Annotated in this window: 55 protein-coding genes (1 of these 55 cut by a window edge); 41 read left to right on the top strand and 14 right to left on the bottom strand. The window is 64.0% G+C overall.

Annotation, left to right across the window (positions count from 1 at the left end; translation table 11 throughout):
• The 17 genes from gyrA to cysM form a co-directional block, all read left to right on the top strand.
• A protein-coding gene (gyrA, locus tag ACTJLC_RS13155) for a DNA gyrase subunit A (protein ID WP_073427161.1) crosses the window boundary here: on the top strand, positions 1-343 show its final stretch. 2,294 nt of this gene lie to the left of the window's left edge; only the last 343 of its 2,637 coding nucleotides appear in the window; its start codon lies off the left edge, out of view; it ends in the stop codon at positions 341-343.
• Between the two features lie 123 nt (positions 344-466).
• On the top strand, positions 467-1,069 hold the full coding sequence (locus tag ACTJLC_RS13160; RefSeq protein ID WP_073427240.1) for a DUF2059 domain-containing protein: 603 nt from the start codon (positions 467-469) through the stop codon (positions 1,067-1,069).
• A gap of 281 nt (positions 1,070-1,350) precedes the next feature.
• Positions 1,351-2,433, top strand: a complete 1,083-nt coding sequence (gene serC, locus ACTJLC_RS13165; protein WP_073427162.1) for a 3-phosphoserine/phosphohydroxythreonine transaminase — start codon at positions 1,351-1,353, stop codon at positions 2,431-2,433.
• Positions 2,434-2,496: 63 nt separating this feature from the next.
• Positions 2,497-3,579 carry a prephenate dehydratase gene (pheA, locus tag ACTJLC_RS13170; protein ID WP_073427163.1) on the top strand — a complete coding sequence of 361 codons (1,083 nt, stop codon included), beginning with the start codon at positions 2,497-2,499 and terminating at the stop codon, positions 3,577-3,579.
• 71 nt (positions 3,580-3,650) lie between these two features.
• Complete coding sequence (gene hisC / locus ACTJLC_RS13175; protein WP_310130208.1) at positions 3,651-4,763, top strand: histidinol-phosphate transaminase; 1,113 nt, start codon at positions 3,651-3,653, stop codon at positions 4,761-4,763.
• Between the two features lie 51 nt (positions 4,764-4,814).
• Positions 4,815-5,756 carry a prephenate dehydrogenase gene (locus tag ACTJLC_RS13180; protein ID WP_310130210.1) on the top strand — a complete coding sequence of 314 codons (942 nt, stop codon included), beginning with the start codon at positions 4,815-4,817 and terminating at the stop codon, positions 5,754-5,756.
• A gap of 18 nt (positions 5,757-5,774) precedes the next feature.
• Positions 5,775-7,079 (top strand): 3-phosphoshikimate 1-carboxyvinyltransferase, encoded by a 1,305-nt coding sequence (gene aroA, locus ACTJLC_RS13185; RefSeq protein WP_073427166.1) that lies wholly within the window; start codon positions 5,775-5,777, stop codon positions 7,077-7,079.
• 34 nt (positions 7,080-7,113) lie between these two features.
• Positions 7,114-7,800: a (d)CMP kinase gene (cmk, locus tag ACTJLC_RS13190; RefSeq protein WP_073427167.1), complete on the top strand. Its 687-nt coding sequence runs from the start codon at positions 7,114-7,116 to the stop codon at positions 7,798-7,800.
• Positions 7,801-7,964: 164 nt separating this feature from the next.
• Positions 7,965-9,698: a 30S ribosomal protein S1 gene (rpsA, locus tag ACTJLC_RS13195; RefSeq protein WP_073427168.1), complete on the top strand. Its 1,734-nt coding sequence runs from the start codon at positions 7,965-7,967 to the stop codon at positions 9,696-9,698.
• 110 nt (positions 9,699-9,808) lie between these two features.
• Complete coding sequence (locus ACTJLC_RS13200; protein WP_073427169.1) at positions 9,809-10,132, top strand: integration host factor subunit beta; 324 nt, start codon at positions 9,809-9,811, stop codon at positions 10,130-10,132.
• Positions 10,133-10,392: 260 nt separating this feature from the next.
• Positions 10,393-10,686 (top strand): LapA family protein, encoded by a 294-nt coding sequence (locus ACTJLC_RS13205; protein ID WP_073427170.1) that lies wholly within the window; start codon positions 10,393-10,395, stop codon positions 10,684-10,686.
• A 72-nt stretch (positions 10,687-10,758) separates the two neighbouring features.
• The gene (gene lapB, locus ACTJLC_RS13210) at positions 10,759-11,934 is read left to right on the top strand and encodes a lipopolysaccharide assembly protein LapB (RefSeq protein ID WP_073427171.1); all 1,176 of its coding nucleotides are present in this window, start codon (positions 10,759-10,761) and stop codon (positions 11,932-11,934) included.
• Between the two features lie 159 nt (positions 11,935-12,093).
• A complete protein-coding gene (locus tag ACTJLC_RS13215) occupies positions 12,094-13,509 on the top strand; it encodes a UDP-glucose dehydrogenase family protein (protein WP_154873355.1) in 1,416 nt (471 codons plus the stop codon).
• Positions 13,463-14,470 carry a D-glycero-beta-D-manno-heptose-7-phosphate kinase gene (gene rfaE1, locus ACTJLC_RS13220; RefSeq protein WP_114163023.1) on the top strand — a complete coding sequence of 336 codons (1,008 nt, stop codon included), beginning with the start codon at positions 13,463-13,465 and terminating at the stop codon, positions 14,468-14,470. The genes ACTJLC_RS13215 and rfaE1 overlap by 47 nt, the downstream gene beginning before the upstream one ends.
• 145 nt (positions 14,471-14,615) lie before the next feature.
• Positions 14,616-15,608: an ADP-glyceromanno-heptose 6-epimerase gene (gene rfaD, locus ACTJLC_RS13225; RefSeq protein WP_310130218.1), complete on the top strand. Its 993-nt coding sequence runs from the start codon at positions 14,616-14,618 to the stop codon at positions 15,606-15,608.
• 75 nt (positions 15,609-15,683) lie between these two features.
• Positions 15,684-16,076 carry a ComEA family DNA-binding protein gene (locus ACTJLC_RS13230; protein WP_154873354.1) on the top strand — a complete coding sequence of 131 codons (393 nt, stop codon included), beginning with the start codon at positions 15,684-15,686 and terminating at the stop codon, positions 16,074-16,076.
• Positions 16,077-16,414: 338 nt separating this feature from the next.
• Positions 16,415-17,317 carry a cysteine synthase CysM gene (cysM, locus tag ACTJLC_RS13235; RefSeq protein WP_073427176.1) on the top strand — a complete coding sequence of 301 codons (903 nt, stop codon included), beginning with the start codon at positions 16,415-16,417 and terminating at the stop codon, positions 17,315-17,317.
• 147 nt (positions 17,318-17,464) lie between these two features.
• Here the strand turns inward: cysM and mltB are convergent, their stop codons facing one another.
• Entirely contained in the window at positions 17,465-18,703 is a 1,239-nt protein-coding gene (gene mltB, locus ACTJLC_RS13240) for a lytic murein transglycosylase B (RefSeq protein ID WP_440844185.1), read from the bottom strand.
• Between the two features lie 210 nt (positions 18,704-18,913).
• Here mltB and ACTJLC_RS13245 point away from each other — a divergent pair, with 210 nt between their 5' ends.
• Together ACTJLC_RS13245 and ACTJLC_RS13250 are read left to right on the top strand one after the other, a co-directional pair.
• Complete coding sequence (locus tag ACTJLC_RS13245; RefSeq protein ID WP_440844187.1) at positions 18,914-19,837, top strand: histone deacetylase family protein; 924 nt, start codon at positions 18,914-18,916, stop codon at positions 19,835-19,837.
• 54 nt (positions 19,838-19,891) lie between these two features.
• Positions 19,892-20,692 (top strand): enoyl-CoA hydratase, encoded by an 801-nt coding sequence (locus tag ACTJLC_RS13250; RefSeq protein ID WP_440844189.1) that lies wholly within the window; start codon positions 19,892-19,894, stop codon positions 20,690-20,692.
• Between the two features lie 90 nt (positions 20,693-20,782).
• Here the strand turns inward: ACTJLC_RS13250 and ACTJLC_RS13255 are convergent, their stop codons facing one another.
• A complete protein-coding gene (locus ACTJLC_RS13255) occupies positions 20,783-21,685 on the bottom strand; it encodes a lysophospholipase (protein ID WP_440844191.1) in 903 nt (300 codons plus the stop codon).
• 256 nt (positions 21,686-21,941) lie between these two features.
• On the opposite strand from ACTJLC_RS13255, the gene ACTJLC_RS13260 reads away from it, so the two are divergent.
• The 6 genes from ACTJLC_RS13260 to ACTJLC_RS13285 all read left to right on the top strand — a co-directional run bounded on the left by ACTJLC_RS13260 (position 21,942) and on the right by ACTJLC_RS13285 (position 28,310).
• A complete protein-coding gene (locus ACTJLC_RS13260) occupies positions 21,942-22,976 on the top strand; it encodes a methionine ABC transporter ATP-binding protein (protein WP_440844193.1) in 1,035 nt (344 codons plus the stop codon).
• Positions 22,966-23,619: a methionine ABC transporter permease gene (locus tag ACTJLC_RS13265; RefSeq protein ID WP_073427182.1), complete on the top strand. Its 654-nt coding sequence runs from the start codon at positions 22,966-22,968 to the stop codon at positions 23,617-23,619. The genes ACTJLC_RS13260 and ACTJLC_RS13265 overlap by 11 nt, the downstream gene beginning before the upstream one ends.
• A gap of 53 nt (positions 23,620-23,672) precedes the next feature.
• Positions 23,673-24,473, top strand: coding sequence for a MetQ/NlpA family ABC transporter substrate-binding protein (locus ACTJLC_RS13270; protein ID WP_073427183.1), 801 nt, complete (start codon positions 23,673-23,675; stop codon positions 24,471-24,473).
• A 238-nt stretch (positions 24,474-24,711) separates the two neighbouring features.
• Positions 24,712-25,461: an electron transfer flavoprotein subunit beta/FixA family protein gene (locus ACTJLC_RS13275; protein WP_073427184.1), complete on the top strand. Its 750-nt coding sequence runs from the start codon at positions 24,712-24,714 to the stop codon at positions 25,459-25,461.
• A gap of 22 nt (positions 25,462-25,483) precedes the next feature.
• Entirely contained in the window at positions 25,484-26,419 is a 936-nt protein-coding gene (locus ACTJLC_RS13280; RefSeq protein ID WP_310130228.1) for an electron transfer flavoprotein subunit alpha/FixB family protein, read from the top strand.
• A 100-nt stretch (positions 26,420-26,519) separates the two neighbouring features.
• The gene (locus ACTJLC_RS13285; RefSeq protein ID WP_440844197.1) at positions 26,520-28,310 is read left to right on the top strand and encodes an acyl-CoA dehydrogenase; all 1,791 of its coding nucleotides are present in this window, start codon (positions 26,520-26,522) and stop codon (positions 28,308-28,310) included.
• 89 nt (positions 28,311-28,399) lie between these two features.
• Here the strand turns inward: ACTJLC_RS13285 and ACTJLC_RS13290 are convergent, their stop codons facing one another.
• Positions 28,400-29,686 (bottom strand): D-amino acid dehydrogenase, encoded by a 1,287-nt coding sequence (locus ACTJLC_RS13290; protein ID WP_440844199.1) that lies wholly within the window; start codon positions 29,684-29,686, stop codon positions 28,400-28,402.
• A gap of 165 nt (positions 29,687-29,851) precedes the next feature.
• On the opposite strand from ACTJLC_RS13290, the gene ACTJLC_RS13295 reads away from it, so the two are divergent.
• Both ACTJLC_RS13295 and ACTJLC_RS13300 read left to right on the top strand, forming a co-directional pair.
• Positions 29,852-30,340 carry an Lrp/AsnC ligand binding domain-containing protein gene (locus ACTJLC_RS13295; RefSeq protein ID WP_073427188.1) on the top strand — a complete coding sequence of 163 codons (489 nt, stop codon included), beginning with the start codon at positions 29,852-29,854 and terminating at the stop codon, positions 30,338-30,340.
• Positions 30,341-30,432: 92 nt separating this feature from the next.
• Positions 30,433-31,560 (top strand): PA0069 family radical SAM protein, encoded by a 1,128-nt coding sequence (locus tag ACTJLC_RS13300; RefSeq protein WP_073427189.1) that lies wholly within the window; start codon positions 30,433-30,435, stop codon positions 31,558-31,560.
• Between the two features lie 15 nt (positions 31,561-31,575).
• Here ACTJLC_RS13300 and ACTJLC_RS13305 read toward each other — a convergent pair whose 3' ends face one another.
• Both ACTJLC_RS13305 and ACTJLC_RS13310 read right to left on the bottom strand, forming a co-directional pair.
• Positions 31,576-32,043 (bottom strand): NINE protein, encoded by a 468-nt coding sequence (locus tag ACTJLC_RS13305; RefSeq protein WP_073427190.1) that lies wholly within the window; start codon positions 32,041-32,043, stop codon positions 31,576-31,578.
• 124 nt (positions 32,044-32,167) lie between these two features.
• On the bottom strand, positions 32,168-33,358 hold the full coding sequence (locus ACTJLC_RS13310) for a PQQ-dependent sugar dehydrogenase (RefSeq protein WP_073427191.1): 1,191 nt from the start codon (positions 33,356-33,358) through the stop codon (positions 32,168-32,170).
• A gap of 170 nt (positions 33,359-33,528) precedes the next feature.
• Between ACTJLC_RS13310 and rpsP the strand changes: the two genes are divergently transcribed.
• The 6 genes from rpsP to ACTJLC_RS13340 all read left to right on the top strand — a co-directional run bounded on the left by rpsP (position 33,529) and on the right by ACTJLC_RS13340 (position 37,831).
• Positions 33,529-33,783, top strand: coding sequence for a 30S ribosomal protein S16 (gene rpsP / locus ACTJLC_RS13315; protein WP_006050280.1), 255 nt, complete (start codon positions 33,529-33,531; stop codon positions 33,781-33,783).
• Positions 33,784-33,903: 120 nt separating this feature from the next.
• Positions 33,904-34,629, top strand: coding sequence for a ribosome maturation factor RimM (rimM, locus tag ACTJLC_RS13320; protein WP_073427192.1), 726 nt, complete (start codon positions 33,904-33,906; stop codon positions 34,627-34,629).
• Positions 34,630-34,653: 24 nt separating this feature from the next.
• Positions 34,654-35,421, top strand: a complete 768-nt coding sequence (trmD, locus tag ACTJLC_RS13325) for a tRNA (guanosine(37)-N1)-methyltransferase TrmD (protein ID WP_073427193.1) — start codon at positions 34,654-34,656, stop codon at positions 35,419-35,421.
• Positions 35,422-35,573: 152 nt separating this feature from the next.
• On the top strand, positions 35,574-35,963 hold the full coding sequence (gene rplS, locus ACTJLC_RS13330) for a 50S ribosomal protein L19 (protein WP_073427194.1): 390 nt from the start codon (positions 35,574-35,576) through the stop codon (positions 35,961-35,963).
• A 92-nt stretch (positions 35,964-36,055) separates the two neighbouring features.
• A complete protein-coding gene (locus tag ACTJLC_RS13335) occupies positions 36,056-36,778 on the top strand; it encodes a CoA pyrophosphatase (RefSeq protein ID WP_440844203.1) in 723 nt (240 codons plus the stop codon).
• Between the two features lie 114 nt (positions 36,779-36,892).
• Positions 36,893-37,831 carry a CobD/CbiB family protein gene (locus ACTJLC_RS13340; protein WP_073427196.1) on the top strand — a complete coding sequence of 313 codons (939 nt, stop codon included), beginning with the start codon at positions 36,893-36,895 and terminating at the stop codon, positions 37,829-37,831.
• A gap of 53 nt (positions 37,832-37,884) precedes the next feature.
• On the opposite strand, the gene ACTJLC_RS13345 is transcribed toward ACTJLC_RS13340, so the two are convergent.
• The 3 genes from ACTJLC_RS13345 to ACTJLC_RS13355 are packed head-to-tail and all read right to left on the bottom strand — an operon-like array spanning position 37,885 to position 40,443.
• Positions 37,885-38,205 carry a putative signal transducing protein gene (locus ACTJLC_RS13345; RefSeq protein ID WP_114163009.1) on the bottom strand — a complete coding sequence of 107 codons (321 nt, stop codon included), beginning with the start codon at positions 38,203-38,205 and terminating at the stop codon, positions 37,885-37,887.
• A gap of 31 nt (positions 38,206-38,236) precedes the next feature.
• Positions 38,237-39,187 (bottom strand): ribosome small subunit-dependent GTPase A, encoded by a 951-nt coding sequence (gene rsgA / locus ACTJLC_RS13350; protein WP_073427198.1) that lies wholly within the window; start codon positions 39,185-39,187, stop codon positions 38,237-38,239.
• A complete protein-coding gene (locus ACTJLC_RS13355) occupies positions 39,184-40,443 on the bottom strand; it encodes a M48 family metallopeptidase (protein ID WP_073427199.1) in 1,260 nt (419 codons plus the stop codon). The genes rsgA and ACTJLC_RS13355 overlap by 4 nt, the downstream gene beginning before the upstream one ends.
• 144 nt (positions 40,444-40,587) lie before the next feature.
• Here ACTJLC_RS13355 and orn point away from each other — a divergent pair, with 144 nt between their 5' ends.
• Positions 40,588-41,196, top strand: a complete 609-nt coding sequence (orn, locus tag ACTJLC_RS13360) for an oligoribonuclease (RefSeq protein ID WP_073427200.1) — start codon at positions 40,588-40,590, stop codon at positions 41,194-41,196.
• A 22-nt stretch (positions 41,197-41,218) separates the two neighbouring features.
• On the opposite strand, the gene mog is transcribed toward orn, so the two are convergent.
• Positions 41,219-41,863, bottom strand: a complete 645-nt coding sequence (gene mog, locus ACTJLC_RS13365) for a molybdopterin adenylyltransferase (protein ID WP_073427201.1) — start codon at positions 41,861-41,863, stop codon at positions 41,219-41,221.
• Positions 41,844-42,455, bottom strand: a complete 612-nt coding sequence (gene yjgA / locus ACTJLC_RS13370) for a ribosome biogenesis factor YjgA (protein ID WP_073427241.1) — start codon at positions 42,453-42,455, stop codon at positions 41,844-41,846. The genes mog and yjgA overlap by 20 nt, the downstream gene beginning before the upstream one ends.
• A 420-nt stretch (positions 42,456-42,875) precedes the next feature.
• Between yjgA and pmbA the strand changes: the two genes are divergently transcribed.
• Positions 42,876-44,246, top strand: a complete 1,371-nt coding sequence (gene pmbA, locus ACTJLC_RS13375) for a metalloprotease PmbA (RefSeq protein ID WP_073427202.1) — start codon at positions 42,876-42,878, stop codon at positions 44,244-44,246.
• Positions 44,247-44,350: 104 nt separating this feature from the next.
• Here pmbA and ACTJLC_RS13380 read toward each other — a convergent pair whose 3' ends face one another.
• Positions 44,351-44,851: a dihydrofolate reductase gene (locus ACTJLC_RS13380; protein ID WP_073427203.1), complete on the bottom strand. Its 501-nt coding sequence runs from the start codon at positions 44,849-44,851 to the stop codon at positions 44,351-44,353.
• Positions 44,852-45,640: 789 nt separating this feature from the next.
• On the opposite strand from ACTJLC_RS13380, the gene ACTJLC_RS13385 reads away from it, so the two are divergent.
• Entirely contained in the window at positions 45,641-47,038 is a 1,398-nt protein-coding gene (locus tag ACTJLC_RS13385; RefSeq protein ID WP_073427204.1) for a sigma-54 dependent transcriptional regulator, read from the top strand.
• Between the two features lie 281 nt (positions 47,039-47,319).
• Positions 47,320-48,291: a thymidylate synthase gene (locus ACTJLC_RS13390; protein ID WP_073427205.1), complete on the top strand. Its 972-nt coding sequence runs from the start codon at positions 47,320-47,322 to the stop codon at positions 48,289-48,291.
• Positions 48,292-48,408: 117 nt separating this feature from the next.
• Here ACTJLC_RS13390 and ACTJLC_RS13395 read toward each other — a convergent pair whose 3' ends face one another.
• On the bottom strand, positions 48,409-51,270 hold the full coding sequence (locus ACTJLC_RS13395) for a DUF6600 domain-containing protein (protein WP_073427206.1): 2,862 nt from the start codon (positions 51,268-51,270) through the stop codon (positions 48,409-48,411).
• 216 nt (positions 51,271-51,486) lie between these two features.
• Complete coding sequence (locus ACTJLC_RS13400) at positions 51,487-52,200, bottom strand: ArsR/SmtB family transcription factor (protein ID WP_073427207.1); 714 nt, start codon at positions 52,198-52,200, stop codon at positions 51,487-51,489.
• 193 nt (positions 52,201-52,393) lie between these two features.
• Here ACTJLC_RS13400 and ACTJLC_RS13405 point away from each other — a divergent pair, with 193 nt between their 5' ends.
• Positions 52,394-52,531 (top strand): hypothetical protein, encoded by a 138-nt coding sequence (locus tag ACTJLC_RS13405; RefSeq protein WP_167363264.1) that lies wholly within the window; start codon positions 52,394-52,396, stop codon positions 52,529-52,531.
• Here ACTJLC_RS13405 and ACTJLC_RS13410 read toward each other — a convergent pair.
• Entirely contained in the window at positions 52,515-52,754 is a 240-nt protein-coding gene (locus ACTJLC_RS13410; protein WP_143031900.1) for a hypothetical protein, read from the bottom strand. The two genes, ACTJLC_RS13405 and ACTJLC_RS13410, sit on opposite strands and share 17 nt — an antisense overlap.
• Between ACTJLC_RS13410 and ACTJLC_RS13415 the strand changes: the two genes are divergently transcribed.
• From ACTJLC_RS13415 to ACTJLC_RS13425, 3 genes are all read left to right on the top strand, one after another.
• Positions 52,660-53,991: an MFS transporter gene (locus ACTJLC_RS13415; RefSeq protein ID WP_235004794.1), complete on the top strand. Its 1,332-nt coding sequence runs from the start codon at positions 52,660-52,662 to the stop codon at positions 53,989-53,991. The two genes, ACTJLC_RS13410 and ACTJLC_RS13415, sit on opposite strands and share 95 nt — an antisense overlap.
• On the top strand, positions 53,991-55,061 hold the full coding sequence (locus ACTJLC_RS13420) for a GlxA family transcriptional regulator (protein ID WP_073427210.1): 1,071 nt from the start codon (positions 53,991-53,993) through the stop codon (positions 55,059-55,061). The genes ACTJLC_RS13415 and ACTJLC_RS13420 overlap by 1 nt, the downstream gene beginning before the upstream one ends.
• A gap of 169 nt (positions 55,062-55,230) precedes the next feature.
• Positions 55,231-55,737, top strand: coding sequence for an acyl-CoA thioesterase (locus ACTJLC_RS13425; protein ID WP_073427211.1), 507 nt, complete (start codon positions 55,231-55,233; stop codon positions 55,735-55,737).
• Positions 55,738-55,769 lie beyond the last annotated feature (32 nt).

The following is a 55,769-nucleotide window of genomic DNA, read 5'->3' on the forward strand; positions in this document are numbered from 1 at the left end:
CACCCCGATCACCGAGTACACGCGTCATGGGCGCGGTACGAAGGGCATGATCGCAATCCAGACGTCGGAGCGCAACGGCAAGGTCGTCGCCGCCACGCTGGTGGACCAGGAGGCGCAGATCATGCTGATCACGACTACTGGTGTGCTGATCCGCACGCGTGTGTCGGAAATTCGAGAAATGGGACGCGCAACCCAAGGTGTTACACTCATCAGCCTTGACGAAGGGACCAAGCTTTCAGGTCTGCAACAGGTTGCTGAGGCAGAAGCGGATGTCGATGTGGAAGCCGACGTCGAAGGTCCAGCCGAAGGCGACAACGGCGGTGAAAATGGCGATGCGGTTTGATCCGCGTCGGCTGCTTTCAGTCTCAGTAACGAGTTGAAAGCTGCGCGGAGAATAATGGCGTGTCGGGCCGATACGCGTCTCGCGCAGCTCGCAGTTCAAGTTCATTTCTATTAGGGAGTAATGATGCAAAAACGATTCAAACAACTGATGTTGCTGGCTGCTTTCGTGCCGACCCTTGCCATGGCTCAAGCGCTTCAGAGCCAGGCTCCGGCGGCGCCGGCTGCTGCCGCGGCACCGGTTGATCCGGCCAAGCAGGCTGCCATCAAGGAACTGCTGGACGCAATCGACGCGCAGAAGCTCGTCGGCGCAATTGGCAACAGCGCGCAGATGCAAGCCAAGCAACTGGTTCCGGCCATCCTGTCGGACGCCCTGAGCGAAAACAAGACGATGACGGACAAGCAGAAGCAGGCTTCCGTCCCGGCGCTGCAAAAAAACGCGGTGCCGAAGCTGGTTGACGGCGCGGGCCAGGTGTTCGCAACCGACAGCTTCCGTCAGGACGCGATGCAAGCTCAATACGACGCATACGCGAAGTACTACAGCACGTCGGAAATCAAGGACCTGACCGCGTTCTACAAGAGCCCGACCGGCCGCAAGTTCATCCAGGTGCAAGACCAGGTTGGCCGCGACGTCGTGAACGGTCTCATGCAAAAGTACATGCCGCAATCGATCAAGGCAACGCGTGACCAGGCCGACAAGGAAGTCGCTTCGGTCAAGCCGGCGAAGTAAGCCTGCCAGGCAAGCTAAAGGTCGAAAGGCTGCGCTGATGTCGCGCTAGCCGCCGCCCGGCAAGCTATACGGCATGCGGGGTTTGGCGGGTTGGCGGCGACAATGCGATAATGGCTGTTTGCGCACAAGCGCGAACGGCCATTTTCTTTTCGGCGCGGAATTATTGGCGATGCGGTCGTCAGGATCGCGTTGTCAGCTTCATGATGGTTGCCTTCGCGGCTCCCAGCTTCGCCGTTTTTTGCGCGATTTCCCGTTTTCGCGCCTGCTTCCAGGATCTCACGATGCGCGTCTTTAATTTCTCCGCGGGCCCCGCGGCCATGCCAGAAGAAGTGCTGCGTCAGGCTGCCGACGAGATGCTCGATTGGCAAGGCAGCGGCATGAGCGTGATGGAGATGAGCCATCGCGGCAAAGAGTTCATGTCGATCCACGAGGAAGCGCTCGTCGATCTGCGTGAGTTGCTCGAGGTGCCGGCGAGCCATCGCATCCTGTTCCTGCAAGGTGGCGGTCTGGGTGAAAACGCGATCGTGCCGATGAATCTGATGGGCGCGAAGCCGCGCGCGGATTTCGTCGTCACCGGCTCGTGGTCGCAAAAGTCTTTCAAGGAAGCGCAAAAGTACGGCACCGTGCATCTGGCTGCGAGCGGCCAAACGGCCGACGGTTTCACGCGCGCGCCGAAGCGTTCGGAATGGCAGTTGTCGGACGATCCGGCTTATGTGCATCTGTGCACGAACGAGACCATCCACGGCGTCGAAACTTTCGAAATTCCCGATCTCGGCGATATTCCGCTCGTGGCCGACGCATCGTCGCACATCCTGTCGCGTCCCATGGACATCGCCAAGTACGGCGTGCTCTTCGGCGGTGCGCAGAAGAACATCGGCATGGCGGGCGTGACGGTCGTGATCGTGCGCGAAGACATGCTCAATCGCGCGCAAGCGATTTGTCCGTCGGCATTCGAATGGAAGATCGTTGCCGAGAATAATTCGATGTATAACACGCCGCCCACCTATGCGATTTACGTCGCGGGGCTGGTGTTCAAGTGGTTGAAAAAGCAGGGTGGCCTAGCCGCGATAGAAGCACGCAACCTCGAAAAATCGAAGCTGTTGTATGACGCGATCGATTCGAGCAGCTTCTATCTGAACAAGGTCGAGCGCGGCTCGCGCTCGCGGATGAACGTACCGTTTTTCCTCGCTGACGAGTCGCGCAACGAAGATTTCCTGGCCGGCGCGAAAGCGCGGGGAATGGTGCAGCTAAAGGGCCACAAGTCCGTCGGCGGCATGCGGGCGTCGATTTATAACGCTGTCCCGCTCGAAGGCGTCAAAGCGCTTGTCGAATACATGAAGGAATTCGAACAGCGCAGCGCCTGAAACTGTCAGGACATTCAGGCGCGCGCATCTTTCCAGCAGCTACCGGCAAGGCCGTTTTCAAGCATGGACGACGAACTCAATACCCGACTCAAACCTCTTCGCGAACGTATCGACGAGATCGACGCGCAACTCATTGCGCTCCTCAATCAGCGCGCGGCGGTGGCGCTCGAAGTGGGCGAGGTGAAGAAGCACTTCAACGCGCCGGTGTTCCGCCCGGAGCGCGAACAGCAGGTGATCGCGCGCTTGCAGGACATGAGCGAGGGCCCGCTCGCGAGCGAGCATATCAGCGCAATCTGGCGCGAGATCATGGCCGCGAGCCGCGCGCTCGAAAAGACGATCAAGGCTGCGTATCTGGGACCGGTCGGCACCTATAGCGAACAGGCGATGCACGAGTACTTCGGTCAGTCGATCGAAGGCCTGCCTTGCCCGTCGATCGACGAAGTGTTTCGCTCGGTCGAGGCGGGCGCCGCGGAATTCGGCGTCGTGCCGGTCGAGAATTCCACCGAAGGCGCGGTGTCGCGCACGCTCGATCTGCTGCTGCAAACCCAGCTGACGATCGGCGGCGAACTGGCTTTGCCGATTCACCACAACCTGTTGACGCAAAACGGCGATCTCGCGGGCGTGACGCGCGTGTGCGCTCACGCGCAGGCGCTCGCTCAGTGCCAGCGCTGGCTCGCGACGAACGCGCCGCATCTGGAGCGCCAGGCGGTGTCGAGCAACGCAGAAGCGGCGCGCATGGCGGCAGAAGATCCCACCGTCGCGGCCATCGCCGGCGATCGGGCGGCAACGCACTACGGTCTGCAAGTCGCGTATGCGCAGATCCAGGACGACCCGCACAACCGCACCCGCTTCGTGATGATCGGCAAGGAGCGCACGGGCGTGAGCGGGCATGACCAGACGTCGCTGATCGTTTCGGTGGCGAACGAGCCGGGCGCGGTGTTCAAGCTGCTCGAGCCGCTCGCTCGCCACAGCGTTTCGATGACGCGTTTCGAATCGCGTCCGGCGCGCGTCGGCACGTGGGAGTACTACTTTTACATCGACGTCGAAGGCCATCGGGACGATCCGTCAGTCGCCGCCGCGCTCGTCGAGCTTGGCGAGAAGGCCGCGTTCCTGAAGATCCTGGGCTCGTACCCGCGCGCCCGATAGCTTCAAACGGCGTTCAGCGGCATTGCAAGGTCAACCGCATACTCATTAGCTAATAATCGTTCGGAGATTTCATGACAGCGTCTTTCGGTCCTTCCTATGTGCGCGCGATTGCGCCCTACGTCGCCGGCAAACCGATTTCGGAAGTGGCGCGTGAGTTCGGCCTCGACGAAGCGACCATCGTGAAACTCGCCTCGAACGAGAACCCGCTGGGCATGCCGGAATCGGCGCAGCGCGCAATGGCGCAGGCAGCCGGCGAACTCGGCCGCTATCCGGACGCGAATGCGTTCGAGCTGAAGGCGGCACTGAGCGAACGCTACGGCGTGCCGGCCGACTGGATCACGCTGGGCAACGGCAGCAACGACATCCTCGAAATCGCGGCGCACGCGTTCGTGGAAAAGGATCAGTCGATCGTCTACGCGCAGTATTCGTTCGCGGTCTACGCGTTGGCCACGCAAGGCGTGGGCGCGCGCGCGATCATCGTGCCCGCCGTCAACTACGGTCACGACCTCGACGCGATGCTCGCGGCTATTACGAACGACACGCGCCTGATCTTCGTCGCCAATCCGAACAACCCGACTGGCACGTTTATCGAAGGTCCGAAGCTCGAGGCGTTTCTCGACAAGGTGCCGCGCAACGTGGCGGTCGTGCTCGACGAGGCGTACACGGAATATCTGCCGCAAGCCAAGCGCTACGACTCGATCGCGTGGGTGCGCCGTTATCCGAACCTGCTGGTGTCGCGCACGTTCTCGAAGGCGTTCGGTCTGGCGGGCTTGCGTGTCGGCTTTGCGATCGCGCAGCCTGAGTTGACCGATCTGCTGAATCGTCTGCGTCAGCCGTTCAATGTCAACACGCTGGCGCAAGCCGCGGCGATCGCGGCGCTGAACGATACGGCGTTTCTGGAAAAAAGCGCGGCGTTGAACACGCAAGGCTATCGCCGTCTGACCGAAGCGTTCGACAAGCTCGGTCTCGAGTATGTGCCGTCGGACGGCAACTTCGTGCTGGTGCGCGTCGGCAACGACGACGCGGCCGGCAACCGTGTCAACCTCGAATTGCTGAAGCAGGGGGTGATCGTGCGGCCGGTGGGCAACTATGGTCTGCCGCAATGGTTGCGCGTCACGATCGGCCTGCCGGAAGAAAACGAAGCGTTCCTTGCGGCGCTCGAAAGAACGCTCGCCACCGCCTAAGCGGTAATCCTTGACCCGCGCGCCTCATTGGCATCAAGGCGCGCTTTTTCTGTGACCGACGTGGCCGCGTTTTCTTTTAACAAGCTGGTGATTTTTGGGGTCGGCCTGATCGGCGGATCGCTTGCGCGCTCGCTGCGCGAGCGGGGCGCGGCGGTGGGCGCGCGCGCGGTGATCGGTGTCGGGCGTTCGGCCGCGTCGAGCGCGCGGGCTTTGGAACTCGGTGTGATCGACGGCGCCGCGGCGTTGAATGACGACGCCGCGTTGCGTGAAGCGCTGTCCGGCGCCGATTTCGTGCTGCTCGCGGCGCCCGTCGCGCAGACGCAGCCGTTGCTCGAGCGCATCGCGCCGTTTCTCGACGCGGCCACGATCGTCACCGACGCCGGCAGCACCAAGTCGGATGTCGTCGCGGCGGCCCGCGCGGCGCTCGGCGCGCGCATCGGCCAGTTCGTGCCGGGGCATCCAATTGCCGGCCGTGAAGCGAGCGGCGTCGATGCGGCATTGCCCGACCTGTATGTCGACCGCAATGTCGTGTTGTGCCCGTTGCCGGAGAACACGCCCCAAGCGGTGGAGCGCGTTGCGGCGATGTGGCGTGCCACCGGCGCCGTCGTGCGTGACATGACCCCGGCGCAGCACGACCGCGTGTTGGCGTCGGTCAGCCATTTGCCGCATGTGTTGTCGTTTGCGCTCGTCGAGCAGATTCTCAATTCGCCCGACGCCGCGTTGAAATTTTCATTCGCCGCCGGTGGTTTCCGTGACTTCACGCGCATCGCCGCGTCAAGCCCGGAAATGTGGCGCGACGTGTGCGTCGCGAATCGCGCCGCGTTGCTGGATGAACTCGACGCCTACACGGCGGTGCTCGCGCGCTTGCGCGCGGCGATCGAAACCGCCGACGGCGCCGCCCTCGAAGCCGTGTTCGCGCGCTCGCGCGTGGCGCGCACCGAATGGCAGGAACAGCGCGCTGCGGGCGTGAGCAACAGCGACGCGTCGAAATAACCGGAACTGGACACAATCATGGAATTCCTCGATCTCGGACCATTTTCCCGTGCGTCCGGCACGATCCGGCTGCCCGGCTCGAAGAGCATTTCGAATCGGGTGCTGCTGCTCGCCGCGCTTGCCGAAGGCGAAACCACGATTACGAATCTGCTCGACTCCGACGACACGCGCGTCATGCTCGAGGCGCTCGAAAAGCTCGGCGTGCGTCTGAAGCGCGAGGGCGACACGTGCGTCGTGACGGGCACGCGCGGCGCATTCACGGCGCGCACGGCTGATCTGTTCCTCGGCAACGCCGGCACGGCTGTGCGTCCGCTGACCGCGGCGTTGGCCGTGAACGGCGGCGACTACCGCATTCATGGCGTGCCGCGCATGCACGAGCGGCCGATCGGCGATCTGGTGGACGGTTTGCGGCAGATCGGCGCGAGGATCGACTACGAAGAGAACGAAGGTTATCCGCCGCTGCGGATTCGCCCGGCGCAGATTTCGGCCGAGGCGCCGATTCGCGTACGCGGCGACGTGTCGAGCCAGTTCCTGACTTCGCTTCTAATGACGTTGCCGCTTCTGCGCACCGAAAGCGGCGTGAGCACCGTGCAGGTGGACGGCGAGCTGATCTCGAAGCCGTACATCGAGATCACGATCAAGCTGATGGCGCGCTTCGGCATCGAGGTCGAGCGCCACGGCTGGCATCAGTTCGTCGTTCCGGCGGGGCAGCGATATCAGTCGCCGGGCACGATCATGGTGGAAGGCGATGCGTCGTCGGCGTCGTATTTTCTCGCGGCCGGCGCACTCGGCGGCGGGCCGCTGCGGGTGGAGGGCGTGGGGCGGGCCAGTATTCAGGGCGACGTCGGCTTCGCCGATGCGCTCATCCGGATGGGTGCGAACCTGCAGATGGGCGACGACTGGATCGAGGTGCGCGGCGTCGGCCACGACAACGGCAAACTCGAGCCGATCGACATGGACTTCAACCTGATTCCCGACGCGGCGATGACGATCGCCGTCGCGGCGTTGTTCGCGGACGGCACGACCACGCTGCGCAATATCGCCAGCTGGCGCGTGAAGGAAACCGACCGGATCGCCGCGATGGCGACCGAACTGCGCAAGGTCGGCGCGAAGGTGCAGGAGGGCGAGGATTTCCTCGTCGTCACGCCGCCTGAAAAGTTGATTCCGAATGCCGCGATCGACACCTACGACGATCACCGCATGGCCATGTGCTTCTCGCTGGTGAGCCTCGGCGGCGTGCCGGTCCGGATCAACGACCCCAAGTGCGTCGGCAAGACGTTTCCTGATTATTTCGAGCGCTTTACCGCGCTTGCCCAACCCTGATTCGACCCGAATCGACTGACGTGCGACTTTTTCGATGAAACCGACCCGTCCCTTTCACCAGACGCCCGTCATTACGATCGACGGCCCGAGTGCCTCCGGCAAAGGCACCGTGGCTGCGCTGGTTGCCGCGAGCCTCGGTTTCCACCTGCTCGACAGCGGCGCGCTGTACCGGCTCGCGGCGCTCGCGAGCCTGCGCTACGACATCGGGGCGGATGATCCCGACGCTCTTGTAAAACTCATCGACGATCTGCACATCACGTTTCGCGAGGGGCTGGCGCAACTCGACGGTGTCGACGTTTCCGCCGACATCCGCGCCGAGGAAGTCGGCAGCCGCGCTTCCGCGATCGCCGTGCACGCACCCGTGCGAGCCGCGCTGGTGGCGCGTCAGCGGGCGTTCCGCAAGGAACCGGGCCTGGTTGCCGACGGCCGCGACATGGGCACAGTGATCTTCCAGGACGCCGTGCTGAAGGTATTCATGACCGCCAGCGTCGAGGCCCGCGCGGCGCGACGGCATAAGCAATTGATCCAAAAAGGGTTTTCTGCTAATATAGATGACTTGCTCCGGGATTTGCGTGAGCGCGACGAGCGTGACAGTCAGCGCATTGCCGCGCCGCTCAAGCCCGCAGCGGATGCAAAGCTGCTTGATACCTCCGCATTGTCGATCGACGAGGCGGTTGAGCAAGTGGTGCAGTGGTACGAAGCGTTAGTCCCGCATGCCTGATGAATGTACGCATTGTGCATAAGCAGCGGGCGCAGTAGAAGTAGCGTAATCAGTAGGTGCTCCGCGATCGTCGTGGAGCGTGTTTTAACCCTTTAACCCCGCGTGGCATTCGCCTTCTTCGCCGAAGTTGCTGACCGTCCGGCCAGCCGGGCACCGCGAGAACCATGCAAATTTTGATTTTTATGTCCGACCTGCAAACCTCTACCCCGAATACCGAATCTTTTGCGGCTCTGTTCGAAGAGTCGCTGACCAAGCAAGACATGCGCGCCGGCGAAGTGATTTCCGCCGAAGTCGTGCGTGTCGACCACAACTTCGTGGTCGTCAACGCTGGTCTCAAGTCCGAAGCCTACATCCCGCTCGAAGAGTTCCTGAACGACGCGGGCGAGGTAGAAGTGCAGGCGGGCGACTTCGTTTCCGTCGCGATCGACGCGCTGGAAAACGGCTATGGCGACACGATCCTGTCGCGCGACAAGGCGAAGCGTCTGGCTTCGTGGCTGTCGCTGGAAAAAGCGCTCGACAACAACGAACTCGTGACCGGCACGATCACGGGCAAGGTCAAGGGCGGCATGACCGTCATGGTCAACGGCATCCGCGCATTCCTGCCGGGCTCGCTGGTCGATACGCGTCCGGTCAAGGACACGACCCCGTACGAAGGCAAGACGCTGGAATTCCGCGTCATCAAGCTCGACCGCAAGCGTAACAACGTCGTGCTGTCGCGCCGTGCCGTGATCGAAGCAACCCAAGGCGAAGAGCGCGCAAAGCTGCTCGAAACGCTGAAGGAAGGCGCGATCGTCGAAGGCGTGGTGAAGAACATCACCGACTACGGCGCGTTCGTGGACCTCGGCGGTATCGACGGCCTGCTGCACATCACCGACATCGCATGGCGTCGTGTGCGTCACCCGAGCGAAGTGCTGTCGGTTGGCCAGGAAGTCACCGCGAAGATCCTCAAGTTCGATCAAGAGAAGAACCGCGTTTCGCTGGGCATCAAGCAACTGGGCGACGACCCGTGGGAAGGCATCTCGCGCCGTTACCCGTCGGGCACGCGTCTGTTCGGTAAGGTCACGAACATCACCGACTACGGCGCATTCGTCGAAGTGGAATCGGGCATCGAAGGCCTCGTCCACGTGTCGGAAATGGACTGGACGAACAAGAACGTTGCACCGTCGAAGGTTGTACAGCTGGGCGACGAAGTCGAAGTCATGGTTCTCGAAATCGACGAAGACCGCCGCCGTATCAGCCTCGGCATGAAGCAGTGCAAGCCGAATCCGTGGGACGACTTCAGCCGCAACTTCAAGAAGGGCGACAAGCTGCAAGGCGCAATCAAGTCGATCACCGACTTCGGCGTCTTCATCGGTCTGCCGGGCGGCATCGACGGTCTGGTTCATCTGTCGGACCTGTCGTGGAGCGAAACGGGCGAAGAAGCGGTTCGCAAGTACAAGAAGGGCGACGAAGTGGAAGCGATCGTTCTTGGCATCGACGTCGAGAAGGAACGCATTTCGCTGGGTATCAAGCAGCTCGAAGGCGACCCGTTCAGCAACTTCGTTGCAATGAACGACAAGGGTTCGATCGTCGACGGCGTGGTCAAGACGGTGGACGCGAAGGGTGCAGTGGTTCAGCTGTCGGCTGAAGTCGAAGGTTACCTGCGCGCTTCCGAAATCGCACAAGACCGCGTGGAAGACGCTCGCAACGTGCTGAAGGAAGGCGACAAGGTCAACGCGATGATCATCAACATCGATCGCAAGTCGCGTGGTATCAACCTGTCGATCAAGGCCAAGGATTCGGCTGAACAACAGGAAGCGATCCGCGGCCTGGCTTCGTCGGATTCGGGCTCGGCTGCCACCGGCACGACGAACCTTGGCGCGTTGCTGAAGGCCAAGCTCGACGGTCAGAACCAGTAATTGAGGAGCGCCCCCAACCCTGTCGCTTCGTACCAGTCCCGCAAGGGGACCACCTGCGGAACGGAAAAATTGGGGGCGGCCCGGCGTTTTCTTAAGAGGTCTGCTGCAGTATGACCAAATCGGAATTGGTCGCCCAGCTGGCTACGCGATTCCCGCAGCTTGTACTCAAAGATGCGGACTTCGCGGTGAAGACGATGCTTGATGCGATGTCGGAGGCGCTTGCCAAAGGTCATCGCATCGAAATTCGCGGCTTCGGCAGCTTCGGTCTCAACCGTCGTCCCTCCCGTGTCGGGCGTAACCCAAAGTCGGGAGAGAAGGTGCTGGTACCTGAGAAACACGTACCGCATTTCAAACCGGGCAAGGAATTGCGCGAGCGGGTAGATCGCCGTGCGGGAGAGCCGCTGAAGGCTGAAGAGCCGGACGACGATCTCTAAATGCCAGGCTGGGTGATAAGCAGCGTGGCCTTGGTAGCGTCAGCGGCTCGAGCCAGTCGGCAAAAAAACAGAAAAGCGCCTTCGGGCGCTTTTTTTTCGCCCACCGCAAAATAAACCTCGCGTAAGCCCACAATCGGCCAGTTCCTGCCCAGCCGCGAGGGCTTCAATTACAATACGGGTCACTTCGGCGCGGGCAACACCGTGGCGCGACGCGTCATCAAGCCGGCGTCACCCCGCAACTGCCGTCAAGAGACCTATTCATGAAATTTATCGTTTGGCTGATCCGGGTGCTGGTGTTCGTGCTGCTGCTGGTGCTCGCGCTCTCCAATACACAACCTGCTACGCTGAATTTCCTCGCTGGCTACGCGTGGTCGGCGCCCTTGATCCTGATCGGCCTGGCGTTCTTCGTGGTGGGGCTGGTGGCCGGGCTCGTGTCGTCGCTGCCGGCCATGCTGCGCCTGCGCATGGAAAACGGCCGGCTCAAGCGTGAGTTGCGCGTGGCGCGCGAGGCCCCGGTGGTGGTCGAACAGCCGCCCATGCCGCCGCTGATCTAAGTTGTCTTCCGCCGCGCGCCTTGGTGGGCGCGGCTTTCCGTTTTCGCTTTCCCGCACGTTTGCATCAATCGCATGGATCTAGACTTCTGGTGGCTGCTGGTCATACCCGTCGCATTCGCGTTCGGCTGGATGGCTGCGCGCTACGACCTCAAGACGCTGCTGTCGGAAAGCGCCAACTTGCCGCGCTCGTATTTTCGCGGCCTGAACTTCCTGCTCAACGAGCAGCCGGACCAGGCGATCGACGCCTTCATCGAAGTCGTCAAGCTCGATCCGGAAACGATCGAGTTGCACTTCGCGCTCGGCAATCTGTTTCGCCGCCGCGGCGAAACCGACCGCGCGATTCGCGTGCATCAAAACCTGCTGAGCCGTGCCGATCTGCCGGTCAGCGAGCGCGATCACGCGCTCTACGAACTGGGGCAAGACTTTCTGAAAGCGGGCCTGCTCGATCGCGCCGAGGAAACCTTCCGTTCGCTCGAGACCGGCGACTATGCGCTGGGCGCGCAACGCGCGCTTCTCACCATCTACGAAATCGAGAAGGACTGGATCAAGTCGATCGACACCGCGCGTCATCTGGAAACCATGGGTTCGGAATCGCTCGACAAGGAGATCGCGCAATTCCATTGCGAACTCGCCCAGGAAGCGCTGCAACAGCAAAACCCGGATGAGGCGCGCCGACAACTCGGCCTCGCCTTGAAAGCGAATCCGACCAACGTGCGCGCCACGATCCTGTTCGGCGATGTCGACGCGGCCGGCGGTGCGCAAGAAGCGGCCATCGCGCAGTGGCGGCGCGTCGAGGAGCAGAATCCGGCGTATCTGCCGCTCGTCGCCGAAAAGCTGATGAAGGCTTACGATGCGCTCGGCCGTCCTCAGGACGGCGCCGACCTGCTCACCACGTGGGTGGACCGCTATCCCTCGAACGACCTGCTCGACGTCGCGTATCAGCACGTCGCGTCGCTGCGCGGCCCCGATGCGGCGCACGCGCTGGCACGCTCGCAGATGCAGAAGTCGCCGAATCTCGCGGGCATGACGCGTCTTCTGGAGGCACAGCAAGCCGTCGCCGAAGAGCCGCGGCGCAGCGAACTCGAACTGATGCGCACGCTGATTCGTCAGCGCACCAAGAATCTGCCGCGCTACACGTGCCAGAATTGCGGTTTCAGGGCGCGGCTATTCTATTGGCAGTGCCCCGGTTGCAGCGGTTGGGAAACCTACGCGCCGCGTCGAGTCGAACCGATCACGACATCGAACTGACGCCCCGACGGGGGCCGTGCCAACGTCGGTCTCTACGTGGGTGCGGCAGCCATCTCGCCGCGCGAATGGCAGCAGCGGCCGCGCGGGCGGATCTCGCGGCGTGTTCTTGACCGGCTTCATCGCCGGGAATCATCACCGGAATCTTCCACCGGAAAGCGTATGAAAATCACCATTATCGGCACCGGCTATGTCGGCCTCGTCACAGGCGCGTGCCTCGCTGAACTCGGCAACGACGTTTTTTGCCTCGACGTCGATCAGCGCAAGATCGACATCCTGAACAACGGCGGTGTGCCGATCCACGAGCCGGGCTTGCAGGAGATCATCGCCCGCACACGCGCGGCGGGGCGCATCACGTTTTCGACCGATATCGCGGCGAGCGTGGCGCACGGCGACGTGCAGTTCATCGCGGTCGGCACGCCGCCCGACGAAGACGGCTCGGCCGATCTGCAATACGTGCTCGAAGCGGCGCGCAACATCGGCCGCACGATGAACGGCTTCAAGGTGATCGTCGACAAATCGACGGTGCCGGTCGGCACCGCGCAGCGCGTGCGAGCCGTGGTGGAAGAAGAACTGGCGAAGCGGGGGCTCGCGAACAGCGCGCAGCATCGCTTCTCGGTGGTCTCCAATCCTGAGTTTCTGAAGGAAGGCGCGGCCGTCGACGATTTCATGCGGCCCGACCGCATCGTGCTCGGCAGCGACGACGACGAAGCCGGTCTGCGCGCGCGGGAACTGATGAAGCGTCTGTACACGCCGTTCAACCGCAATCACGAACGCACGCTGACGATGGACGTGCGCTCGGCCGAATTCACCAAGTACGCGGCCAATGCGATGCTCGCCACGCGCATCTCGTTCATGAACGAGATGTCGAATCTCGCGGATCGGGTCGGCGCGGACATCGAAGCGGTGCGCCGCGGCATCGGCTCGGACCCACGCATCGGCTATCACTTTCTGTATGCCGGCGCGGGCTACGGCGGTTCGTGTTTCCCGAAGGACGTGCAGGCGCTGATTCGCACCGCCAGCGAAAGCGGCCACAACCTGCGCATTCTCGAAGCGGTCGAGGAAGTGAACCACAGGCAGAAAGACGTGCTGGTGCAAAAGGTCACCGCCACGCTCGGCGAGGACCTGAGCGGCCGCACGTTCGCCGTGTGGGGGCTCGCGTTCAAACCGAATACCGACGACATGCGCGAGGCGCCGAGCCGCCGCGTGATCGCCGAATTGCTCAAGCGCGGCGCGCAGGTACGCGCATACGACCCCGTCGCGGTAGCCGAAGCGCGCCGCGTGTTCGCGATGGATCTGCATGATGCGCCGGACCAGCTTGCGCGTCTCACGTTCACGAATACGCAGGACGAAACGCTCACCGGCGCCGACGCGCTCGTGATCGTGACCGAATGGAAGGAATTCAAGAGTCCGGATTTCGTGCACCTGAAATCGGTGCTGAAGTCGCCGCTGATTTTCGACGGCCGCAACCTCTACGAACCGGATGCGATGACCGAACTCGGCATCGACTATCACTCGATTGGACGCCCTTATGCCCAACCCTCTGGAATCTCGGCCGATGTCTCAGACGATGCCTGAGGCCGCTGTGTCCTCACTCGCGCCGACGCTGACCGTGGTGCCGCGCAAACAGCTCGGTGCCGCCCGCGTGCTGGTGGTCGGCGACGTGATGCTCGATCGCTACTGGTTCGGCGACGTGAACCGCATTTCGCCGGAAGCGCCGGTGCCCGTGGTGCACGTGCAGCGGCAGGAAGACCGCCTCGGCGGCGCGGCGAACGTCGCGCGCAACGCGGTCGCCCTCGGCGCGCAGGCGGGCTTGCTGTGCGTGGTCGGCCACGACGAACCCGGCGAGCGCATCGTGCAGTTGCTCAGCGAAAGCGGCGTGACGCCGCATCTCGAACGCGATCCGGATCTACTCACCACTATCAAACTGCGCGTGCTGTCGCGTCAGCAGCAGTTGCTGCGTGTCGACTTCGAAAACACGCCGGCGCACGAAGTGCTGCTCGCGGGCCTCCAGCGTTTCGACGACCTGCTGCCCTCGCACGACGTGATCCTCATGTCCGACTACGCGAAGGGCGGCCTCACGCATGTCACGCAGATGATCGCGAAGGCGCATGCGGCGGGCAAGCCGGTGCTGGTCGATCCGAAGGGCGACGACTGGGACCGCTATCGCGGCGCGACGTTGATCACGCCGAACCGCGCCGAGTTGCGCGAGGTCGTCGGGCAATGGAAGTCGGAAGAAGATCTGATCGCGCGTGTGACGAAGCTGCGCGCCGATTTGCAGTTCAAGGCGTTGCTGCTCACGCGTTCGGAAGAGGGCATGACGCTCTTCTCCGACGACGGCATCCTGCACGCTTCGGCCGTCGCGCGCGAAGTGTATGATGTTTCGGGTGCGGGCGACACCGTGATTGCCACGCTCGCCGCCATGCTCGGCGCGGGTCTCACGTTGATCGAGGCGGTCGGGCTCGCGAATCGCGCGGCCGGCATCGTGGTCGGCAAGCTCGGCACCGCCACCGTCGACTACGACGAACTCTTTCCTTGATTGATGCGGCCCGCCGGTCCCTCGCTTCGCGCTGGTTGACGGCGCGCAAAAGGGATCCGCGGGGCGTCAACCGAAGCTGTCGATCGGGGTTAGCGCTTGAGCGCTGGCTCCGATCCCATGCAAAGCTCATTACCGCAGGCTCATCATGACTCTCATCGTCACCGGCGCGGCCGGCTTTATCGGCAGCAATCTCGTGAAGGCGCTCAACGAGCGCGGCGAGCAACGCATCATCGCGGTCGACAATCTAACACGCGCCGACAAGTTCAAGAACCTCGTCGATTGCGAGATCGAGGATTACGTCGACAAGACCGAATTCGTCGAACGCTTCAAGCGGGGCGACTTCGGCAAGGTGCGCGCGATTTTCCACGAAGGCGCCTGCTCGGACACGATGGAAACCGACGGCCGCTACATGATGGACAACAATTTCCGCTACAGCCGCGACGTGCTCGATGTCTGCCTCGCGCAGAACATCCAGTTTCTGTACGCGTCGTCGGCGGCCACGTATGGCGGGTCGAGCCGCTTCGTCGAGGAGCGCGAGGTCGAGCAGCCGCTGAACGTATACGGCTATTCGAAATTCCTGTTCGACCAGGTGATTCGCCGCGTGCTGCCCGGCGCGAAAAGCCAGATTGCCGGCTTCCGCTATTTCAACGTATACGGCCCGCGCGAAACGCATAAGGCGCGCATGGCGTCGGTGGCGTTTCACAACTTCAACCAGTTCCGCGCCGAGGGCAAGGTGAAGCTGTTCGGCGAATACAACGGCTATGCCGCGGGCGAACAGACGCGCGACTTCGTCTCTGTTGAAGACGTGGTGAAGGTCAACCTGTTCTTCTTCGACAACCCTGACAAGTCGGGCATCTTCAATCTGGGCAGCGGTCGCGCGCAGCCCTTCAACGACATCGCCACGACGGTCGTCAACACGCTGCGCTCGCTGAACAACGAGCCGCCGTTGTCGCTCGCCGATCAGGTGCAGCGCGGGTTGATCGAATACATTCCGTTCCCCGATGCATTGCGCGGCAAATACCAGTGCTTCACGCAAGCCGATCAGTCGAAGCTGCGCGCGGCCGGTTACGACGCGCCGTTCCTGAGCGTTCAGGAAGGTGTCGATCACTACGTACGTTGGCTATTCGGCCAGGTGTAAATTTTTCGAGTACCTCTTTACTGGAATCTCCCGGTTGGTGATGGTCGCCAACCGGTTGTACGAGGGAGGTTCCATATGTTTCGAAAAATTCTGGTTACCGCGGCCATGCTGGCCGCTTTCGGCCACGCGTATGCGGCGGTCGACGTCAATACGGCTAACGAGGACGCGCTGCGCGGCATCAAGGGCATCGGTCCCGCCAAAGCGAAAGCCATTCTCGACGAGCGTACAGCGCATGGTCCGTTCAAAGACCCGGCCGATCTCGGCAAGCGCGTCAAGGGCATGGGCGGGCATACCGTCGAGCGCCTGCAGGCGGAGGGTCTCGCTGTCGGTCCGGCTGGCGCGGCTGCTGGCACGCAGGCTGCGGCGTCTGCACAGGCCAGGGAGCCGGCCGTTTCGACGAATGCGGCTAATGCGGCGAATGCGGGCAACGCCCAAAAGAGCAACGCCACGGTGGCGGTGAAGAAGTAGCCTGAGGCGGGCCGTGCGCGGGCAGGGTCACCCGCGCACGCGGCCCGTCACTGTCGTTCCCTTCATGGTTGGAGTTGGTAAGAGCACTCCTTCAGCTGTCATGCAGATGACTGGCTCCCGCGGTTCTCGGCCGCGGGCTTTTTGCGTGGATCGAGCGGCGGCTTTCCATGGTTTTTTCGGTTCGACGCGGGGCGTCATGCTCGCTTGCCCCGAGCTTCGCGCGCCCTCGCCGGTGAACGCCTGCATCCATGCGGTCAGAAGGGCCGCGCGGCAGCGGCGGGCACGGTAGTTTAGAATCGATGAATCAAGACTCCGCGCATCGACAGTTCAAAATCCATATGGCTTACAAAACGATTGAAGACACGATCGGCAATACGCCGCTCGTGCAACTCGTCCGGCTTCCCGACGACGAGATCCGCAGCCGCAACAACGTGGTCCTTGCGAAGCTCGAGGGCAATAACCCCGCGGGTTCGGTGAAGGACCGTCCGGCGCTGTCGATGATCAAGAAAGCGGAAGCGCGTGGCCGCATCAAGCCGGGCGATACGCTGATCGAAGCGACCAGCGGCAACACCGGCATCGCGCTCGCGATGGCGGCCGCGGTCCGCGGCTACAAGATGGTGTTGATCATGCCGGAGGACTTGTCGGTGGAGCGCCGTCAAAGCATGGCCGCGTACGGCGCGCAGATCGTCTTGACGCCGGTCACCGGCGGCATGGAATACGCGCGCGACCTGGCCGAGCAGATGCAGCGCGAAGGCAAGGGCATCATCCTCGACCAGTTCGCGAATCCGGACAATCCGGCCTCGCACATCGAAGGCACCGGCCCGGAAATCTGGCGCGATACGGAAGGGCGCATCACACACTTCGTATCGTCGATGGGCACGACCGGCACGATCATGGGCGTGTCGACTTACCTGAAAGAACAGAACCAGGCGATCGAGATCATCGGCGCGCAGCCGGAAGAAGGTTCGCGCATCCCGGGCATCCGCAAATGGCCGGAAGCGTATCTGCCGAAGATTTTCGACCGCAGCCGCGTGGATCGTGTCGAGAACGTGAGCCAGGCCGCCGCCGAAGCGATGGCGCGGCGCATGGCGTCGGTCGAAGGCATCTTCGCCGGCATCTCGTCGGGCGGCGCGTGTGAAGTGGCATTGCGCATCGCGCGTCAGGTCGAGAACGCGACAATCGTATTCATCGTTTGCGATCGCGGCGACCGGTATCTGTCGACCGGGGTGTTTCCGGCGTAAGCGGAGGAGGGCGCGGATTCGTTTGCGCGCGCAAGCACGCCCACATTCCCGAATGCACGTCTGCATGGGTCACACGAGCCCAACAAAAAAGCGCCGGCAAAACCGGCGCTTTTTTTTCACAAGCCCGCGGGAATCAACGCCCGCGGCTCATTGCGAAGCCGCACCGGGCACGGCAGCATTGCCATTGCCATTGCCATTGCCATTCACCGCATCGCTCGAGGCCATCTGCGCCTTGACCCGTTCGCCCAACTGATACACCGCGAGGGCGTAAAAGAAGCTGCGGTTGTAGCGCGTCAGCACATAGAAATTCTTCAGGCCCAGCATGTACTCGGTGCCGCGCCCAGGCGACGGCAGATCCACGATCGTTACCGGCGTGCCGGCTTCCGAGGCGACATTCACTTGCGGTTCGTTCAGCAGCAGCCCGGCGCGCAGCAATTGGTCGAGCGGCCAGTGCGGCTCGGGCTGGCCGTCGGCGGCGGCTTGCGCAACGCCCAGGCTGCCGGCGTCGGTGCCGATCTTCCATACCACCGGCCGGCCGTTTTCCCAGCCGTGTTGCCGCAGGTAATTCGCCACGCTGCCGATCGCATCCGCCTCGCTCGTGCGCAGATCGATGCGCTTGTTACCGTCATAGTTCACCGCGTATTGCACGATGCTGCTCGGCAGGAATTGCGGAATACCGATCGCACCCGTGTAGGAACCGAGTACCGTGTTGGGATCGATCTGCGCATCGTGCGTCCACACCAGGTAATCTTCGAGATTCTTGCGGAAGGTCGCCTGACGGTCAGCGCGGTTGGCGGTGTCGGGATAGTCGAAGGTCAGCGTGGTGAGCGCATCGAGCACGCGGAAGTTGCCCATGAAACGCCCGTAAATCGTCTCCACGCCGATGATGCCGACGATCACTTCCGGCGGCACGCCGAACTCTTCGTAGGCGCGTTGCAGCGTCGCCTGATTGGCGCGCCAGAAGCGCACGCCCGCGTTGATCCGAACCTGGTCGAGAAAGCGCGACTGATACGCGCGCCAGTTCTTGACCGAGGGCGTGGGCGACGGCGTCACGAGCTTGACCGCGGTCGCCGAATAACTCACGCCGGCAAAGAGCGCGTGCAGCGCGGCTTCGTCGAAGTCGTAGCGCGCGACCATGTCGTTGATGAACGCGTCGACATTGGGATTGTTCGCGTAGCGCTGCGGGATGATTTCTTCTTCGAAAGTTTGCCCTTGCTGCACCGCGGGTTGCGGTTGGCTTTGCACGAGCAGCGGTGGTTTTTTGCCGGCGTTCTGCGCTATCGCCGGACTGGTTGCCATGAACATGCACGATGCGACGGAGAGGGCGGCGGCGAGAGTCTTGATGCGTAGCCGGTTTCGTGCAGACAGGGCAAGCTTGACGGTCATAGTGAGCTGGGGGCGCAGTGCGAAAGAGACAGGAAAACAGACAGGGAAAACGGTTCGGGGCAGTATACCCGACGCCTTCCGCAAAACTGTGCCGGACACGTCACACCCGCCTCGTGTGGTAAGTTGATAAATGTTGGCGCGCCGAGGGCGCGCGCCCTCTACGGAGACACGCCGCGCGCGCCTCGAGGCGCCGCGCCGCGCAAGAGGATCATGGCAACAGGCTTTTATTCCCACGCCGACTGTCTGCTGCACGATATGGGGCAATGGCATCCCGAATGCCCGGCGCGCCTGCAGGCAATCGAAGACCAGCTTATCGCGAGCCGCATCGACTCGCTGATCGAGCGCGAGTCGCCGCCGCTCGCCGAGGAAGCCGCGCTCCTGCGCGTGCATACGCAGGCGCACATCGACTACATCCGCAACTGTTCGCCCGCCGAAGGCCTCGCCGAGATCGACCCCGATACGTCGATGAATCCGCATACCCTGCGAGCCGCGTTGCGCGCGGCGGGCGCCGCGGTGGCCGCGACCGATGCCGTGATCGAAGGCCGTTTCGACAACGCCTTCTGCAGCGTGCGCCCGCCCGGCCACCATGCGGAACCGGCGCGCGCGATGGGCTTCTGCTTCTTCAACAACGTGGCGATCGCCGCGCGTCATGCGCTCGAAGTGCACGGCTTGCAGCGGGTCGCGATCATCGACTTCGACGTTCATCACGGCAACGGCACGGAAGCGGCCTTCTCCGGCGATTCGCGCGTGCTGATGTGCAGCATCTTCCAGCATCCGTTCTATCCGTACACCGGCGCCGAGAATCAGGCGCCCAACATGTGCAACGTGCCGATGCCGGCGCGCTCGAAAGGCATGGCCGTGCGCGAGGCGGTCGACCTGCTGTGGCTGCCGCGTCTCCATGACTTCAAGCCCGAGATGATCTTCATCTCCGCCGGTTTCGACGCGCATCGCGAGGACGATCTCGGCAACATGGGCCTCGTCGAGGACGACTACGCGTGGATCACCGACCAGGTGCGCGAAATCGCCAAACGCTATGCGCGTGGCCGGATCGTCAGTTGTCTCGAAGGCGGCTATAACCTGTCGGCGCTCGGGCGCAGCGTGGTCGCGCACGTGCGGGCGTTGGCCGGAATCTGACGCGCGGCGGCGCGCGAACCGCGCAAGCCGCATCAACGTAATGAGGAGCGAGCCATGAACGCCGAGATCCGCAGCGCGTCACTGGTGGAGATCGAACGCGACGCATATGGCGTGGCGGGCGTCGTGCGCCTGACGATGAACCGGCCCGATGCCTTCAACGCGCTCTCCGAAGCCTTGCTCGACGACCTGCAACAAGCATTGACCGACATCGCGCGGACGGACGCGCGCGTAGTCGTGATCGCCGGCGCGGGCCGCGCGTTCTGCGCGGGACACGATCTGAAGGAAATGCGCGCGGCGCCGTCGCTGGCTTATTACCAGGCGCTGTTCGCGCGCTGCACGAAGCTGATGCTGACGATCCAGCGCTTGCCGCAACCGGTGATCGCGCGTGTGCACGGCATCGCCACGGCGGCCGGTTGTCAACTGGTCGCGATGTGCGATCTGGCGGTCGCCGCCGAGACAGCGCGTTTTGCCGTGTCGGGCGTCAATCTGGGGCTGTTCTGCGCGACGCCTTCAGTGCCGCTGTCGCGCAATCTGTCACGCAAGGCGGCGCTCGAAATGCTGCTCACCGGCGATTTCATCGACGCGGCGCAAGCGCAGCAGCAAGGGCTCGTCAACCGCGTGGTTCCGGCGGACGCGCTCGACGCCGAAGTCGCGCGGCTCGCCACCCGCATCTGCGCGAAACCCGTGGAAGCCGTGAGCGCCGGCAAGGACCTGTTCTACCGGCAACTGGAAATGGGCGTTGAAGCGGCTTACCAGCTCGCCGGCCAGACGATGGCCTGCAACATGATGGATGAATCGGCGCTCGAAGGCGTGCAGGCATTCATCGACAAACGCCCGCCCGACTGGAAGCGTTGAGCGGCGTGAGCAACGTATCCGCCGACCTCCGGCGCGGCGGCGTTCAACGCGTTTCGCATCGCAGCCTGTGCTGCGAAAACCATCACACGCTCAGGGCTTCGGAACCCGCGCTTCGATCCATTCGATCAATTGCCCGATCACCCGATCGCGGTCCATATCGTTCATCGTCTCGTGATAACTGCCTTCGTGCAGCGTGAGCGTCTTGTCCGGCGAGCCCGCGTGCTGGCCGAATGCGCGGCTGCCTTCGGGTTCGGTGAGCTTGTCCGCCGTGCCGTGATAGACCAATAACGGCACGCGCAGGCTCGCGCGGCCGAGTTCGATTCGCGCCATCGCCAGCAGCAGTTCCGCGCCGGTGCGCGCCGGAATCGAGCCGTGATGAACGAGCGGATCGTTGCGATTGGCGTTCACCACCGGCTGAAGGCGCGAGAGCAAGGCGGCGTCGATTTTCATCGCCGGGAAACCCGGCCATACGCGGCTGATCAACTGGCTCAAGCCGAGCATCCAACGCGGAACGTCGTGCCGTGGCGCGAGCGCGGGGCTCGACAAAATCAGTCCGCTCAAGCGACGCCCGCTCGCGTCCAGCCGCTCGATCGCGTAGAGCGCCGCGATTGCGCCGCCCATGCTATGGCCCATTAGAAAGAGCGGTGCGCAACTCGTGGCAGCCGCATCGAGCAAAGCCTGGGCGTCGAGCAGATAGTCGTCGAAGCGGCGGATTCGCGCGCGCTTGCCCGGCGCCAGCCCATGTCCGCGCAAATCGACGGCGACCAGTTCGATGCCGGCCGGGTTCAGCCGATCCGCGAGCGCCGCGTAACGCCCGGCGTGTTCCGTGAGCCCGTGCAGCAGCGCGACCGTGGCGCGCAGGGGCGCGGTGGCCGGCCAGCGATACAACGGCAGGTCGACGCCGTCGCTTGTCGTAACCGTCGAGCGCTGCGCGGCGCCGCCTTTGCGGGCGCCTGCGGCGGGCCTTGCATTGCCGGTGGGGATTGTCTCCATGGCTGCCATGTCGTGTCCGAGGTGTGTCCTGCGTTGACTCCGTCCGATCATAGCCGCAGCGAACCCGCGCGCGCGATCGTTGCTTATCCGGGGTAGCGCTTTAATGCCGTCTGGTTATGAAAAGATCGTAATTGATTATTAAAGGGGATGTCGGGGCTGCGGTAGAATTGCCGGCTCAAATCCTAATAAAAGCAACGGCGGCCGCTTGCCGGGAGCATTCAACGCTCGCCGACAAACTCCGCCGTTTCGTTTTTCCATGATCGAAATACGCAATATCTCCCAGCGGTTCGCCGGACCCCGGGGCTGGGTCGAAGCGCTGCACAACGTCAATCTGTCGATTCCGCCGGGCGAAGTGTTCGGCATCATCGGGCGCAGCGGTGCGGGCAAAAGTACGCTCGTGCGCACCATCAATCTGCTGACACGGCCCACCGAAGGCAACATCGTCGTCAACGGCCGCGATCTCACCACGCTGCCCGCCGCGCAATTGCGCGAGGCGCGCCGCGAAATCGGCATGATCTTCCAGCACTTCAACCTGCTGTCGTCGCGCACGGTGTACGAGAACGTGGCGCTGCCGCTCGAACTCGCCGGCCTGAAGCGCGACGAGATCGAGGCGAACGTGGTGCCGCTGCTCGACCTGGTGGGCCTGTCGGCGCAGAAGGATCGGTATCCGGCGCAGATCAGCGGCGGGCAGAAGCAACGCGTCGGCATTGCGCGCGCGCTGGCGAGCAAGCCGAAAGTGCTGCTCTCCGACGAAGCGACCTCCGCGCTCGATCCGGAAACCACACGCTCGATTCTCGATCTGCTCAAGCGCATCAATCGCGAACTGAACCTGACGATCGTACTGATCACCCACCAGATGGACGTGATCAAGCAGGTCTGCGACCGCGTCGCGGTGCTGGACGCGGGCCGCGTGGTCGAGCAGGGCAAGGTGATCGACGTGTTCCTGCAGCCGCATCACGAAGTCACGCGCGCGCTGATCGGCGACGTGATCGCGCAGGAATTGCTGCCCGCCATGAAGGCGCGCGTGGCCGAGCGCTTGAAGACGGGCAGCGGTCATCTGCTGCGTCTCGCGTTCACCGGCTCGGGCGTCGATCAGCCGATACTGTCCGAGACGATTCGCCGTTACGAGCTCGACTTCAACATCCTGCACGGCCAGATCGACGAGATCCAGGGGCAGGCGTTCGGCTCGCTCGCGGTGCTCGCGGGCGGCCAACCGGAGAAGGTGGCGCAGGCGCTGACGTATCTGCGTGAACAGGGTGTGGTGGTGGAGGAGCTCTCGTATGTTGAGTGAAATGCTGGATATGTTCGTCCAGTCGTTCTGGGAAACGCTCGTGATGGTGGGCATTTCCGGACTGGTCGGCGCATTGGTGGGCTTGCCGCTCGGCGTGCTGCTGTATCTGACGGACCGTCAGGGCGTGTTGCAGAACGTCGCGGTGAATCGCGCGATGGGCGTGGTGGTCAATGCGGTGCGGTCGACGCCGTTCATCATTTTGCTGGTCGCGGTGATTCCGTTTACCCGGTTGGTGGTGGGTTCGTCGATCGGCACGGCCGCCGCCGTGGTGCCGTTGACGATCGCGGCCGCACCGTTCATCGCGCGTCTGGTCGAGACCGCGCTGCGTGAAGTCGACCGCGGCCTGATCGAAGCCGCGCAGGCGATGGGCGCGACCACCAGCCAGATTGTTTTCAAGGTGCTGCTGCCGGAATCGTTGCCGGGCGTGGTCGCCGGTTTGACGATCACGTTCGTGTCGCTGGTCGGCTATTCGGCGATGGCCGGCGCGATCGGCGGCGGCGGACTCGGCGATCTGGGCATTCGTTACGGATATCAGCGGTTTTTGCCGGAGGTCATGCTGACGGTCGTGGTGATTCTGATCGTCTTCGTGCAACTGGTGCAGTCGTTCGGGGATTGGCTCGTGCGTCGTTTGAGCCATAAATAAACAGGGGCCATCGTTGCCCGCTAAACAGAGTCGATAGATTCGGAAGGTCCATCATGCAACGTCGTTTCATCCTCAAGCTGGCCGCCGCGCTCGGCGCCGCCTCGCTGTTCGCCGCCACCACGGCGGCTCATGCTGAAGACACGATCAAGGTCGGCGTCACCGGCGGTCCGCACGCGCAGATCATGGAGGTCGTGAAGACGGTCGCGGCGAAGAACGGTCTGAACATCAAGGTCGTCGAATTCTCCGACTACGTGCAGCCCAACGCCGCACTCGCCGGCGGCGACCTGGACGCGAACAGCTACCAGCACGAGCCGTACTTGCAGGCCCAGGTGAAGGACCGCGGCTACAAGCTGATTCGCGTCGCCGACACGGTCACCTATCCGATGGGCATCTATTCGAAGAAGGTGAAGACGCTGGCCGAACTGCAGCCGGGCGCGAAGATCGCGGTGCCGAACGATCCGACCAATGGCGGCCGGGCACTCTTGCTGCTGCAAAAGCAGGGTCTGCTGAAATTGCGCGCCGACGCGGGGCTGAAGGCGACGCCGCTCGACATCGTCGAGAATCCGAAGAAGCTGAAGATCGTCGAACTCGACGCCGCGCAGATTCCGCGTTCGCTGAACGACGTGGAAGCGGCCGCGATCAACACGAACTTCGCGATGGAAGCGGGTCTCAAGCCCAAACAGGACGCCATTGCGATCGAAGATCCGAAGGGGCCGTACGTGAACATCATCGCGATTCGCGAAGCCGACAGGAACAAGCCGTGGGTCGCCAAGCTGGTTGCGGCGTATCACTCGCCGGAAGTGAAGCAGTTCGTTGAAGGCAAGTTCGGCGGCGCGGTGATTACCGCCTGGTGAATCCGGCAGCCATGTGAACATGGCAAGCACGACGGCAATGCGAATTTAGAGTCGTGAATCGGAGCCCGGGGTTGTCACCCGGTTTTTTTCGTGATTAAAATAGAACGATCGTTCGCTATTGCCGTCACGCCGCTGGGGAGCGATATCCTCCTGCTAAAGCACCCGCGACAAGGCTCCCGCAAGGGCAGTCGTTATAATGTTCGCTGGGTTGACGTATTCGTAACTTTGGAGCGTGTGCATGAAAATCCTGGTGCCAGTCAAGAGAGTGGTCGATTACAACGTGAAAGTCCGGGTGAAGTCGGACGGCACGGGCGTCGACATCGCGAACGTGAAAATGTCGATGAATCCGTTCGACGAAATCGCGGTGGAAGAGGCGGTGCGTCTGAAGGAAGCGGGCGTGGCGACCGAGGTGATCGCGGTGTCGTGCGGCGTCACGCAGTCGCAGGAAACGCTGCGCACGGCGCTCGCGATCGGCGCGGACCGCGCCGTGCTGATCGAATCGAATGAGGAACTGCAGCCGCTGGCGGTCGCCAAGCTGCTGAAGGCGCTGGTCGACCGGGAGCAGCCGCAACTGGTCATCCTCGGCAAACAGGCCATCGACGACGATTCCAACCAGACCGGCCAGATGCTCGCCGCGCTCGCCAGCCTGCCGCAAGCGACGTTTGCGTCGAAGGTTGTCGTGGCCGACGGCAGGGCCACCGTGTCGCGCGAAGTGGACGGCGGTGCCGAGACGCTGTCGCTCAAGCTGCCCGCCGTGGTCACGACCGATCTGCGCCTGAACGAGCCGCGCTACGTGACGCTGCCGAACATCATGAAGGCGAAGAAGAAGCCGCTGGAAACGCTCAAGCCCGAGGACCTCGGTGTTGACGTCACGCCGCGCCTGAAGACGCTGAAAGTGGCCGAGCCGCCGAAGCGCTCCGCTGGCGTGAAGGTGGCGGATGTGAAGACGCTGGTCGAGAAGCTGAAGAACGAAGCCAAGGTGCTTTAAGTAAAACGCGGAGACAGGGCAAATGACGAATCTTGTATTGGCAGAACACGACAACGCATCGATCAAGCCGGCGACGCTGAACACGATCGCAGCGGCGCAGAAGATCGGCGGCGACATTCACGTGCTGGTGGCGGGCTACGACGCGCAGGCCGCGGCGGACGAGGCCGCGAAGATCGCGGGTGTATCGAAGGTATTGCTGGCCGACGCGCCGCAACTCGAAGCGGGCCTCGCGGAAAACGTCGAGGCGACGGTGCTCGACATCGCGAAAGAGTACACGCACATCCTCGCGCCGGCGACGCCTTACGGCAAGAACATCACGCCGCGTATCGCCGCGAAGCTGGACGTCGCGCAGATCAGCGACATCACCGCGGTGGATTCGGCCGACACGTTCGAGCGCCCGATCTATGCGGGCAACGCGATCGCCACGGTGCAGTCGCAGGACGCGATCAAGGTCATCACCGTGCGCACGACCGGTTTCGATGCGGTCGCGGCCGAAGGCGGCAATGCAGTGGTGGAAAAGATCGACGCCGCGGCGGACCAGGGTATCTCGCAGTTCGTGAGCCGTGAACTGACGAAGCTGGACCGTCCCGAACTGACCTCGGCGAAGATCATCGTCTCGGGCGGCCGCGGTCTGGGCAATGGCGAAAACTATACGAAGGTGCTCGAGCCGCTGGCCGACAGGCTGAACGCGGCGCTGGGCGCCTCGCGCGCGGCGGTCGATGCGGGCTTCGTGCCGAACGACTACCAGGTCGGGCAGACCGGCAAGATCGTCGCGCCGCAGTTGTACATCGCGGTCGGCATCTCGGGTGCGATCCAGCATCTGGCGGGCATGAAGGACAGCAAGGTGATCGTCGCGATCAACAAGGACCCGGAAGCGCCGATTTTCAGCGTCGCCGATTATGGTCTGGTGGGCGACCTGTTCACGCTTGTGCCTGAACTCGTCGGTGAGCTCGGCTAAACGCCGCAGCGCCGTAAAAGGCGTCTGACAAAACAGGAAAGGGCGCGGGGCCATCAAGTCCGGCGCCCTTTTTTTATATCAAGGCAGGAGGAGAACTGAAATGAGCTATACGGCGCCCATCAAGGACATGCTGTTCGTGATGAAGGAACTGGCCGGTCTCGAGGAAATCGCGACGCTGCCGGGCTTCGAGGACGCGAACCTCGACACGGCTCAGGCCGTGCTCGAAGAATCGGCGAAACTATGCGGCGAAGTACTGGCGCCGCTGAACGTCGAAGGCGATCGCAATCCGAGCAGTTGGAAAGACGGCGCGGTCACCGCCACGCCGGGTTTCAAGGACGCGTTCCGCCAGTTCGCCGAAGGCGGCTGGCAAGGCGTGCAGCATCCGGTCGACTACGAAGGCCAGGGCCTGCCGAAGCTGATCGCGACACCCTGCGTCGAAATGCTCAACGCGTCGAACCTGTCGTTCGCGCTGTGTCCGTTGCTGACCGACGGCGCGATCGAAGCGCTGCTCACCGCCGGCGCCGAAGCGCAAAAACAGACTTATGTGCCCAAGCTGATTTCCGGCGAATGGACCGGAACGATGAACCTGACCGAGCCGCAAGCCGGCTCCGATCTCGCGCTGGTGCGCACGCGCGCCGAGCCGCAGGGCGACGGTTCGTTCAAGCTGTTCGGCACGAAGATCTTCATCACATGGGGCGAGCACGACATGGCGAAGAACATTGCCCATCTCGTGCTGGCGCGCACGCCGAATGCGCCCGAGGGCGTCAAGGGCATTTCGCTCTTCATCGTGCCGAAGTTTCTCGTCAACGAAGACGGCTCGCTGGGCGAGCGCAACGACGTGCATTGCGTGTCGATCGAGCACAAGCTCGGCATCAAGGCGAGCCCGACCGCCGTGCTGCAATTCGGCGATCATGGCGGCGCGATCGGTCATCTTATCGGCGAGGAAAATCGCGGTCTCGAATATATGTTCATCATGATGAACGCGGCGCGTTTTGCGGTGGGGATGCAGGGGGTCGCCGTGTCGGACCGCGCGTATCAGAAAGCGGTGGCGTACGCGAAGGATCGCGTGCAAAGCCGTCCGGTGGATGGCTCCGCGAAGCAGCCGGTGGCGATCATTCAGCATCCCGACGTGCGCCGCATGCTGGCGACGATGCGCGGCCTGACCGAAGCGTCGCGCGCGCTCGCCTATGTCGCCGCCGCTCACTGCGATATCGCGCATCGTCATCCCGACGAAGGCACGCGCGCCGAACATCAGGCGATCTACGAATTTCTCGTGCCGATCGTGAAGGGCTGGAGCACGGAGTTGTCGATCGACGTCGCGAGCCTCGGCGTGCAGGTGCATGGCGGCATGGGCTTCATCGAGGAAACGGGCGCCGCGCAGTATTACCGCGACGCGCGCATTCTGCCGATTTACGAAGGCACGACCGCGATTCAGGCCAACGACCTGATCGGCCGCAAGACCGTGCGTGACGGCGGCAAGGTGGCAAAGTCGCTGCTCGCCGGCATTGCGGGAACGGTGGAGGCGCTGGGTTCGCAGCAAGGGGCGGCGTTCGATTCGATGAAGACGTATCTGGCGCAGGGACATCGCTCGTTGAGCGCGGTGGTCGATTTCGTTGTGGCGAATACGAAGGGCGATCCGAACGCGGTGTTTGCCGGCAGCGTGCCGTATCTGAAGCTCGCGGGCATCGTGCTCGGTGGCTGGCAAATGGCGCGCGCGCTGCTCGTGGCGGCTCAGAAGCGCGATGAGGACCCGTCGTTTTACGGCGCCAAGATCGCGACCGCGCAGTTTTATGCGGAGCATGTGTTGCCGCTGGCGTCGGCGCTGGAAGCGTCGATCGTCAATGCGAAGGGCGGCGAGGGCGTGCTTGCGTTGTCGGAAGACCAGTTCTGACGTTGCACGCTTGAGCTAAACGACAACGGCGCCTTGATTGAAGGCGCCGTTTGTTTTTGGACCGCCGGCGAACCGCCAGGCGCTAAACCTCAAGCATAAGCCGGCCGATGCGCACCGCCGGTCTCGCCGAGATAGCGATGCACCGACAGATCGTCCGCCTTGATGGCCGGCTGCTTGCCCGACATCACGTCGGCGAGCAACTGGCCCGAGCCGCACGACATGGTCCAGCCCAGCGTGCCGTGGCCCGTGTTCAGAAACAGGTTCGGCACGGGCGTGCGGCCGACGATCGGCGTGCCGTCGGGCGTCATTGGACGCAGACCGGTCCAGAAGCTCGCCTTCCACGTATCGCCACCGCCGGGGAACAGATCGTTTACGCACATCTCGAGCGTTTCGCGGCGCGCCTCGCGCAACGATTTATCGAAGCCGACGATCTCCGCCATGCCGCCGACGCGAATGCGGTTGTCGAAACGCGTGATCGCGATCTTGTAGGTTTCGTCGAGCACGGTTGAAACGGGAGCCGCCGCTTCGTTGACGATTGGCGCGGTGATCGAATAACCCTTGAGCGGATAGACCGGAATCTTGACCAGACCGGACAGGAATTGGGTCGAGTACGAACCCAGCGCGACGACGAACGAATCGGCGCGCACCAGTTCACCGCCGCACTGCACGCCCGCGATGCGGTCGCCCGCCAACGCGAGTGCGTCGATCGGCGTGTTGTAGCGGAATTTCACGCCCAGTTGCTCGGCGAGCGCGGCGAGGCGCGTGGTGAACATCTGGCAGTCGCCGGTTTCGTCGCCCGGCAGACGCAGCCCGCCTGTCAACTTGTGCGACACCGCGGCGAGCGCCGGTTCGGCTTGCGCCAGTTCGGCCGGCGACAGCAGTTCGAACGGCACGTTGGCTTCCCGCAGCACGGCGATGTCTTTCGCGGCGCCGTCGAATTGCTGCGGGGTGCGGAACACCTGCAGCGTGCCGCCGGTGCGCCCTTCGTATTGAAGGCCGGTTTCGGCGCGCAGCGCCTGCAGGCAGTCGCGGCTGTATTCGGCGAGCCGGACCATGCGGCCCTTGTTCACCGCATAACGCGACGACGTGCAGTTCTGCAGCATCTGCCACATCCATTGCAACTGGAATTGCGTGCCGTCGAGCCGAATGGCCAGCGGCGCATGCTTTTGAAACATCCATTTGACGGCTTTCAGCGGCACGCCCGGCGCGGCCCACGGCGACGCGTAACCCGGCGAGATTTGCCCCGCATTGGCGAAACTGGTTTCGAGCGCCGGGCCCGCCTCGCGATCGATGACGGTCACTTCATGGCCGGCGCGCGCCAGATAGTACGCGCTCGTCACCCCGACGACGCCACTGCCCAAAACGACGACTCGCATAGATGCTCCAGGAAACGGAAGAGATAGGACGGGGCGCGCTCGCCGATTCGTTTGGATTCATTCGATTAACGAGGTGCAACGCGGATCAACCAGTGTTAACCGCTATACTATTAACAGTCAGGCAGTTTTTGTTATTGTATTTTCAGGATTTTCAGCAAAAACATCATGCGTACACAACGCCAACCGGTCCGGTCCCTCGACAAACTCGATCACAAGATTCTGCGGCTCCTGCAACAGGACGGCAGGATGGCGATGAAAGACCTCGCGGAACAGGTCGGGCTGTCGGTTACGCCGTGCATCGAGCGCGTCAAGCGAATGGAACGCGATGGCGTGATCACCGGCTACCACGCGCGCGTGAACCCCGCCGAGCTTGGCGCGGCGCTGCTCGTGTTCGTCGAGATCACGCTGGACCACAAAAGCGGCAACATGTTCGACCAGTTCCGCCGCGAGGTGCAGAAGATCCCCGAGGTGCTGGAATGCCACCTCGTGTCGGGCGACTTCGACTATCTGATCAAGGCGCGCATCGGCGAAATGGCCGATTACCGCAAGCTGCTGGGCGACATCCTGCTGCAACTGCCCGGCGCGGTGCAGTCGAAAAGCTATGTGGTGATGGAAGAGATCAAGGAGACGCTAACGATCGCGGTCGGCGAATAAACCGCCGCGCGGCGCGCAAAGCGGGGCTCGACAAACGGCGTAAACACTGTATATTTATACAGGTGTTTTGCGCCGTTTTTGCGTGCTTATCCATGACCAACTCCCACATCCGCTTCGCAACCGAATTTCCGATTGCTCCGCCCACCCCTCGCAAGGGGCGCGGGGCCGTGACGAATCTGCAAGGCCGCTACGAAGTCGACCAGCGTGAGGCGGTGGACGACGGTTGGCTGTCCGCGGCCGAGGAAGAGGGCGAGCCCAAGGCCTTGCGCACTCAGGTGTTCGAAGAGCGCGCCAAAAGCATTCTCACGCGCAACGCGTCGCCGGACATTCCGTTCGGCGTGTCGCTCAATCCGTATCGCGGCTGCGAACACGGTTGTATTTATTGTTTTGCGCGGCCCACGCATAGTTATCTGGGGCTGTCGCCGGGGCTCGACTTCGAAAGCCGCATTTACGCGAAGGTGAACGCGCCGGAATTGCTCCAGCGCGAACTGTCGAAAAAATCCTACGTGCCGGAGCCGATCGCGCTGGGTGTCAATACCGACGCCTGGCAGCCCGTCGAGCGCGATTTACGCCTCACGCGGCGGGTGGTGGAGGTGCTTGGCGAGCGCAACCATCCGTTTGCGGCGATCACGAAATCGTCGCTGATCGAGCGCGATCTCGATCTGCTCGCGCCAATGGCGGCGCGTGGTCAATTCATGGCGGCGATCACCGTTACCACCTTGGACGCGGAAATCGCCCGCACCCTCGAACCGCGCGCGGCCACGCCGTCGCGCCGTTTGCGCACCATCCGCACGTTGAGTGAGGCGGGCATTCCGGTCGGCGTCAGCATCGCGCCGGTGATCCCGTTCGTCACCGAACCGGATATGGAGCGCGTGCTGGAGGCATGTGCCGAAGCCGGCGCGTGCAATGCGAGCTATATCGTGCTGCGTCTTCCGTGGGAAGTGGCGCCGCTATTCAAAGACTGGCTCGCGGCGCATTTTCCCGATCGCGCGGAACGGGTCATGGGCCGTGTGCGCGATATGCGGGGAGGAAAGGACTACGACTCCGACTTCTCCAAACGAATGAAGGGAGAAGGCTTGTGGGCGGATCTGCTCAAGCAGCGCTTCCAGAATGCCGTGCGCCGTCTGGGATTGAACCGGCGTGACCGCGGCATTCTCGATATGTCGCACTTCCGTCGGGTCGAACCGGCGCGTGACGATTCCCAACTGGATCTTTTCTAGCCGGGCGCGCGGCTGTTATTGCGAGAGTGCTTTGGCTGCTTGCACCTGGCCTTCGAAGTAGGTCTGGAATGAAATGGCGAGGCCTGTCATCAGCAGGAACGCGCCGATCAGCAACGAAAAGATCACGATGAAAATGACGGTCCAGCCGGAGCGGCTTTTGCGCTGGGTCCGCGCGTTGAACTGCGCATCCCATTTCTCGTCGGGACGCAGCCCGTAGACGATCGCGGCAAGAAACGCGGCGAGCAGCGAAACCGCGCCCGGAAACGCCAAGGTCCAGCCGAGCATCGAAGCGCGTTCGCTCGCCACCACCAGCATGGCGCCCGGAATGCCTATCAGCGTGCCGAGCAAATGCGCCCAGCCGTAAATGTCGCGCATGCCGTGGAGATAGAAGCGGTGAGCTCCGAGGCTGCCGAAGAAGAACGCCAGCGCGGCGGTCATTGTCTTGGATTTGAACCGCGATGAAGTCGAAGCAAGGGTGGACATGTAGGCGAGGGCAGAAGTGACGGGGCGGTCGAAAGGAGCGGCGCACCGGTGGGCGCAGACCGGTGCGCATTCTACGCCCGCCACGCGCTGCCGGGCACGTGGCGGGCGGTCGCGCTGTGGCGGCCTAAGGCGCTGAATACGTCACGCGGTAGACGGCGCCGGCGTAATCGTCGCTGATCAGGAGCGAGCCGTCGGGCATCGGCAGCACGTCGGCGGGGCGGCCCCACACGGCTTCGCCGGGCTGCAGCCAGCCTTCGGCGAATACTTCCTGGCGGGCGTCGCCGCCGTCCGGGTTGAGCGTTGCCCGCACTACCCGGTAGCCCACTTTCTTGCTGCGATTCCACGAACCATGTTCGGCGATGAAAATATTGTTCCGATAGGCGGGCGGAAACATCGAGCCGCTATAAAACCGCATGCCGAGCGCCGCGACGTGCGCGCCAAGCTTGACCGCTGGCGGCGTGAACGAACTACACGGATGATCCTTGCCGAATTCGGGGTCGGGCGTCCCGACGCCGTGGCAATACGGAAAACCGAAGTCCATGCCGGCGCGCGGCGCACGGTTGAGTTCGTCGTCCGGCACGTCGTCGCCCATCAGGTCGCGGCCGTTGTCGGTGAACCACAACTCGTGCGTCACCGGATGCCAGTCGAAGCCGACCGTGTCGCGGATGCCGCGCGCCACGACTTCGTAATGACTACCGTCCGGGTCCATCCGGCCGATCAGCGCGTATCGGCTGCGGTCCTTCAGACAGACGTTGCACGGCGCGCCTTGCGGCACATACAGCTTGCCGTCCGGCCCGAAAGCGATGAATTTGGCGCCGTGGTGTGTCTCGGCGGGCAATTTATCGGTAACGACGGTGGGCTTGGGCGGATTGTTCAGACGGGTGTCGATCGCATCGAAACGCAAGATTTTCGACACGGCGGACACATACAGCGCGCCGTCCCGCCAAGCTACGCCCACGGGCATGTCGAGGCCGGAGGCGAGCACATGGCGCGCGGTCGCGCGTCCGTTTTGCAGTTCGAGCGCGTAGACGCGGCCGTCGAAGCTTCCTATATAGAGAATGCCCTTCGGCGACAGCGCCATGGCGCGCGCGCTTGGTACGGCGTCCGACAAGATCTCGACGTGGAAGCCGGGCGGAACTTTGATACGTTCGATCGGCGGCGCGGCGAGCGCCGGCGGGACTATGGCGGCGAGCCACAGGGCTGTCGCGGAGCGCCGGGCCCGAGCGCGAAGGCGTGAGGAGCGCGCCAGGCCGGCAAGCCGCGCGAAGAGGGTGAATAACGCAAGCAAAAGCACAGTTGGCGGCGGGAATTTCACAGGCGCTCCGTCAGGTGGTGCGGGCGTTTGGATATGATCTGGAGCCCCGCGGTATGGCCGGGGCCACGTCGTCGCCCAGTTTATCCGGGTAAGTGTTTGTTAAGGCGTTGGTTTCCCGCTATAATCGCGTGTTTCAGTCGTTCCGAACCCCGGTTTTCAAGGATTCTAGTATGGTCATCATCCGCTTGGCTCGTGGCGGCTCCAAGAAGCGCCCGTTCTACAACATCGTCGCAACCGATTCGCGTAACCGTCGTGACGGCCGCTTCATCGAGCGCGTTGGCTTTTACAACCCGGTCGCTACGAAGGGTGAATCGCTGCGTATCGCTCAAGACCGCCTGACGTACTGGCAAGGCGTTGGCGCGCAACTGTCGCCGACCGTCGAGCGTCTCGTGAAAGAAGCGCAAAAGGCGCAGCCGGCTGCTTAATGGCCGCTCGCATGCGTATCGTCGTCGGTTCGGCCGGCGGCTCGCGCCGCTTGCGTGAGCAGTCCGATGCGCGAAGTGTTGTGCTGAAGCAGACGTCGAAGTTGGCAGCGAGGTTCTCTTATGTCTGAGCGTGATTCCGGTAGTTCAGGTCCCGCCAGGACCGCCCCGCGCGCGAAGACGTCTGATCAGGCGCCGTTCGGTGCATTCGTCCGCAAGCCGGTCGAACGAGCCGAGGGCAAGGCGAAAGCCAAGGTTGCAAGCGCCGCTTCCGGGGCAGCAGAAATGCGCGCGGAAACGGCCGAAAGCTGGCCGGCCGACGCGGTCGAGGTCGGCGCGATCGTCGACGCTTACGGCCTCAAAGGCTGGGTCAAGGTAGCCGCTCATGCGGATGCCGGGCATGGCGGCGACGCGTTGCTGAGCGCTAAGCGCTGGTGGCTGCTGAAAGGTCACGAGCGCAAGTCGGCGCCGTCGTTGCAGGCGAAAATACATAGCGACAGTGTGGTGGCCCATCTGGGCGGCGTCACTGACCGCGATGTCGCATTGGCACTGCGCGGCTCCCGCGTTTATATCAGCCGCAGTGAATTCCCGGCTCTCGAAGCCGACGAATTCTACTGGGTCGACCTGCTCGGCCTGGATGTGGTGAACGTTGCCGGGGTCCACCTCGGCAAGGTTGCGGACATGATCGACAACGGTGCGCACTCGGTAATGCGTATCGAATATCCGGCCGCCGACAAAAGCGGCAAGCCGGTCACCGGTGAGCGCTTGATCCCGTTCGTCGGCGTCTTTGTCAAAACGGTGGACCAGGCGGCGAAGCAGATCGTCGTCGAATGGGAAGCCGATTACTAAATAATTCGCTGAATGGAGGGAGCGATGCAGTTCGATGTCGTCACGCTCTTTCCTGAAATGTTTCGCGCGCTGACCGATTGGGGTATCACCAGTCGGGCGGCGAAGCAGGAGCGCTACGCGTTGCGCACGTGGAATCCACGCGATTTCACCACCGACAACTACCGCACGATCGACGATCGCCCGTACGGCGGCGGACCTGGCATGGTGATGCTGGCCAAGCCTCTGGAAGACGCGATCGGCGCGGCGAAAGCGGCGCAGGCGGAGCAGGGCATCGGTGCATCGCGCGTCGTGATGATGTCGCCGCAAGGCGCTGCGCTGAACCACGAGCGTGTCATGCGGTTCGCGGCCGAACCCGGTCTGATTCTGTTGTGCGGGCGCTATGAAGCGATCGATCAGCGTTTGCTCGACCGTGTCGTGGACGAAGAAGTCAGTCTTGGCGACTTCGTGCTGTCAGGCGGTGAATTGCCGGCCATGGCTTTGATGGACGCGGTCGTGCGCCAGTTGCCCGGCGTGCTGAACGACTCGCAATCGGCGGTGCAGGACAGTTTCGTCGACGTGCTGCTGGATTGTCCGCACTACACGCGCCCCGAGGAATACAACGGCGTGCGCGTGCCCGATGTGCTGCTAGGCGGCCATCATGCGGAAATCGAAGCGTGGCGCCGGCGTGAAGCGTTGCGCAACACGTTGAACAAACGGCCCGATCTGATCGTGAAGGCCAGAAAGAACAAGATGTTGAGCCGTGCCGACGAGGCATGGCTCGCGAGTCTCGCGAAGGAAGCGTCGAAGGCGTAAAGCCCCGATCTTTCGAGCGGACATAGGCGGTGCCGCACATGCGTGTACGGCGCCTGATGTGAACCCATCCTCTATCGGGGCCGTAGCCGAGCGCAAACAAACTCCGCGCAAGGCAGGTACGAACGCCGACAAGATGGACCTAGGAGTCAGTGATGAATCTGATTGCAAAACTCGAGCAGGAAGAAATCGCGCGCGCCCTCGGCGATAAGACCATTCCCGATTTCGCCCCCGGCGATACGGTGATCGTCAGCGTGAACGTGGTTGAAGGTACGCGTAAGCGCGTTCAGGCTTACGAAGGCGTCGTGATCGCCAAGCGTAACCGTGGTCTGAATTCGTCGTTCATCGTCCGCAAGATTTCGTCGGGCGAAGGCGTCGAGCGTACGTTCCAGACGTACTCGCCGCTGCTGGCAAGCATCGTCGTGAAGCGCCGCGGCGATGTGCGTCGTGCGAAGCTGTACTACCTGCGCGACCGTTCGGGCAAGTCGGCCCGGATCAAGGAAAAGCTGGTCATGAAGAAAGACCGCGCTGCTCCCCAAGCGTAAATGCTGTAAGAAAAAGCACCCCTCGCGGGTGCTTTTTTGTTTGCCAGGTCAAAATAGCGGCATGTCCCCTATCCGCTCGTTCGAGAGACCCGTTGATCCGCCCCGTCTTTGAACCTGAAACCCTGCCTGTCGAAGCGACGGGCGCCGATCTGCCGCCGGTGTCCGGCGGACGTCTCACGCCCGACGGTCTGCGCGCACGCTTCGAACAGCGTCTTTCATGGGCGCCTGAACCGATTGTCGAAGCGCCCTGGCGCGATACGCACGTCGATCCCCGAGTCGCGGCGGTACTGGTGCCGTTGGTGGTCCGCGATCACGGCCTGACCGTTCTGCTGACCCAGCGCGCGGACCATCTGAACGATCATGCCGGCCAGGTGAGCTTCCCAGGCGGCCGTCAGGAGCCATTCGACGCGAACGCCACCGCCACCGCCCTGCGCGAAGCACAGGAAGAGGTCGGCCTCGATCCGTCGCGTGTCGAGATTCTCGGTGCGTTGCCCGACTATCTGACGGGTACCGGTTTCCGCGTCACGCCGGTGATCGGCCTCGTGCACCCGCCGTTCACATTGGAAGCCGACGCGCTTGAAGTGGCCGAAGTCTTCGAGGTGCCGCTCGCCTTTCTGATGAACCCCGCGCATCACGAAGAGCGCGTGTTCCGCTGGGAAAACGGCGAGCGGCGCTTTTTCGCCATGCCGTATCCGCGTACGGCGTCGCTGGAATTCGACGGCGGCGCAAGTGCAAATTCAGTAGGCGGCCACTATTTCATCTGGGGCGCGACGGCGGCGATGCTGCGCAACTTCTATCGCTTTCTCGCGGCGTAAGCCAACGCAGACTGTGCGGTTGTCGGATGTTTGTCGAGGTCCACGCTCAGTCGCATCCGACCCTGTGCTATCGTTATATAACAATCGTAAAACTCGAAAAGCACGGCGCACCGCATGACTTTTTTCTCTGTATTGCTGGCTCTGATCATTGAACAGGTACGCGCGCTATCGCCGAACAATCCCGTATCGGCGTTGCTTCAATACCATGCGGAGTCGGCGGCGCACGGATTCGATGCCGGCAAGCCGAAGCATGGCTTGCTTGCCTGGCTCGTGGTGGTGGTGCCCTGGACGCTGGCCGTCGCGCTCGTCTACTACGTGCTGTATCACATCCATTTTGCGCTGGCGTTCCTGTGGAACGTCGCGGTGCTGTACTTCACGCTCGGTTTCCGGCAGTTCAGCCATTACTTCACGGACATCCACCTCGCGCTGAACAACGACGACGTGCCGCGCGCGCGTGAAATCCTCAATGAATGGACCGGGCTCGACACCGTCGACATGCCCGTCAGCGAGATCGTGCGTCATACGCTGATTCACGCGGTGGTCGCTTCGCATCGTCATGTGTTCGGCGTGTTCTTCTGGTTCCTGATTCCGGTCGGGCCGGCGGGCGCGGTGCTGTATCGGATCGCCGAATATCTGGCACGCACATGGGCACGGCCGGTCGACGATCGCACCATCGCGTTTTCGAGCTTCGCGCAGCGCGCTTTCTTCGTGATCGACTGGGTGCCGGCGCGGCTCACGTCGCTGGGCTTCGCGATCGTCGGTAATTTCGAGGACGCGATTTACGCGTGGCGCAACCATGCGCGCCAGTGGCCGGATGCCAACGACGGCGTGTTGCTGGCCGCGGGCAGCGGCGCATTGGGCGCGCGGCTGAGCGGGCCGCTTGCCGAGCCGTCGAGTCTGGACGCGCTCGCCACCGGCGACGGCGGTCCGATGCAGGTCGGTGACGATTGCACGCCTCGCACGCTCCAATCGGCCGTGGGCCTCGTCTGGCGCGCGGTGGTGCTGTGGATGATTCTGCTGTTGATGCTGACGATCGCCGTATGGCTCGCTTGAGCCTCCGCTTGAGGCTCCGTTCGAGGCTTGCCTAAGGGCAGCCCCGAACCGCCTCACCCGTCGCGCGAATCCCGCGCCGTCCCACACTGCCAGCATACGGTGAACTGCGCTTCGAGCGTCTCACCGCACTTGCGACATTGCCACGCAGGCGACCCCGAGGCAGGCCCACGCGAAGCGGCATCGATCAGCTGCCGCGCCATCGCCTCATCCCGTTCATCGACCAGCCATAATTCCGGCGCGCACTGATCCGCTGGAATATCGCCGAGCGCGCCGTTCAGGTAGCGGTTGTGCAACTCGCAGGCAATGCCCGCCGCTTCGAGCACATTGACCCAATGCTGTCCGATGATCAGGTTCGGCGCTCGCATCAATTTCATCGTGAGTCCAGGAGGGTGACGGCGACGTGCTTCACCGGACGATCTGGCTGGCTTCATGCACGAGTTGCGCGTACAACGCGTGCCGCTCGCGCCGGATGCGGCCGTCGGCAACCGCTTCGAGAATCGCACAACCCGGCTCGTGCAAGTGATGGCAGTTGTAAAAGCGGCAATTCGGCAGCAGCGGGCGGAATTCGGGGAACGCGCGCTCGAGCCGGCCTTCGGTCAGATGGTGCAGGCCGAATTCCTGGAAGCCGGGCGAGTCGATCAACGCACCGCCGTCGCCGTCCGCGCTGTCAGGCAGCGGGTAGAGCCGCGTGAAGGTGGTGGTATGACGCCCGCTGTTCAGCGCGGTAGAAATCTCGCGCGTGGCGACTTCGGCGTTCGGAATCAGCAGATTGACCAGCGTCGACTTGCCCATGCCCGACTGCCCGAGCAGCAGCGTCGAATGACCGTGCAGATGCTCGATCAACGCCGCGCGCGCGGCATCGGGCTGCATCTTGATCGACACTTCCACGACCGTATAGCCGAGCGCGCGATAGCGTTCCAGCCGGGTACGCGCGCCTTCCAGTTCTGCCACAACGTCGATCTTGTTCAGCACGATCAACGGCTTCAGCTCGTGCGCCTCGGCGGCGACCAGCGCGCGCCCGAGCAGGTCCTCGCTGAAATGCGGCTCGGTCGCGAGCACGATCAGCAACTGATCGAGATTCGCCGCGAAGAGCTTCGACTTGTACTGATCGGAGCGGTACAGCAGATTGCGCCGCTCGCCGATCTCGACGATCACGCCCTGATCCGCCGAGGTCGGCTCGTAGATCACGCGATCGCCGACCGCCACTTCGCTGCGCTTGCCGCGCGGGAAGCACTGGAGCATGGCGCCGCCGTCTTCCGGCGCGACGAGGTAATGGCGGCCATGAGCCGCCACCACGAGGCCGCCTACGCGCGTGCTGGACGGAGCGCGCGGCGCTTTCGGGGAGCGGCCGCTCATGCGTGCCGCAGCAGGCGGTCGATCCGCTGCGACGCCGGCGGATGCGAGTAGTAGAACGCGGTATAGAGCGGATCGGGCGTCAGGGTCGACGCGTTGTCTTCATAGAGCTTGACGAGCGCGTTGACGAGGTCATGTGCATCGGTTTGCGTGGCGGCGAACGCGTCGGCTTCGAACTCATGCTTGCGCGAACTGAGGCTGCCGAGCGGCGTGACGAAGAAGATGAATACCGGCAGTGCAAGGAAGAACAGCACCAGCGCAAGTCCGTCATTGCCGCCGAGCAGCGACGGCCGCACGCCCAGCCCTTCATAGAACCACACGCTTTCCTTCAGCCAGCCGAGCAGGGCGAGCATCACAAGGCTGATCGCGAAGGTAACGAGCATGCGCTTGATCACGTGACGGCGCTTGAAGTGGCCGAGTTCATGCGCAAGCACCGCCTCGATCTCGCTGCCCGACAGGCGCGCGAGCAAGGTGTCGAAGAACACGATCCGCTTGGCCGCGCCGAAGCCGGTGAAGTACGCGTTGCCGTGCGCCGAACGGCGGCTGCCGTCCATCACGAAGAGGCCCTTGGCGGCGAAACCGCAGCGTTTCATCAGCGCTTCGATGCGGCTTTTCAGCGCTTCGTCCTTGAGCGGCTCGAACTTGTTGAAGAGCGGCGCGATGAACGACGGATACAGCACCAGCACGAGCATCTGGAACACCACCCAGACGATCCACGTCCACAACCACCACAGGCTGCCGGCACGGTTCATCAGCCACAGCACGACGAACAGCAGCGGCAGGCCGAACGCCGCGGCGAGCAGCACGCCCTTCAGACGGTCCAGAAAGAAAATGCCCTTGCTCATCCGGTTGAAGCCGAAGCGCTGCTCGACCACGAATTGCCGGTAGTAATCGAACGGCAGGTCGATCACGCTGGTGATCGCGATGACCGCCGCGACCAGCGCGATCTGGCCGGCATAGCCGCGGCCCAGCCAATCGGAGATCGCCAGATCGAGCGCCTGCACGCCGCCGAGCAGCGTGAGGCCGATCAACACGGCCGCGCTGACCACGACCTCGATCATCGTCAGACGGGTGCGTTCCACGGTGTAATCCGCGGCGCGCTGATGCGCGCTGAGCGCGATAGTGCCCGCGAACTGGCTCGGCACCTGCTCGCGATGGCCGGCGACGAAGCGGATCTGCCGCGACGCGAGCCACAGTTTGGTGCCGACCATCGCGACGACGGCGACGACGAACAGGACGGTGAAGTACAGGGTAGGCATCCAGGGATTCCGTGGTATCTATGCGAGAATTATATGTTTCTTCCCGCCGCCAGGCGGGACACGCTCAAACCAATTTCAAACGAACATTCGCCGCGGCAAGCGGGCTTCCTGGGAGGCCGTCTGCGCGGATACAGGGTTGCCTTCATGACTGACATCCTCGCCTCCATCGAACATCCGTCGCTCGTGCGCAGCGACATGAATCTCGTCTGGCTCGACATGGAAATGACCGGTCTCGAACCGGATTCCGACCGCATCATCGAAATCGCGGTGGTGGTGACGAATTCGACGCTCGACAGGATGGTCGAGGGGCCGGTGCTGGCGATTCATCAGAGCGACGAGACGCTCGCCAGGATGGATCAGTGGAACCAGAACACGCATGGCCGCTCCGGTCTGATCGACCGCGTGAAGGCCTCGACGGTGAGCGAAGCCGACGCCACCGAACAGATCCGCGACTTTCTCAGCGCCTACGTGCCGCCGGGCAAATCGCCGATGTGCGGCAACTCGATCTGCCAGGACCGCCGCTTCATGGCGCGCTGGATGCCGGATCTGGAGCGCTTCTTCCATTACCGCAATCTCGACGTGAGCACGCTGAAGGAACTGTGCCGCCGCTGGCAGCCGGCCATCTACAAGGGCTTCCAGAAGCGCGCGCTGCACACGGCGCTGGCCGACATTCATGAGTCGATCGAGGAACTCAAGTACTACCGCGAGCATTTCCTGATTCCGACGGCCCCGCAAGCGCCGGTGGTGATGTAACGCGGCAAGCGCTGTTCGCGAGTCAAGCCTGCCGGGGGGCGCGCACCGCGTTCTTCGGCCGGAACGCCTTCGCCACGTCGGCGTTGGTTTCCACATACGGGCCGCCGATCAGGTCGAGACAATAGGGCACTGCGGCGAAGATGCCCGGCACTTTCACGGCGCCGCCCGCTTCGGCGTCGCGCAGGCCTTCCAGCGTTTCCCTGATCGACTTCGGCTGACCCGGCAGATTGATGATCAGCGCCGCGTGGTCCGCGGTTTCGCGGATCACCGCCACCTGGCGCGACAGGATCGCGGTGGGCACGAAATTCAGGCTGATCTGCCGCATCTGCTCGCCGAAGCCGGGCATTTCCTTCGTCGCCACCGCAAGGGTTGCTTCGGGCGTCACGTCGCGGCGCGACGGGCCGGTGCCGCCGGTCGTCAGCACCAGATCGCAGCCTGCTTCGTCGACCAGTTCGGTCAGCGTGGCCGAAATGGTGGGCGCGTCGTCCTGAATCAGGCGGGTGACCACCTGCCACGGCGAGGTCAAGGCGGCGGCGAGCCATTCCTGCAAGGCCGGAATCCCCTTGTCCTCGTACACGCCGGTGGAGGCGCGGTCGCTGATCGACACGAGGCCGATCACGATTTCGTCGGGGTGCTGACGCGTCAGCTTATTCGTGGCGGTCGTCATCGTCGTCTTCCAGGGCGTCGTCGGCTGCGGAATCGGTGCCGGCGGCGGGGCCGTCCGCATTCTTGATCCACTGGAACAGTTCGCGGAAGTAGCGCGGCGGCTTGCTCTGCAGCGCTTCCTTGCGCGCGTTGCGGATCAGCGTGCGGCCCTGCTGCGGGTCCGCGTTCGGATGCTGGCGGATGAACTCGGTGAGCGCGGCGTCGTCGGCGAGCAGTTTCTCGCGCGTGCGTTCGATCCAGTGGAGCTTGGCCGTTTCCGCCTTGTTGACGCCGTTGTACGTGTCGAGCGCGGTTCGCAGCGCGGCGGTTTCGTCGTCCAGCAGCGAGCGCATGACGCGGCCCACGTATTGCACCTGGCGGCGCTTGCCTTCGTGATCGGTGATGCGGCGCGCTTCACGCACGGCGTCGTCGAGCTTTTCGGGCATCGGCATGCGCTTGAGCGCGTCCTTGGGCAGCGCGATGAGCGCCGAGCCCAGTTCCTGCAACTCGTGCATTTCGCGCTTGAGCTGGGACTTGCTGGGACGGTCGTAGCCGTTTTCGTCGACTTCCGGCTCGGCGGATTCGATCGGTTGAATGCGGGTTTTGCGTGTCATACCGATATTGTAGCGTGCCGGGCGTGCTGAACCCGCCGTGTTGTCGCCCATACGGCATCGCGCGGGGCAACGGTGGCGCTATAGCGGCAGCCGGTCGTAACTGAGCCGCGGCTCGACGGCACAGCGGCAGCATCCAAGCCGCATCCAAGCCGCATTCGAGCCGCATTCGAGCCGCATTCGAGCCGCACCTGGGCGGCACGAAAGCCACAACCAGGCAGTGCCCAGGCAACACCGCGAAGCGGCAGCGAAGCAGCGGCACCATGAGGCCCGGAGAATGCAGGGAAACAGCCGCGAATGCCAGGTACACCAGCGCGTACCTTGCTATGATCGCGGGATGCTTAACGATGCAAATGCGCACGCAAGTGCGTGGCATGTGTGAACCCACAGGGCCGCCCGGCCCCGAACAGGACGGCAACGACAATGGCAGCAGACATGGACGTCAAGCAGCGCTTTTTTCCGCATACCCAGGATGAACTGAAGGAAATCGCCTCGGACATCCTTCGTCACGCGAAGTCGCTCGGCGGCACCGACGCGGCAACCGAGATTTCCGAGGGCGACGGCCTGTCCGTTTCCGTGCGGCGCGGCGAAGTCGAGACGATCGAGCACAACCGCGACAAGATGGTCGGCGTGACCGTATTCATCGGCAACAAGCGCGGCAACGCGAGCACCTCGGATTTTTCGTCGCAGGCCTTGAAGGACACGGTGGCGGCGGCGTACAACATCGCGCGCTTCACCGCTGAAGACGACTGCGCGGGTCTCGCGGAAGCGGAGTTGCTCGAAACCGCGCCGCGCGATCTCGACCTGTATCACCCGTGGAATCTCTCGGCGGACGAAGCCGTCGAAATCGCCCGCCGCGCGGAAGACGCCGCATTCGCCACCGATCCGCAAATCAAGAACTCGGAAGGCGCAAGCGTCTCGGCGCAGCACTCGCAGTTCGTGCTCGCCACCTCGCGCGGTTTCCTCGCGGGCTATCCGTACTCGCGCCACTATGTCGCGTGCGCGCCGATCGCCGGTAGCGGCCGCAACATGCAGCGCGACGACTGGTACACGTCCACCCGCAGCGCGGAAGACCTGGCCGATCCTGAAGCGGTCGGCCGTTACGCGGCGCAACGCGCGCTGGCGCGCATCGGCGCGCGCGGACTCGATACCCGCAAGGTGCCGGTGCTGTTCGAGGCGCCGCTCGCCGCCGGCCTGCTCGGCGCGTTCGTGCAGGCCACGAGCGGGGGTGCGCTATACCGCAAGACGTCGTTCCTGGTCGACAGCCTCGGCAAGCCGGTGTTCGCGCCGCACGTGCAGGTGGTCGAGGATCCGCATGTCGCGCGTGCAATGGGCAGCGCGCCGTTCGACGAGGAAGGCGTGCGCACGCGGCAGCGTTCGGTCGTGAAGGACGGCGTGGTGGAAGGCTATTTCCTCTCGACCTATTCGGCGCGCAAGCTCGGCATGCAGACCACCGGCAATGCGGGCGGCTCGCACAATCTGTCGTTGCGCAGTTCGACCACGCGCGCGGAGGACGACTTCGAGGAAATGCTGAGGAAACTCGGCACGGGCCTGTTGCTCACCGAACTGATGGGGCAGGGCGTGAATTACGTGACGGGCGACTATTCGCGTGGCGCGTCGGGCTTCTGGGTCGAGAACGGCAAGATCCAGTATCCGGTCGAGGAAATCACGGTGGCGAGCACGTTGCAGGAAATGTTCCACCATATCGTCGCGATCGGCGCGGATACGATCACGCGCGGCACCAAGCAAACCGGCTCAGTGCTGATCGAGCGGATGACGATCGCGGGCCAGTAAGCGGTTCTGGTTTTGGGCCGCCGGTTGTGCAGCATGCCCGGCGCTGCAAACGGAAACGCCACGCAAGTGATTGCGTGGCGTTTTTCATGGGCGCCGCAAAAACCTTAAACGCCCTTGCGTTTATAGGTGACGAACGCGTAGTCGAAATCATTCGGCGCATGCGCGCGATGCGTTTCATGCGCGACTTCTTGCCACTCGTTTTCATCGAGCGCGGGGAAGGTTGCGTCGCCTTCGAAGTCGGCGGAGATCTCGGTGACGATGAGCTTGTCGGCCCGACGCAGACCTTCCTCATACAACTGCGCGCCGCCGATCAGGAACGCTTCGGGCGCCTGATCCCGCGCGGCGAGCTTGAGCGCCTCCTGCAGCGTCGTCGCCGTGTCGCAACCCTGAAAACGGCGCGTGGCATCGCGCGTCACGACGATGTTGCGGCGTCCCGGCAGCGGCCGGCCGATCGATTCATGCGTCTTGCGGCCCATGATGATGGGCGCACCCATGGTCGTGCGCTTGAAGAACGCGAGATCTTCGGGAAGTCGCCAGGGCAACTGGTTGTCGCGGCCGATCACGCCATTATTGGCGCGAGCGACGATCAGGGTGAGCGTCGTCATCGAATGGGAAAGGGAACATAACCGGAGCGATTCTACCTGACGCGGTGGCGGGCGCCGCCTCGTCAGGCTCCGGTGCGGCGGCTTGCACCTGTTCGCGCCGTTCGATCCGGTCCGCCTACCTTGTCAGATCAACTGGCGGCATTACTACGTGCGGCATCCACGGGGATCGGCAGCGGCGAAGGCGGCGCAAGTTCGTCCCATAAGATCACGCGAGCCGGAATATCACCGGGATCGCGGCGCAAAGCGGATCGCACGATATATCTCCTTGATGGGGATTATTTAGCGAAATGCGTGCCATCGCTGGCAATCCATTGGCGGATAGGGATGGATCGGTAATTCCTGGCGTGGCAATAAGCGAAACGGGCAGAAATGTTTCAGCATTGAAACGGCAGATGGAAAATACTGCAATGGCTTAATTCGCATGGTATGAACTACATGGACGGCGAACACGAAAAAGCGCTTGCCGGGATTTGTTTAATTCGTCGGCTGAATAAGGGTCTATTGGCGCTCCATCCCTTGCTCCAATGATCCGCTGATTAAATTCGCATAGTTGTTTTCCAAGCGACGCGCGTATAGTAAGCTCTGTAAAAACAGCTTCGCATTTAAAAAAGCCCACTCACGGGCCGTTTCAAACACACACGCCGCTTTTCTTGGGGATCAGCTGTCCGCACGGAATGGAATGGCCGTTCGGTTTTTGCTATTTCGCGAATCCCGGACGAGTCAGCGTGTCTGAACGTGGTTCAGGTACGTGCGTCATCCTTAACGTTCGTTGACGAGAGGATCTGAATAATGGAACCCGCAACGCGGCAACTGATTTACGTTTCGCGCGATCCGAGCGCGGAACTGAATACCCGCTTTCACCAGCGCGGCTGGCAAGTCGAGGTCGTGGGATCGGCGCGCGACGTGCGCCGTGCCGTTCGCGCCGGAATGGCCGCGGGCGGGCTGCTCGATCTGTCCAGCCATTTTCAGCCGCACGAAATCGCCGCGTTCGAATCCTGCCTCACCATGCCGAATGTCGGCTGGGTCGCGGCCACCATGCCCGGGCAATTGCAGGACGCCGCCTTGCGCCGGCTCGTGCGCGACTACTGTTTCGACTATGTCACGGTGCCGTATGCGGGCGACAGGATCGTCGATTCGGTCGGGCACGCCTACGGAATGATCTCACTGGGCGAACCGGCTTCGAACGATGGTTCGCAAGGCGCGGAGGGCGAAATGGTCGGCTCGTGCGACGCCATGCTCGCGTTGTTCCGCTCCATTCGCAAAGTGGCGATGACCGACGCACCGGTATTCATCTCGGGCGAATCGGGCACCGGCAAGGAGTTGACCGCGGTCGCGATTCACGAACGCTCGGCGCGCCGCAACGCGCCTTTCGTGCCGATCAACTGCGGCGCGATTCCGCCGCATCTGCTGCAATCTGAATTATTCGGCTACGAGCGCGGTGCGTTCACCGGCGCCAACCAGCGCAAGATCGGCCGGGTGGAAGCGGCCAACGGCGGCACGCTCTTTCTCGACGAAATCGGCGACCTGCCGCTCGAAAGCCAGGCGAGCCTGCTGCGCTTCCTGCAGGAGCGCAAGGTGGAGCGGCTAGGCGGCCACGGCGCGATCGACGTCGACGTCCGGATCATTTCGGCCACTCACGTGGACATGACCGCGGCGATGATCGAAGGGCGCTTCCGCTCCGACCTGTATCACCGGCTGTGCGTGCTGCAAATCGACGAACCGCCGCTGCGCGCGCGCGGCAAGGACATCGAACTCCTCGCGCGGCACATGCTGGAGCGTTTCAAGAAGGATGCGAGCCGGCGCTTGCGCGGCTTTGCGCCGGACGCCATCGCGGCGCTGCATAACTACGGCTGGCCGGGCAACGTGCGTGAATTGATCAACCGCGTGCGGCGGGCCATTGTGATGTCCGAAGGGCGCGCGATCACCGCGCGCGATCTGGAACTGGCCGAATACGTCGAGATTGTGCCGGTCTCGCTCGCGCAAGCGCGCGAAGCGGCGGAGCGCCAGGCGATCGAACTGGCGCTACTGCGCCATCGCGGAAGGCTTGGCGACGCGGCGCAGGAACTCGGCATTTCGCGGGTGACGCTGTATCGTCTGCTGTGCTCGCACGGCATGCGCCATATGGAAGGCGAACCGCTCGCCGCGCCGCACGGCGGAGACTTGCCGGCTTCGGTGCCGCACCTCTGAGCCTGAGATCAGCCTGAGGTCTTGACGAGTCCCGAGCGGGTCTCGATGCGTGTCGGCGAGCCCGGCATGCGTTTCGTGCGAGTTTGCCGGAGGCCGCCAACGGCCTCGACCGAGCGCGCGTCCCCATCTTGCCCAGTGTTGCCCATAGCGCTCCCTTCCGCGATGTTTTCCTCGATGCACGCCGCGACCGGACGTTGCCTGCCCGCGCTTGCTAAAATCGGTTTTTCGCTCAATCCGTGACGCGTACTGACGGCGGCACGCGCCTCGTCGAAGGAAACCGCATGAAACAGTACCAGGACCTCGTCCGCATGATCCTCGATACCGGCACGTGGCAGGAGAACCGCACCGGCATCCGCACCATCAGCATGCCGGGCGCCATGTTGCGCTTCGATCTCCAGCAGGGCTTTCCCGCAGTGACCACGAAAAAGCTGGCGTTCAAGTCGGCGGTGGGCGAACTGGTCGGGTTCCTGCGCGCGTCGCGCAGCGCCGCCGATTTCCGCGACCTCGGCTGCAAGGTGTGGGACGCGAACGCCAACCAGAATCCGCAGTGGCTCGCCAATCCGTATCGCCAGGGTCCGGACGATCTCGGCGACGTGTACGGCGTGCAGTGGCGTCAGTGGCCGGCGTACAAGGTGCTGGACGCAAGCGCGAGCGCGCAGCTGGCCGACGCGAGCGCGCGCGGCTTCCGCGTCGTGACCGAATTCGAGGAAGACGGCAGCCGCAAGGTGCTGCTGTACAAGGCGATCGACCAGTTGCGCCAGTGCCTCGACACGATCATGCAGAACCCCGCCGACCGGCGCATTCTGTTTCACGCTTGGAACCCCGCGGTGCTGGATCAGATCGCGTTGCCGGCTTGCCACCTGCTTTACCAGTTTCTGCCGAACGTGGCGCGCCGCGAGATTTCGCTGTGCCTGTACATTCGCAGCAACGATGTCGGCCTCGGCACGCCGTTCAACCTGACCGAAGGCGCGGCCTTGCTGCACCTGGTCGGCCGCCTGACGGGGTACACGCCGCGCTGGTTCACCTACTTCATCGGCGACGCGCATATCTACGAGAATCAGCTCGACATGCTGCGTCAACAACTCGGGCGTGAGCCCTACGACAGCCCGTCCTTCGCGATCTCGGATCGCGTGCCGGACTATGCCAAAACCGGCGTTTACGAGCCGGAATGGCTCGAGAAGATCGAGCCGTCGGATTTCTCGCTGGTGGGTTACCGGCATCACGAGCCGTTGACGGCGCCGATGGCGGTTTGAGCGTCCACCCGGCAGGCAGGCTGATCAAGGAAAAAACCCCCGCGACGTGAATCGCGGGGGTTTTTTCTTCCTGCCTATGAGCACGCGGAGCGAAGGGCGCTGGAATTCGGCTGGCGCTCAACCTTTGTGATGCTCATCGCGATTGCCGCCGCCTGAATGTTGCTCGCCGTGCTGCGGCTGGGGTTGCGGGCGCGGCTGCTGGACCTGCTGTGGGCGCGGCTCAGGACGCGGCTGTGGCGCCGGCTGCGGATGAAACTCCGGACGCGGCTGTTGCTGAACTTGCTGCGGACGCGGCTCAGGGCGCGGCTGTGGCGCCGGCTGCGGATGGAATTCCGGACGCGGCTGTTGCTGAACCGGCTGCGGACGCGGCTCAGGGCGCGGCTGTGGCGCCGGCTGCGGATGGAACTCTGGACGCGGCTGTTGCTGAACCTGCTGCGGACGAGGTTCGGGACGCGGCTGTGGCGCCGGCTGCGGATGAAACTCTGGCCGCGGTTGCTGCTGAACCTGCTGCGTACGAGGTTCCTGCCGCGGCTGCGGCGTCGGTTGCGGACGCGCTTCCTGACGCGCTTGCTGCTGCGCCGCTTGCGCATAAGCGTCCTGGCGTGGCTCCTGCCGCATCTGCGGGACATCCGCCGGACGCGGCACCTGCGCTTCAGGCTGACGTTGCATCTGCTGCGCCGAAGCCATGTTGTCCGCCGGACGCGGCACGCCGCGAGGCTGCATTCCGCCGCGCGCATCGGCGCCAGGCTGCGGCGCGAAGCCCGGCCGTACGGCCTGCTCCTGCGAACCACCGCGCGCTTGTCCCGGTTGCCCGGATTGTGCCTGCTGGGCCATCGGCGCATGCGGCTGCGTCCAGACGGGCTCATGGCGTCCGTTCGCTTCCGGTTGTTGCGGCCCGCCGCGTTGCTGGGGGAAAGCGTTCAGATTGCCGCCGACCGCCGCTTGTGGTGGGCGCGGCACGCCATTTGACGGATGACCCCCGTCTCCAGGCGGCTGGCGCCCACTGGCGGTCTGCGGCGGCATGCCGGGCCGCCCTTGCGGTTCGCCGGCACGCTGGTTGATCGGTGCTTCGCCGGGCCGAGGCCGCTGTCCAGGCTGCTGCGTGCCCGTCGGCCCGCCCGGCGCTCCGGGCGTTTCCCGTCCACCGGTCGTCCCAAGCGCACCGACTGGCGCGGGTCCACCCGGCGCTCCCGCCGCTCCCCGCGCACCAGGCGTCCCCGGCGCGGCCGACGAGCCCACGGTTCCACCCGGCGCACCCGGCGCACCCGGCGCTACCCCCGGCGGACGTCCGGGGATATGCGACTGCACGACCCGCACATTCTGCACCGGCAGCGCGCCCGGACTGCCCGCCATGCGCGCCGGGACCGAGGTTCGGACGATCGGCTGACCGGCGCCCGGCACTCGCCCGCCGCCTTGCGCGAAGCGCTGCGCGAGACTGTCGTGGTAGGCGGCCGGCATCGCCGGATTGCGCGTCGCGACCACCGGACGCGCCATCACCCCCGCCGGCGGCCGGTAATTGGCGTTGCGCAGGCCCGGCCCAAAGCTCTCGCGCACCGGCGCGATACCGGGCGCCCCCGGATTGATCCGCGCATTGCGCCATTGCCGCGGATCGACCTTCTGCGCGAAGCGCCCGACCGATTGACCATGCACGAACGCCGTCGCCGGCACCGCGGTCACGCCGCCCGGGGCGCGATAGTTGACGTAGGTGTTGTGAATGTTGGTCACATTCACATTCGTCACGTTGCGGTTGTAGTTGTTGACGATCGTCGTCTGATTCACGCGTTCGTAGTAGCGCGGACTCCAATGATCGCGATCTCCCCAGCGCGGATGCCACGGCTCGCCCGGCCCGAGCGGAAACCACGCGACGCCGGCCGCGACGGCGCCGCCGATGGCCAGATTCACGCCCCAGTCGACGCCGCCGCCCCCGCCACCGACAAAGGCCACCAACGCCGGCGCATACACCGGCGGCTGGCTGACCACCACCGGTCCCGGCACCCATGCCCACGAGTCGTCGACGTAGGCCCAGCGGCCGTAGTGGTAAGGCGCGAAGCCCCACGGCGCGTCGTCGACCCACGTCCAGCCCCACGGCGCCTGCCATACCCAATGGCCGTCGTGGTAGGGCGCCCAGCCGGCGGGCGTGGCGCGCGGCACCCACACTTCGCCGTATTCGGGGCTGCTGCGCCACGTGCCGTTGGCGTCGAGATCCTGGTAGCCGGGAATTTCGCGCGATACGTAGCGCGCCGACACCGAGCGGTCTTCCGCGGCGTCACGGCTCGCGGCCCACTGGTCGAAGCCGTCGGGACCGGGCGCGCCGTCGTTGGCGACTTGTTGCAGGTTGGTGCCGGCAAAGCGCACTTGCTGGCCGGCCGCGACCGGCACCTGGCCGCCGTCGCCGTACGCGGTCGCGCTGCCGCTGCGCACGGTGACGGTGGTGCTGCTGCCGTCCGGCGCGACGTCGACCCGATAATCGCCGGGGCCGTTCAGGCCGAGCGCCAGATTCGGCGTGTCGATTTCATACGACGAACCCGGCGGCAGTTCGCGCACCCGCGCCGACAGCGTGCCCTGCGCGACTTTTAGCTGCGCGCTGTTGTCGTCGAGATTGAGCAGGTCGAGGCTGGTGGACTGGCCGAGGCGCACCGCGGTCGAGCCGATGTGCAACTCCGAGCGCGCGTTCTGATCGTTCCACAACTGGTCGCCCGTGGTGAGGGGCCGATTGATCTGCGCGTACGACCACTCGTTGGCGCCGGCCGGCTCAGTGGTCACGGTGCCGGCCATGTAGTTCAGACGCGCGACGCGTCCGGGCGGATCGGTGTTCTGGCTGGCCGCGCCCTGGGGCGCCTCGCCGGCTTCCTGCGCCAGCGCGGCGTGCGTCGTGAACAGCAATCCCGCGAGACAGGTCGCGAGACAGACCGCGGTGGCGATCGGCGTAGGGCGGGTGGGGCGGCGTTTCGAATGCTGGGGTGTGGTCACTATTCTCATGAGCTCTCTCCGACGGATGGTGCATGTGCAGCAACCGTGAACCCACTGTACCCGCAGCGTTTGTTTCAAGGCCCCCACTTTTGTAAGGCCGCCTCACCAGCGTGTAACAAAAGGTCTCGCCCAAGCCGGAGAAGGCTTCCGGGAAGGTCTTTCGTAAGCCGATTGCGGATTTTCTGTAATCGGAGCACTCGATTAGCCGTGTTTTTCAGCCGTGATTCAAGCGGCCAGAAACGCATCGAAATGCCGATGCCCGGCGGGCGTGACGCGCAGGATTCGGGGGCGCTCCGTGCGTTCGACCCAGCCGTGCGCGGACCATGAATCCAGCAGGGCCGCGCCGAGCGCGCCGCCCAGATGCGGACGCCGCTCGCTCCAGTCGGGACAGGTGCAGGCAAAGCGCCGCCGCCGGCTCTTCTGCGCGGACAGGTCGATGCCCCAGTCGGCGAAACGAACGGCGCCTTCAGGCGTGGCTTCGAGCGACGTGCCGTGCAGCGTCAGCAGACCTCGCTCGACAAGTCGCGCGAACACCCGCACCGACAGCTCGCCGGCCATGTGGTCGTAACAGGTACGGGCGTAGCGCATGTCGAGCGGCACGGTGCGCGCCGCGCGCGGCACGGGCCGCTGCGGCGCGCTGGCTTGTGCGACGTTGGCGAGCGCTTCGATCGACGCGGCGATGTCAGCCGAGGCGATGCGGAAATAGCGATGCCGGCCGCGCACCTCGAGGGCGAGCAAGCCGCCGTCGGTCAGACGCGCGAGGTGCGCGCTGGCCGCCGACGGCGAGAGCCCGGCGATCATCGTCAGTTCGCCGGCTGGCCGGGCGCTGCCGTCCATCAACGCCCATAGCATCGCGGCACGGCCGGGGTCGGCGAGCAATGCGCCGATTCGGCTCAGCCCCGGAAAATGGTTCTGTTGGTCTGCAAGCGTAGCGGTCATTCGGGTATCTCCGTTGGCGGCGCGGATGGGGCGTCATGCGGTCACTGTATCGGGCCGCGGCATTCGATGTTTCAGCTTAGCGTGAACGATGGAGTGCGGCAGCTACGCAAACGCGTTTCGAACGCGCGGCTTCGGCGTCACGCGAAATCGCCAGGCTAGAATCGAAACCCTGTCCTTGCAGGAACACGCTGTCATGAAAACTCTTTTCGCCGTTGCCGCCGCGGTCATGCTGTTGAGTGCTTGCGCGCATGGCGGCGCCGATTCGGGCGCGGGCACCGGCAGCATCACGATGTACGGCACGATCGACGAAGGAATCACCTTCCGCAAATAAAGACCGGCGCTTTTCCAGGCGGACGAACCAAACCGGCTGGCAGAGAATGATGCATCATTGTCATTTCTGCCACCGCCGCTCGTGTGACGATCAGGGCATCGCCATTTTCGCCGCCAGAGGTCTCGCCGATGCCGCCGTCCGCCACTTCGTCAGCTTTCTCCACTTCAGCCGCTTCAGCCACTTTCGCCATCGCGCCGACGGCCACTCCCCCTGCGGTCACCACCGCCGCCGCCACCGCCGAAACAGACGTTCACCGCCCCGACCCGCACGGCCGGCGCGCTGCCCGCGTGCTGGCCGTCTGCCAGGCGCTTTACACGTCGTCGGTATCGATCGATCTGACCTTGACCGGTCTGGTGGGCTACACGCTCGCCGACGACAAGGCGCTCGCCACGCTGCCGTTCTCGCTGATCACGGTCGCCGCCGCGCTTACGACGATCTTCGCGTCGTTCCTGATGGCGCGCGTGGGCCGGCGCGCGGGCTTCATGCTCGGCGCGGGCGTCGGTGCGCTGGGCGGCGCGGTCTCCGTGTGGGCGATCTTTCACCACAGTTTCTGGGCCTTTTGCGCCGGAACGGCGACGGTCGGCGTGTTCCAGGCGTTCGCGCAGTACTACCGGCTCGCGGCGGCGGACGCCGTGGGCATGGACGGCAAAAGCCGCGCGATTTCGACGGTGCTCACGGGCGGCGTGGTGGCGGCCGTGTGCGGGCCGCTGCTCGCCGCGTGGAGCAAGGACTGGCTCACGCCGGTCGCGTTCGCCGGTTCCTACGTGCTGGTGACGGGCTTCGGTCTCGTGTCGATTGCGTTGCTGGCGCTGCTCTATCGCGACGCCGCGCCGTTCGCGCGCGTCACCGCCACCCACGCAGCGGCGCGGCCGCTCGGCGACATCGTGCGGCAGCCGATCTTTGCCGCGGCGCTCGCCAACAATGCGCTCGGCTACGCCGTGATGATGTTCGTGATGACCGCGACGCCGATCGCCGCGGTCGCGTGCGGCCATACGATCGGCGACGGCGCGGCGATCATCCAATGGCACCTGGTCGGCATGTACGCGCCGTCGCTCTTTTCCGCGCGCCTGATCGGGCGCTTCGGCGTGCTGCCGGTGATCGGCGCCGGCATCGGCCTGTCCGCGTTGTGCGGCGTGTTCGCGTTGCGTTCGACCGATCTGCCGCATTTCTACGCGGCGCTCGCGTGCCTTGGCGTGGGCTGGAACTTCATGTTCGTCGGCGGTTCGACGCTGCTCGCGCAATCGTACCGGCCGTCGGAACGGGCCAAAACGCAGGCCACCAGCGAATTCACGACCTTCGCGTTTTCCGCGCTCGGTTCCCTGTTCGCCGGCCAATTGCTGACGCGCTTCGGCTGGGCGACGATCAATGCCGCGATCTTTCCGCTGCTCGGGATCGCGGCGCTGGCCACGCTGGCCTACGCGTGGTCGAGAAAGCAGGCAGCGGCGGAGGTGGTGTCGTGATGGCTGTCCGTCACATCGTTTTCGCGGTCGCTCCGGAACTCGTGCTGCTCGACGCTTGCGGGCCGCTCGAGGCGTTCTGGCGCGCGGAGCTGGCTGCGGCGGCTACCGCCGCGGCTGCGGACTCCGGCGTCAAACCGGCCCACCCGGTGGCCTACCGCACGACGGTCGCGTCGATCGAAGGCGGCGTGCTGCAAACCTTTCCCGGCTTGCCGGTCGTCACCGAACGGCTCGACTCGCTCGACGACCAGCCGATCGACACGCTCATCGTCCCCGGCGTGCCGATCGATGAACAGGGCACGCTGCAACCCGAACTCGTCGCGTGGATCGGGCGTCACGCGACGCGGGCGCGGCGCGTGTGCTCGGTGTGCACCGGCGCGTTCTATCTGGCGGCGGCGGGCTTGCTCGACGGCCGCCGCGCGACCACGCACTGGCGCAGCGCGGCGCAACTCGCACGCAGCTTTCCCAAGGTGCAGGTGGATGCCGATCCGATCTTCATCCGCGATGCGGGGCATCGTGAAGGCGAGGGCGTCGTATGGACGTCGGCGGGCGTGACGGCGGGCATCGACCTGGCGCTCGCGCTGATCGACGAAGACCTCGGCCACGCGGTGGCGATGCAGGCCGCGCGCCGCCTGGTCGTCTTCATGAAGCGGCCTGGCGGACAGTCGCAGTTCAGCGCGGCGCTGACGGCGCAGGCCTCGGCGCATGGACCGTTCGAGGCGTTGCACGGCTGGATGGCGGCGCATTTACGCGACGACCTGTCGGTCGAACGGCTCGCCGAGCGCGCCCGGATGACACCGCGGACCTTCGCGCGACGCTACGTCGACGAGGTCGGCCGCACGCCGGCCAAAACCGTCTCCGCGCTGCGGCTCGAAGCGGCCGCGCGGGCGTTGGCGGAATCGCGCCGGCCGCTCAAGCGGATCGCGCTGGATTGCGGCTTCGGCAGTGAACAGAACTTGCGGCGCGCGTTCGTGCGGCGCTTCGGCGTGCTGCCGCTCGATTATCGGCAGCGCTTCATGTCGGCGGTCGCGCCGCAGCGCGCGGCGGCGTCCGAGGAAGCGAGGGCGGGCTGAGCCGCGATTCGGGCGCGACGCAACCGAGTCATTACCCGAAGCCCCATGCGCGAGCGCGTCCTCGCCCCGGCAAAAATTCCGCGCATCCGGCTCACCCAACCCGCGACGCTGTCAATATTGCGCTCGTATAATCGCCTCCTTTCAATGCATCCGATTGACCGGAGTCAAGATGAGCAGCCATCTCGTAGCGCCGCTGGACCGTTCCGAAACCACTTTCCGCTTTCTCGCCGAGCCGAGCTCCGTCAACTTCGGCGGCAAGGTGCACGGCGGCGCGTTGATGAAGTGGATCGACGAGACCGCCTACGCGTGCTCGGCGGTCTGGTCGGGGCGCTATTGCGTGACGGTCAGCGTGGGCAATATCCGCTTTCGCCGGCCGATCCTGGTCGGCAACCTGGTCGAACTGCGCGCGCGGGTCGTGGCGACGGGCCGCACCAGCATGCATATTCACGTGTCGGTGCAGGCGGGCGACCCGAAGGGCGGTGAGCTGCTGCAAACCACGGATTGTCTGGTCGTGATGGTGGCCGTCAACGAAAACGGCCACCCGGTGCCGGTGCCGGCGTTCGTGCCGGAGACGGATGAACAGAAGCGCCTCGCCAAATACGCGATGGACGTGAAGGAAGCGCTCGATGCGATCGTCGAGCTGAAGCCCGAAGAAGTGGCGCAGGGCAAGGTTTAAGCGGCGCTCGCTTTTGGCGTGGCGCACGGGGC

The organism is Paraburkholderia sp. 22099, from assembly GCF_052045835.1.
GTDB lineage: Bacteria > Pseudomonadota > Gammaproteobacteria > Burkholderiales > Burkholderiaceae > Paraburkholderia > Paraburkholderia terricola.

Coding starts and splice junctions, on each gene's coding strand:
- ACTJLC_RS13160 (WP_073427240.1), top strand. CDS start 467: ATGCAAAAACGATTCAAACAACTGATGTTGCTGGCTGCTTTCGTGCCG.
- serC (WP_073427162.1), top strand. CDS start 1,351: ATGCGCGTCTTTAATTTCTCCGCGGGCCCCGCGGCCATGCCAGAAGAA.
- pheA (WP_073427163.1), top strand. CDS start 2,497: ATGGACGACGAACTCAATACCCGACTCAAACCTCTTCGCGAACGTATC.
- hisC (WP_310130208.1), top strand. CDS start 3,651: ATGACAGCGTCTTTCGGTCCTTCCTATGTGCGCGCGATTGCGCCCTAC.
- aroA (WP_073427166.1), top strand. CDS start 5,775: ATGGAATTCCTCGATCTCGGACCATTTTCCCGTGCGTCCGGCACGATC.
- cmk (WP_073427167.1), top strand. CDS start 7,114: ATGAAACCGACCCGTCCCTTTCACCAGACGCCCGTCATTACGATCGAC.
- rpsA (WP_073427168.1), top strand. CDS start 7,965: ATGCAAATTTTGATTTTTATGTCCGACCTGCAAACCTCTACCCCGAAT.
- ACTJLC_RS13200 (WP_073427169.1), top strand. CDS start 9,809: ATGACCAAATCGGAATTGGTCGCCCAGCTGGCTACGCGATTCCCGCAG.
- ACTJLC_RS13205 (WP_073427170.1), top strand. CDS start 10,393: ATGAAATTTATCGTTTGGCTGATCCGGGTGCTGGTGTTCGTGCTGCTG.
- lapB (WP_073427171.1), top strand. CDS start 10,759: ATGGATCTAGACTTCTGGTGGCTGCTGGTCATACCCGTCGCATTCGCG.
- ACTJLC_RS13215 (WP_154873355.1), top strand. CDS start 12,094: ATGAAAATCACCATTATCGGCACCGGCTATGTCGGCCTCGTCACAGGC.
- rfaE1 (WP_114163023.1), top strand. CDS start 13,463: ATGCCCAACCCTCTGGAATCTCGGCCGATGTCTCAGACGATGCCTGAG.
- rfaD (WP_310130218.1), top strand. CDS start 14,616: ATGACTCTCATCGTCACCGGCGCGGCCGGCTTTATCGGCAGCAATCTC.
- ACTJLC_RS13230 (WP_154873354.1), top strand. CDS start 15,684: ATGTTTCGAAAAATTCTGGTTACCGCGGCCATGCTGGCCGCTTTCGGC.
- cysM (WP_073427176.1), top strand. CDS start 16,415: ATGGCTTACAAAACGATTGAAGACACGATCGGCAATACGCCGCTCGTG.
- mltB (WP_440844185.1), bottom strand. CDS start 18,703: ATGACCGTCAAGCTTGCCCTGTCTGCACGAAACCGGCTACGCATCAAG.
- ACTJLC_RS13245 (WP_440844187.1), top strand. CDS start 18,914: ATGGCAACAGGCTTTTATTCCCACGCCGACTGTCTGCTGCACGATATG.
- ACTJLC_RS13250 (WP_440844189.1), top strand. CDS start 19,892: ATGAACGCCGAGATCCGCAGCGCGTCACTGGTGGAGATCGAACGCGAC.
- ACTJLC_RS13255 (WP_440844191.1), bottom strand. CDS start 21,685: ATGGAGACAATCCCCACCGGCAATGCAAGGCCCGCCGCAGGCGCCCGC.
- ACTJLC_RS13260 (WP_440844193.1), top strand. CDS start 21,942: ATGATCGAAATACGCAATATCTCCCAGCGGTTCGCCGGACCCCGGGGC.
- ACTJLC_RS13265 (WP_073427182.1), top strand. CDS start 22,966: ATGTTGAGTGAAATGCTGGATATGTTCGTCCAGTCGTTCTGGGAAACG.
- ACTJLC_RS13270 (WP_073427183.1), top strand. CDS start 23,673: ATGCAACGTCGTTTCATCCTCAAGCTGGCCGCCGCGCTCGGCGCCGCC.
- ACTJLC_RS13275 (WP_073427184.1), top strand. CDS start 24,712: ATGAAAATCCTGGTGCCAGTCAAGAGAGTGGTCGATTACAACGTGAAA.
- ACTJLC_RS13280 (WP_310130228.1), top strand. CDS start 25,484: ATGACGAATCTTGTATTGGCAGAACACGACAACGCATCGATCAAGCCG.
- ACTJLC_RS13285 (WP_440844197.1), top strand. CDS start 26,520: ATGAGCTATACGGCGCCCATCAAGGACATGCTGTTCGTGATGAAGGAA.
- ACTJLC_RS13290 (WP_440844199.1), bottom strand. CDS start 29,686: ATGCGAGTCGTCGTTTTGGGCAGTGGCGTCGTCGGGGTGACGAGCGCG.
- ACTJLC_RS13295 (WP_073427188.1), top strand. CDS start 29,852: ATGCGTACACAACGCCAACCGGTCCGGTCCCTCGACAAACTCGATCAC.
- ACTJLC_RS13300 (WP_073427189.1), top strand. CDS start 30,433: ATGACCAACTCCCACATCCGCTTCGCAACCGAATTTCCGATTGCTCCG.
- ACTJLC_RS13305 (WP_073427190.1), bottom strand. CDS start 32,043: ATGTCCACCCTTGCTTCGACTTCATCGCGGTTCAAATCCAAGACAATG.
- rpsP (WP_006050280.1), top strand. CDS start 33,529: ATGGTCATCATCCGCTTGGCTCGTGGCGGCTCCAAGAAGCGCCCGTTC.
- rimM (WP_073427192.1), top strand. CDS start 33,904: ATGTCTGAGCGTGATTCCGGTAGTTCAGGTCCCGCCAGGACCGCCCCG.
- trmD (WP_073427193.1), top strand. CDS start 34,654: ATGCAGTTCGATGTCGTCACGCTCTTTCCTGAAATGTTTCGCGCGCTG.
- rplS (WP_073427194.1), top strand. CDS start 35,574: ATGAATCTGATTGCAAAACTCGAGCAGGAAGAAATCGCGCGCGCCCTC.
- ACTJLC_RS13340 (WP_073427196.1), top strand. CDS start 36,893: ATGACTTTTTTCTCTGTATTGCTGGCTCTGATCATTGAACAGGTACGC.
- ACTJLC_RS13345 (WP_114163009.1), bottom strand. CDS start 38,205: ATGAAATTGATGCGAGCGCCGAACCTGATCATCGGACAGCATTGGGTC.
- rsgA (WP_073427198.1), bottom strand. CDS start 39,187: ATGAGCGGCCGCTCCCCGAAAGCGCCGCGCGCTCCGTCCAGCACGCGC.
- ACTJLC_RS13355 (WP_073427199.1), bottom strand. CDS start 40,443: ATGCCTACCCTGTACTTCACCGTCCTGTTCGTCGTCGCCGTCGTCGCG.
- orn (WP_073427200.1), top strand. CDS start 40,588: ATGACTGACATCCTCGCCTCCATCGAACATCCGTCGCTCGTGCGCAGC.
- mog (WP_073427201.1), bottom strand. CDS start 41,863: ATGACGACCGCCACGAATAAGCTGACGCGTCAGCACCCCGACGAAATC.
- yjgA (WP_073427241.1), bottom strand. CDS start 42,455: ATGACACGCAAAACCCGCATTCAACCGATCGAATCCGCCGAGCCGGAA.
- pmbA (WP_073427202.1), top strand. CDS start 42,876: ATGGCAGCAGACATGGACGTCAAGCAGCGCTTTTTTCCGCATACCCAG.
- ACTJLC_RS13380 (WP_073427203.1), bottom strand. CDS start 44,851: ATGACGACGCTCACCCTGATCGTCGCTCGCGCCAATAATGGCGTGATC.
- ACTJLC_RS13385 (WP_073427204.1), top strand. CDS start 45,641: ATGGAACCCGCAACGCGGCAACTGATTTACGTTTCGCGCGATCCGAGC.
- ACTJLC_RS13390 (WP_073427205.1), top strand. CDS start 47,320: ATGAAACAGTACCAGGACCTCGTCCGCATGATCCTCGATACCGGCACG.
- ACTJLC_RS13395 (WP_073427206.1), bottom strand. CDS start 51,270: ATGAGAATAGTGACCACACCCCAGCATTCGAAACGCCGCCCCACCCGC.
- ACTJLC_RS13400 (WP_073427207.1), bottom strand. CDS start 52,200: ATGACCGCTACGCTTGCAGACCAACAGAACCATTTTCCGGGGCTGAGC.
- ACTJLC_RS13405 (WP_167363264.1), top strand. CDS start 52,394: ATGAAAACTCTTTTCGCCGTTGCCGCCGCGGTCATGCTGTTGAGTGCT.
- ACTJLC_RS13415 (WP_235004794.1), top strand. CDS start 52,660: ATGCCGCCGTCCGCCACTTCGTCAGCTTTCTCCACTTCAGCCGCTTCA.
- ACTJLC_RS13420 (WP_073427210.1), top strand. CDS start 53,991: ATGGCTGTCCGTCACATCGTTTTCGCGGTCGCTCCGGAACTCGTGCTG.
- ACTJLC_RS13425 (WP_073427211.1), top strand. CDS start 55,231: ATGAGCAGCCATCTCGTAGCGCCGCTGGACCGTTCCGAAACCACTTTC.